This is a genomic window from Nocardiopsis lambiniae, assembly GCF_031845465.1.
Taxonomy (GTDB): Bacteria; Actinomycetota; Actinomycetes; order Streptosporangiales; family Streptosporangiaceae; genus Nocardiopsis; species Nocardiopsis lambiniae.
Map to the genome: position 1 here is coordinate 229,077 of NZ_JAVREP010000003.1, position 57,671 is coordinate 286,747.

50 protein-coding genes, 2 tRNA genes and 1 pseudogene (2 of these 53 cut by a window edge) are annotated in these 57,671 nt (G+C 72.3%); 21 read left to right on the forward strand and 32 right to left on the reverse strand.

The features are described from left to right. Nucleotides 1-1,012: the 5' portion of an extracellular solute-binding protein gene (locus tag RM479_RS07035; RefSeq protein WP_311510896.1), read on the reverse strand. It extends 644 nt beyond the left edge of the window; the window shows 1,012 of its 1,656 coding nt (coding positions 1-1,012); its start codon is at nucleotides 1,010-1,012; its stop codon lies beyond the left edge, outside the window. Between the two features lie 195 nt (nucleotides 1,013-1,207). On the opposite strand from RM479_RS07035, the gene RM479_RS07040 reads away from it, so the two are divergent. Next, entirely contained in the window at nucleotides 1,208-3,988 is a 2,781-nt protein-coding gene (locus RM479_RS07040; protein ID WP_311510897.1) for a glycoside hydrolase family 3 C-terminal domain-containing protein, read from the forward strand. On the opposite strand, the gene RM479_RS07045 is transcribed toward RM479_RS07040, so the two are convergent. From RM479_RS07045 to RM479_RS07085, 9 genes and pseudogenes are all read right to left on the reverse strand, one after another. Further along, nucleotides 3,978-5,162: a vWA domain-containing protein gene (locus tag RM479_RS07045; protein WP_311510898.1), complete on the reverse strand. Its 1,185-nt coding sequence runs from the start codon at nucleotides 5,160-5,162 to the stop codon at nucleotides 3,978-3,980. The genes RM479_RS07040 and RM479_RS07045 overlap by 11 nt on opposite strands. Before the next feature lie 4 nt (nucleotides 5,163-5,166). Beyond that, on the reverse strand, nucleotides 5,167-6,357 hold the full coding sequence (locus RM479_RS07050; protein ID WP_311510899.1) for an AAA family ATPase: 1,191 nt from the start codon (nucleotides 6,355-6,357) through the stop codon (nucleotides 5,167-5,169). After that, nucleotides 6,354-8,063 (reverse strand): hypothetical protein, encoded by a 1,710-nt coding sequence (locus RM479_RS07055; RefSeq protein ID WP_311510900.1) that lies wholly within the window; start codon nucleotides 8,061-8,063, stop codon nucleotides 6,354-6,356. Before RM479_RS07055 ends, RM479_RS07050 begins: the two co-directional genes overlap by 4 nt. Before the next feature lie 100 nt (nucleotides 8,064-8,163). Then, a complete protein-coding gene (locus tag RM479_RS07060; RefSeq protein ID WP_311510901.1) occupies nucleotides 8,164-9,906 on the reverse strand; it encodes a hypothetical protein in 1,743 nt (580 codons plus the stop codon). Further along, complete coding sequence (locus tag RM479_RS07065; RefSeq protein ID WP_311510902.1) at nucleotides 9,903-11,039, reverse strand: leucine-rich repeat domain-containing protein; 1,137 nt, start codon at nucleotides 11,037-11,039, stop codon at nucleotides 9,903-9,905. Before RM479_RS07065 ends, RM479_RS07060 begins: the two co-directional genes overlap by 4 nt. Nucleotides 11,040-11,118: 79 nt before the next feature. After that, nucleotides 11,119-11,190: pseudogene (locus RM479_RS07070) on the reverse strand. Nucleotides 11,191-11,289: 99 nt separating this feature from the next. After that, nucleotides 11,290-11,362, reverse strand: a tRNA-Ala gene (locus RM479_RS07075). Nucleotides 11,363-11,405: 43 nt separating this feature from the next. Further along, nucleotides 11,406-11,480 (reverse strand) — tRNA-Trp (locus tag RM479_RS07080). 71 nt (nucleotides 11,481-11,551) lie between these two features. Then, complete coding sequence (locus RM479_RS07085; RefSeq protein WP_311510903.1) at nucleotides 11,552-12,781, reverse strand: ROK family transcriptional regulator; 1,230 nt, start codon at nucleotides 12,779-12,781, stop codon at nucleotides 11,552-11,554. Nucleotides 12,782-12,881: 100 nt separating this feature from the next. On the opposite strand from RM479_RS07085, the gene RM479_RS07090 reads away from it, so the two are divergent. Then, nucleotides 12,882-13,481, forward strand: a complete 600-nt coding sequence (locus RM479_RS07090; RefSeq protein ID WP_311510904.1) for a GNAT family N-acetyltransferase — start codon at nucleotides 12,882-12,884, stop codon at nucleotides 13,479-13,481. Between the two features lie 9 nt (nucleotides 13,482-13,490). After that, nucleotides 13,491-13,961 carry an NUDIX hydrolase gene (locus RM479_RS07095; protein ID WP_311510905.1) on the forward strand — a complete coding sequence of 157 codons (471 nt, stop codon included), beginning with the start codon at nucleotides 13,491-13,493 and terminating at the stop codon, nucleotides 13,959-13,961. Between the two features lie 56 nt (nucleotides 13,962-14,017). On the opposite strand, the gene RM479_RS07100 is transcribed toward RM479_RS07095, so the two are convergent. The 4 genes from RM479_RS07100 to RM479_RS07115 form a co-directional block, all read right to left on the reverse strand. Next, nucleotides 14,018-14,950: a M48 family metallopeptidase gene (locus tag RM479_RS07100; RefSeq protein ID WP_397221540.1), complete on the reverse strand. Its 933-nt coding sequence runs from the start codon at nucleotides 14,948-14,950 to the stop codon at nucleotides 14,018-14,020. A gap of 179 nt (nucleotides 14,951-15,129) precedes the next feature. After that, nucleotides 15,130-15,816: a DivIVA domain-containing protein gene (locus RM479_RS07105; protein WP_311510907.1), complete on the reverse strand. Its 687-nt coding sequence runs from the start codon at nucleotides 15,814-15,816 to the stop codon at nucleotides 15,130-15,132. Between the two features lie 28 nt (nucleotides 15,817-15,844). Beyond that, nucleotides 15,845-16,132, reverse strand: a complete 288-nt coding sequence (locus RM479_RS07110) for a hypothetical protein (protein WP_311510908.1) — start codon at nucleotides 16,130-16,132, stop codon at nucleotides 15,845-15,847. Between the two features lie 79 nt (nucleotides 16,133-16,211). Further along, a complete protein-coding gene (locus RM479_RS07115; RefSeq protein WP_311510909.1) occupies nucleotides 16,212-17,108 on the reverse strand; it encodes an N-acetylmuramoyl-L-alanine amidase in 897 nt (298 codons plus the stop codon). A gap of 433 nt (nucleotides 17,109-17,541) precedes the next feature. Here RM479_RS07115 and RM479_RS07120 point away from each other — a divergent pair, with 433 nt between their 5' ends. Both RM479_RS07120 and RM479_RS07125 read left to right on the forward strand, forming a co-directional pair. Beyond that, nucleotides 17,542-18,711: a hypothetical protein gene (locus tag RM479_RS07120; RefSeq protein ID WP_311510910.1), complete on the forward strand. Its 1,170-nt coding sequence runs from the start codon at nucleotides 17,542-17,544 to the stop codon at nucleotides 18,709-18,711. A 444-nt stretch (nucleotides 18,712-19,155) separates the two neighbouring features. Then, nucleotides 19,156-20,367, forward strand: coding sequence for a hypothetical protein (locus RM479_RS07125; protein ID WP_311510911.1), 1,212 nt, complete (start codon nucleotides 19,156-19,158; stop codon nucleotides 20,365-20,367). A 31-nt stretch (nucleotides 20,368-20,398) separates the two neighbouring features. Here RM479_RS07125 and RM479_RS07130 read toward each other — a convergent pair whose 3' ends face one another. The 6 genes from RM479_RS07130 to RM479_RS07155 form a co-directional block, all read right to left on the reverse strand. Then, nucleotides 20,399-21,037 (reverse strand): response regulator transcription factor, encoded by a 639-nt coding sequence (locus RM479_RS07130; protein ID WP_311510912.1) that lies wholly within the window; start codon nucleotides 21,035-21,037, stop codon nucleotides 20,399-20,401. Between the two features lie 10 nt (nucleotides 21,038-21,047). Next, on the reverse strand, nucleotides 21,048-22,244 hold the full coding sequence (locus RM479_RS07135; protein ID WP_311510913.1) for a sensor histidine kinase: 1,197 nt from the start codon (nucleotides 22,242-22,244) through the stop codon (nucleotides 21,048-21,050). 6 nt (nucleotides 22,245-22,250) lie between these two features. Then, nucleotides 22,251-23,000, reverse strand: coding sequence for an ABC transporter permease (locus RM479_RS07140; RefSeq protein WP_311510914.1), 750 nt, complete (start codon nucleotides 22,998-23,000; stop codon nucleotides 22,251-22,253). Continuing rightward, nucleotides 22,997-23,938, reverse strand: a complete 942-nt coding sequence (locus RM479_RS07145; RefSeq protein ID WP_311510915.1) for an ABC transporter ATP-binding protein — start codon at nucleotides 23,936-23,938, stop codon at nucleotides 22,997-22,999. The genes RM479_RS07140 and RM479_RS07145 overlap by 4 nt, the downstream gene beginning before the upstream one ends. Before the next feature lie 299 nt (nucleotides 23,939-24,237). Beyond that, a complete protein-coding gene (gene bldC, locus RM479_RS07150; RefSeq protein WP_013155387.1) occupies nucleotides 24,238-24,441 on the reverse strand; it encodes a developmental transcriptional regulator BldC in 204 nt (67 codons plus the stop codon). A 707-nt stretch (nucleotides 24,442-25,148) separates the two neighbouring features. Beyond that, on the reverse strand, nucleotides 25,149-25,982 hold the full coding sequence (locus RM479_RS07155; RefSeq protein ID WP_311510919.1) for a hypothetical protein: 834 nt from the start codon (nucleotides 25,980-25,982) through the stop codon (nucleotides 25,149-25,151). A 301-nt stretch (nucleotides 25,983-26,283) separates the two neighbouring features. Between RM479_RS07155 and RM479_RS07160 the strand changes: the two genes are divergently transcribed. Next, nucleotides 26,284-26,505 carry a DUF3073 domain-containing protein gene (locus tag RM479_RS07160; RefSeq protein WP_274812496.1) on the forward strand — a complete coding sequence of 74 codons (222 nt, stop codon included), beginning with the start codon at nucleotides 26,284-26,286 and terminating at the stop codon, nucleotides 26,503-26,505. 147 nt (nucleotides 26,506-26,652) lie between these two features. Here RM479_RS07160 and purM read toward each other — a convergent pair whose 3' ends face one another. The 3 genes from purM to RM479_RS07175 all read right to left on the reverse strand — a co-directional run bounded on the left by purM (nucleotide 26,653) and on the right by RM479_RS07175 (nucleotide 29,751). After that, complete coding sequence (gene purM, locus RM479_RS07165; protein WP_311510921.1) at nucleotides 26,653-27,714, reverse strand: phosphoribosylformylglycinamidine cyclo-ligase; 1,062 nt, start codon at nucleotides 27,712-27,714, stop codon at nucleotides 26,653-26,655. Nucleotides 27,715-27,799: 85 nt separating this feature from the next. After that, nucleotides 27,800-29,296, reverse strand: coding sequence for an amidophosphoribosyltransferase (gene purF, locus RM479_RS07170; RefSeq protein WP_311510923.1), 1,497 nt, complete (start codon nucleotides 29,294-29,296; stop codon nucleotides 27,800-27,802). A gap of 2 nt (nucleotides 29,297-29,298) precedes the next feature. Then, nucleotides 29,299-29,751: a sterol carrier family protein gene (locus RM479_RS07175; protein ID WP_311510925.1), complete on the reverse strand. Its 453-nt coding sequence runs from the start codon at nucleotides 29,749-29,751 to the stop codon at nucleotides 29,299-29,301. Nucleotides 29,752-30,177: 426 nt separating this feature from the next. On the opposite strand from RM479_RS07175, the gene RM479_RS07180 reads away from it, so the two are divergent. Next, nucleotides 30,178-30,795: a DUF47 domain-containing protein gene (locus RM479_RS07180; protein WP_274812500.1), complete on the forward strand. Its 618-nt coding sequence runs from the start codon at nucleotides 30,178-30,180 to the stop codon at nucleotides 30,793-30,795. 1 nt (nucleotide 30,796) lies between these two features. Here RM479_RS07180 and RM479_RS07185 read toward each other — a convergent pair whose 3' ends face one another. Next, the gene (locus RM479_RS07185; protein ID WP_311510927.1) at nucleotides 30,797-31,825 is read right to left on the reverse strand and encodes a hypothetical protein; all 1,029 of its coding nucleotides are present in this window, start codon (nucleotides 31,823-31,825) and stop codon (nucleotides 30,797-30,799) included. A gap of 91 nt (nucleotides 31,826-31,916) precedes the next feature. Between RM479_RS07185 and RM479_RS07190 the strand changes: the two genes are divergently transcribed. Then, nucleotides 31,917-32,132: a hypothetical protein gene (locus tag RM479_RS07190; RefSeq protein WP_311510928.1), complete on the forward strand. Its 216-nt coding sequence runs from the start codon at nucleotides 31,917-31,919 to the stop codon at nucleotides 32,130-32,132. Here the strand turns inward: RM479_RS07190 and RM479_RS07195 are convergent. The 7 genes from RM479_RS07195 to RM479_RS07225 form a co-directional block, all read right to left on the reverse strand. Continuing rightward, nucleotides 32,119-33,081 (reverse strand): nucleoside hydrolase, encoded by a 963-nt coding sequence (locus RM479_RS07195; RefSeq protein WP_311510929.1) that lies wholly within the window; start codon nucleotides 33,079-33,081, stop codon nucleotides 32,119-32,121. The genes RM479_RS07190 and RM479_RS07195 overlap by 14 nt on opposite strands. A gap of 237 nt (nucleotides 33,082-33,318) precedes the next feature. Continuing rightward, nucleotides 33,319-34,098: a phosphate ABC transporter ATP-binding protein PstB gene (pstB, locus tag RM479_RS07200; protein WP_274812504.1), complete on the reverse strand. Its 780-nt coding sequence runs from the start codon at nucleotides 34,096-34,098 to the stop codon at nucleotides 33,319-33,321. Between the two features lie 32 nt (nucleotides 34,099-34,130). Continuing rightward, nucleotides 34,131-35,210 (reverse strand): phosphate ABC transporter permease PstA, encoded by a 1,080-nt coding sequence (gene pstA, locus RM479_RS07205; RefSeq protein WP_311510930.1) that lies wholly within the window; start codon nucleotides 35,208-35,210, stop codon nucleotides 34,131-34,133. Beyond that, on the reverse strand, nucleotides 35,210-36,172 hold the full coding sequence (pstC, locus tag RM479_RS07210) for a phosphate ABC transporter permease subunit PstC (RefSeq protein WP_311510932.1): 963 nt from the start codon (nucleotides 36,170-36,172) through the stop codon (nucleotides 35,210-35,212). The genes pstA and pstC overlap by 1 nt, the downstream gene beginning before the upstream one ends. Before the next feature lie 290 nt (nucleotides 36,173-36,462). Beyond that, nucleotides 36,463-37,458 (reverse strand): mycothiol synthase, encoded by a 996-nt coding sequence (gene mshD / locus RM479_RS07215; RefSeq protein WP_311510933.1) that lies wholly within the window; start codon nucleotides 37,456-37,458, stop codon nucleotides 36,463-36,465. 113 nt (nucleotides 37,459-37,571) lie between these two features. Beyond that, nucleotides 37,572-38,681, reverse strand: a complete 1,110-nt coding sequence (locus RM479_RS07220) for a hypothetical protein (RefSeq protein ID WP_311510934.1) — start codon at nucleotides 38,679-38,681, stop codon at nucleotides 37,572-37,574. Between the two features lie 390 nt (nucleotides 38,682-39,071). After that, a complete protein-coding gene (locus RM479_RS07225; protein ID WP_311510936.1) occupies nucleotides 39,072-39,839 on the reverse strand; it encodes a winged helix-turn-helix transcriptional regulator in 768 nt (255 codons plus the stop codon). 109 nt (nucleotides 39,840-39,948) lie between these two features. Here RM479_RS07225 and RM479_RS07230 point away from each other — a divergent pair, with 109 nt between their 5' ends. From RM479_RS07230 to RM479_RS07290, 13 genes are all read left to right on the forward strand, one after another. Continuing rightward, entirely contained in the window at nucleotides 39,949-40,206 is a 258-nt protein-coding gene (locus RM479_RS07230) for a MoaD/ThiS family protein (RefSeq protein WP_274812539.1), read from the forward strand. A gap of 34 nt (nucleotides 40,207-40,240) precedes the next feature. Continuing rightward, nucleotides 40,241-40,507, forward strand: a complete 267-nt coding sequence (locus RM479_RS07235) for a glutaredoxin family protein (protein WP_311510938.1) — start codon at nucleotides 40,241-40,243, stop codon at nucleotides 40,505-40,507. A gap of 344 nt (nucleotides 40,508-40,851) precedes the next feature. After that, entirely contained in the window at nucleotides 40,852-41,541 is a 690-nt protein-coding gene (locus RM479_RS07240; protein ID WP_311510939.1) for a redox-sensing transcriptional repressor Rex, read from the forward strand. A gap of 159 nt (nucleotides 41,542-41,700) precedes the next feature. Further along, entirely contained in the window at nucleotides 41,701-43,176 is a 1,476-nt protein-coding gene (locus RM479_RS07245; protein ID WP_274812512.1) for a glutamyl-tRNA reductase, read from the forward strand. After that, on the forward strand, nucleotides 43,173-44,150 hold the full coding sequence (gene hemC, locus RM479_RS07250; protein WP_311510940.1) for a hydroxymethylbilane synthase: 978 nt from the start codon (nucleotides 43,173-43,175) through the stop codon (nucleotides 44,148-44,150). Before RM479_RS07245 ends, hemC begins: the two co-directional genes overlap by 4 nt. Before the next feature lie 94 nt (nucleotides 44,151-44,244). Next, complete coding sequence (locus tag RM479_RS07255; protein ID WP_311510941.1) at nucleotides 44,245-45,927, forward strand: bifunctional uroporphyrinogen-III C-methyltransferase/uroporphyrinogen-III synthase; 1,683 nt, start codon at nucleotides 44,245-44,247, stop codon at nucleotides 45,925-45,927. Nucleotides 45,928-45,974: 47 nt separating this feature from the next. Further along, complete coding sequence (gene hemB / locus RM479_RS07260) at nucleotides 45,975-46,973, forward strand: porphobilinogen synthase (protein ID WP_311510942.1); 999 nt, start codon at nucleotides 45,975-45,977, stop codon at nucleotides 46,971-46,973. 94 nt (nucleotides 46,974-47,067) lie between these two features. Continuing rightward, nucleotides 47,068-47,727, forward strand: coding sequence for a bifunctional DNA primase/polymerase (locus tag RM479_RS07265; RefSeq protein WP_311510943.1), 660 nt, complete (start codon nucleotides 47,068-47,070; stop codon nucleotides 47,725-47,727). A 444-nt stretch (nucleotides 47,728-48,171) separates the two neighbouring features. Then, the gene (locus tag RM479_RS07270) at nucleotides 48,172-49,941 is read left to right on the forward strand and encodes a glycoside hydrolase family 6 protein (protein ID WP_311510944.1); all 1,770 of its coding nucleotides are present in this window, start codon (nucleotides 48,172-48,174) and stop codon (nucleotides 49,939-49,941) included. A 227-nt stretch (nucleotides 49,942-50,168) separates the two neighbouring features. Further along, on the forward strand, nucleotides 50,169-52,832 hold the full coding sequence (locus RM479_RS07275) for a glycoside hydrolase family 48 protein (RefSeq protein WP_311510945.1): 2,664 nt from the start codon (nucleotides 50,169-50,171) through the stop codon (nucleotides 52,830-52,832). A 95-nt stretch (nucleotides 52,833-52,927) separates the two neighbouring features. Next, complete coding sequence (locus RM479_RS07280; RefSeq protein WP_311510946.1) at nucleotides 52,928-54,334, forward strand: endo-1,4-beta-xylanase; 1,407 nt, start codon at nucleotides 52,928-52,930, stop codon at nucleotides 54,332-54,334. A gap of 166 nt (nucleotides 54,335-54,500) precedes the next feature. Then, nucleotides 54,501-55,862 carry a cellulase family glycosylhydrolase gene (locus RM479_RS07285; protein ID WP_311510947.1) on the forward strand — a complete coding sequence of 454 codons (1,362 nt, stop codon included), beginning with the start codon at nucleotides 54,501-54,503 and terminating at the stop codon, nucleotides 55,860-55,862. 71 nt (nucleotides 55,863-55,933) lie between these two features. Further along, nucleotides 55,934-57,016 carry a lytic polysaccharide monooxygenase gene (locus RM479_RS07290; protein WP_311510948.1) on the forward strand — a complete coding sequence of 361 codons (1,083 nt, stop codon included), beginning with the start codon at nucleotides 55,934-55,936 and terminating at the stop codon, nucleotides 57,014-57,016. Between the two features lie 122 nt (nucleotides 57,017-57,138). Here the strand turns inward: RM479_RS07290 and RM479_RS07295 are convergent, their stop codons facing one another. Then, nucleotides 57,139-57,671, reverse strand: the 3' portion of a protein-coding gene (locus RM479_RS07295) for an ArsR/SmtB family transcription factor (protein WP_311510949.1). The gene runs 112 nt beyond the window's last position; 533 of the gene's 645 nt are visible here — the last part of the coding sequence; the start codon falls outside the window, past its right edge; its stop codon occupies nucleotides 57,139-57,141.

Genomic DNA, 57,671 nt, shown 5'->3' on the forward strand with positions numbered 1-57,671 from the left:
GGTTGAACAGGATGCGGCCGGAGTTGAACAGTTCCTTGGCGTTGTCGCCCTTGGCGACGATGTCGGGGTGGACCAGACCCGCGTCGAAGACCTTGCGCATGAACTCCACGCTCGCCCGCCACTCGTCGGTCTCGAACATGTGGATGAGCTCCCCGTTCCGGTAGCGCCATTGCTTGGGCGCCCCGAAGATCTGCCGCATGCTGAGGTTGAAGTCCCCGAACGCCCACCGGTCGTTGTCGGGGTCGTTGATCTCCTCCCCGATCGCGAACAGGTCGTCCGGGTCGGTGGGCGCCTCCAGGCCCAACTCCTCCAACAGGTCGCGCCGGTACAGCACCCAGTTGCCGAACGGCTCGGCGGGCCAGGGGACGCCCTGGAGCCGCTCGTTGAAGACGTTCCAGCGCCAGGCGTCGCCGTCGAGGTTGGCGAGCAGCGGATAGGCCGCCGCCGCGTCCCCGGCCAGGTGCGGGGTCAGGTCCTCGAACAGCTCGCCGACGGCGCGGTTGAACTGGGGGATGAGGTTGATGACCCAGTCGGGGAACATCGTGAGGTCGGCGACGTCGCGTCCGGCGATGATCGCGTTCATCTTGTCGATGACGGTGTTGCCGTCCTGGAAGTTGAACTCCACGGTGGCGCCCAGGCGCTCGTTGACGTGGTCGAAGAAGGAGTTGTTCCCCAGGCCGGGCGGGAGCGGCCCCCACAGCGGGGTCATCGCCGTGTAGCTCCCGCCCCGGCCGGGCGGCTCCTGGACGGCCTGGATGAAATCGGTGGGGTAGGAGGTGAACCCGTCGGGGGCGCCGTGCAGTCCCTCGATGTCGGGGACGACGCCCTCGAAGGGGATGTGGGTGGGGATCAGCGAGTCGAGGGAACCGGCCTCGGAGGCGGAGCCCCCGCCGGTTCCACCGCCGTCGGAGGAGCAGGAGGCCAGGACGGCCGGGGAGAGCGCGGCGAGGGTACCGGCGCCGGCGAGCCCGAGGAAACGGCGTCGGGTGGGGCGTGGAGGGTGGAGGGACATAGCGTCGTTCCTTCGTGCGATCGGACCGGAGTCCCGGGGGGGTAGGAAACGAGCGGCCATTTTGCTATGAATTATTCGGCCGTTTGAAAAAGCAAGTTAGCCCACTGTGATGTGACGCACAAGGGCTCGGCGGCGAACGGAGTCGAAGCGTTTCGATTTCGGCGGACATTGGCACCCATGAGAGACGGACGCCCCATGAGCACCCCGGTCACCGACCACCCCCACCACGACCCTTCCCGGTCGGACCGCGAACGCTTGGAGGCCCTGGTGGCCGCGCTCACCGGTGAGGAGCGGCTCGGCCTGCTGCACCAGTACCAGGCACCCGTCCCACGGCTCGGTCTGGCCGGGTTCCGCACCGGTACCGAGGCCCTGCACGGGCTCGCCTGGCTGGGCACCGCGACCGTCTTCCCCCAGGCCCTGGGGCTGGCCGCGACCTGGGACCCGGACCTGGTGCGGCGGGTCGGCGCGGCCGTCGCCGACGAGGTGCTGGCCGCCCGCGACCGGGGCGCCGGCCGCAACGTGTGGGCTCCCGTGGTCAACCCGCTGCGCGACCCCCGCTGGGGCCGCAACGAGGAGGGGTGGTCGGAGGACCCGTGGCTCACCGGGCTGCTCGCCACCGCCTACGCCCGTGGGCTGGCGGGAGACGGTCCCCGGCTGCGCACCGCCCCCACGCTCAAGCACTTCCTCGGCTACAACAACGAGACGGACCGGTGCACCACCTCCAGCGGCCTGCCGCCCCGCGTGCTGCACGAGTACGAGCTGCCCGCCTTCCTGCCCGCCCTGCGCGAGGGCGCGGCCGTCGCGGTCATGCCCTCCTACAACCTGGTCAACGGGCGGCCCGCCCACCTGAGCCCGCTCATCGACGAGGTCCTGCGCACCGCCGCCCCCGACGAACTGCTCCTGGTCAGCGACGCCATGGCCCCCGGCAACCTCTTCGACCTCCAGGTGTTCCACCCCGACGGGCCCACGGCGTACGCCCACGCGCTGCGGGCCGGACTGGACTCCTTCACCCAGGACGACGACCGTCCCGAGGCGACCCTCGAACACCTGCGGGAGGCGCTGCGGCGCGGACTGCTCACCGAGGCCGACGTCGAACGGGCGGTCCGGCACGCGCTCTCGGTGCGGTTGCGGCTGGGCGAGTTCGATCCCGACCCCGTCCCCGAGGGCGCCCTGGACACCCCCGAGCACCGCGCCCTGGCCCGGGAGTCGGCCGCCCGCTCGCTGGTGCTGCTCCGCAACGAGGACCGCCTGCTTCCGCTGCGCGACGTGCGCCGGGTCGCCGTCATCGGTCCGCTCTCCGACACCGTCCTGACGGACTGGTACAGCGGCACCCCGCCCTACACCGTCACCGCGCGCGGGGGCATCGCCGAACGCGTCGAGGTCGTCCATCACGAGGGCGTCGACCGGATCCGACTGTCGTCCCTGGTCATGTCGGTGGTCGAACCCGAGGAGAGGGGGCCGCTGCGGCTCGGGAAGGGCGACGGGGACGCGTTCGCGGTCCTGGACTGGGGCGGCGGGGCGTTGACCCTGCGCTCCGACCGCACCGGGCTGCACCTCGACGAGGCGCCCGACGGGACACTGGCCTGCACCGCCCCCGGACCCGGCACCTGGGAGGTGCGCCAGACCTTCCGTCTGGAGGAGGTCACGCAGGCCGGCGGCTCCGAGGGCCCCTACCACCTGGTCCAGATCCACACCGGCCGGTACGTCGGCGTGCGCGGCGACGGGACGCTGTCCCTGGTCGAGGACGCGGGGGACGCCTGCCCGTTCTGGATCGACCGGGTCTCCTCCGGGTCGCTCGAAGCGGCCCGGCTGGCCGCCACCGCCGACGTCGCCGTGGTGGTCGTGGGCGACCACCCCATGGTCAACGGGCGCGAGACCGAGGACCGCGCCGACCTCGAACTCCCCGCAGCGCAGCGGAACCTGATCCGCATGGTGCGCTCGGCCAACCCCGCCACCGTGCTGGTGGTGAGCAGCGGGTACCCGTTCGCGATCACCTGGGCCGCCGAGCACGTCCCCGCCATCCTGTGGTCGGCGCACGGCGGTCAGGAGTACGGCCGGGCCCTCGCCGACGTGCTGTTCGGGGACACCGAGCCCGTCGGAAGGCTCACCCAGACCTGGTACCGCTCCGCCGGCGACCTGCCCGACCTCCTCGACTACGACATCATCGGCTCCGGCGGCACCTACCTGTACTTCGAGGGCGAGCCGCTGTACCCGTTCGGCCACGGCCTGGGCTACGCCGAACCCCTCTACGGCGATCCGGAGGTCACGGTCACCGGCGACCGGGTGACGGTGACCGTGCCCGTCACCAACCCCGGGGACCGGCCGCTGGAGGAGGTCGTGCAGATCTACACGCGCCAGACCGCGTCCCGGGTGCGAGTGCCGCTGAAGGCGCTGCGCGGGTTCGCCCGCCTGCGCCTGGAGCCGGGGGAGACCGCCACCGCCGAGGTGGACTTCGCCGTCGCCGACCTGGCCCGCTGGGACACCGTCGACGACCGGCCCATCGTGGAGGACGCCCCCCGCGAGGTCCTGGTGGGCCGCTCCGCCGCGGACATCCGGGGAACCGCCCCGCTCGACGTCCCCGGCGAGCCGCCCGCGGTCCGCCGCGGCACCTGGTCGGCCGCCGGATACGAGGAGACCCGCGGCACCGCCCTGTGCCCGCTGACCCCCGAACGCGGCGACGCGGTGCGCGCCGTGGACGAGGGCGCGTGGATCCGGTTCCGCGACGTGGACCTCGGCACCGGGGTGACCGGTTGCCGGGTCCTCGCCAACGCGGACCGGCCCGCCGTGCTGCGGGCGGTGCTCGACGACCCGTACTCGGGTCCGACCCTGGCGGTCCTGCGCGTCCCGAAGGGCGAGGACCCCTACGACTTCGCGGAGGTCGAGGCCGACGCCCTCGTCGCCGTCGGGGTCCGCGACCTCTACCTGGTCTGCGACACCCCGGGGGCCGCCGTCGCCGCCGTCACCCTCACCGGGTGACGCGCACCGTCTCGATCCAGGAGGGGGGCTCCGGCGGGGTCTCCCCGATCAGAGCCGCGACCACCCGGGCCGAGGCGGGCTCGGACGGCCACGGCGTTTCCCCGTCGGTGAGCACGATGACCACCTGCGGGCGCTGCGGGGCGCGCAGCGCCGCCTCGATGCCGACCCGCATGTCGGTGCCTCCGCCGCCCAGCAGCTCCACCTGGTCGGCGGAGGTCACCCGGCGGGCCGCGTGCACGTCGGCGTCGCAGGCCAGCACGGACACCCGCTCCTTGCCCACGCCCACCTCCTTGAGCACGCCGGAGATCTCGGCCAGCGCCGCCGCCAGGTCGTCCTCGCCCATGGACCCGGAGGTGTCCACCACCACCGCCACCCGGGGCAGCGGGCGGCGCAGGCTCGGCAGGACCACCCCGCGCAGCGCCCCGCTGCGCCGGGAGGGACGGGAGTAGGTGTAGTCCACCGCGCCCCCGGCCCAGGCGAGCGCCTCGCGCACCGCCCCCGCCAGTACCCGGCGCCAGTCCACGGTGGGCTGGAGGATCTCCTCGGCCCACCGCTTCCAGCCCTCCGGCAGGGTCCCCCGGGAGCGCACGTGGGAGCGCATCGCCTCGGCGGTGGACCGGCGCAGCGCCTCGGCCTCCACGTCGCCGACCCCTCCGCGGGCGTCGCCCGACTCCTCCCAGGGACGGGCCGCGCCGTGCGCCCCCGACCCGCAGTCGAGGGTCCTCACCTCCTCGGGCAGCATCCGCAGGTACGCCTCGAACATCAGCCCGTCCGGCATGTCGAACCGCTTCGGGCTCATCGTCCCCTCGGGCAGGTCCAGCCCGTCGGCGAGGATGTCGTCGTTGATCTCGCAGTCCTGGGCGACGTTGACCCGCAGGTGGTCGCGCTGCTCGGCGGCGGGCAGCCGGTCGCTCCGCCCGTGGTGGTCGCGCAGCAGGTGGGACACCTCGTGGACCCACACACCCGACAGCTCCGGGACGGGGGTGCGCGCCACGAAGTCCGGCGACACGTAGCACCGCCACCGGCGGTCCACGCCCATGGTGGGCACCCGACGGGTCTCCACGACGGACAGCGAGTACAGCGCGGACGCCAGGTAGGGGCGGGCCTGGGCGGCCCGGTAGCGGGCCGCCAGCAGTTTGGTCCGGTCCAGCCGGACCACCTCCTCCTCGCCCACCTGATCAGCTCCCCGGCAGCGCGCCGGACAGCCGCAGCAGGTCCACGAAGGCGTCGATGTCCTCGGGTACCGGCCAGGCCGGGTCGCGCATCATCGCCAGGTCGGTGGCGGCCCGCGCGGCCACGTCGGGCACCCCCGCCTCCACGGCCTTGGCCATCACGTGCCAGCCCGCCTCCCAGCGGCGCCGGGTCGGCTCGCTGCGCACCGCCGACACCACGGCGGTCAGGAACGCCAGCTGCCGGTCGCCCCGGTCGGGGAGCGCGAACGCCTTGGGGTCGGCGAGCACCCGGTTCGGGTCGGGCAGGTCGAGCTGTTCCATGTAGGACAGCAGCTCCAGGCCGGTCCCGTCGCCGATCGCGCCGACCACCGCCGACGAGGTCGCCTTCGGGGAGGCGTCGGCGGCGTACGCGGTGGCCAGCAGCCGCAGCACCATCTCCCAGGAGCGCGGGGACGGCCATGCGCCGCCCCGCCCCTCGGCGTCCTCGGGCAGGCTGTGCGCCAGACCGGGGCGGGCGGTGAGGAAACCGGACACGATCCCGCGCGCCCGGGCGATGGCCGTGGACACCCGGTCGGGGGCGACCAGCGGCATCGACGCGGCGGGCCACACCCCGGTCATGCCGCGGGCGACGGTCCGGGGGTCGTGCGTCCAGCGCAGGTGCACGAACCGGTTGGCCAGCGGCGGGGCCAGGTGCCAGCCGTCGGCGGCGCTGGAGGGCGGGTTGGCGGCGGCCACGATCCGCACCGCCGGGGGCAGCTCCAGGCTGCCGACCCGGCGTTCGAGGACCACCCGGAGCAGGGCCGCCTGGACGGCGGGCGGAGCGGAGGACAGCTCGTCGAAGAACAGCAGCCCGGTGCCCCGCGCGGCCAGCCGCACCGCCCACGCCGGGGGCGCCATGGGCACGCCGTCGCGGGCCGGGTCGTCGCCGACCACGGGGAGGCCGGAGAAGTCGGAGGGCTCGTGGACGCTGGCGATCACGGTCTCCAGCGGCAGGCCCAGCTCGGTGGCGAGCCGCTCCAGTCCGGCGGACTTGCCGATGCCGGGCTCGCCCCACAGCAGGACGGGCAGGTTGGCGGTGACCGCCAGGGCCAGCGCCTCCAGCTGGGGGTTCTCGGCGGGCTCGGTCCGCCGGTCGAGGAGCTGCCGGGTGAGATCGTCGGCTGCCGCCAACGGCGCCGGTGTGTCGGTGATGGTCACGTTCTCTTCCGATGATCGCTCGGGAATTCCGGTTCGCGCAGCAGATCCTCCCAGGGACCGGGGACGGAATAGCGCTCTTCCTCCAGGTTCCGGCGGATCAACGCCTCCAGGGAGGCGGGGGCCTTCCAGCCCGTGCCGATCCGGTCGGTGCGCGCCCCGGCCGCCACGAGCGCCCGGACCAGGGGAACGGTGTCGTCGTAGCGGATCGCCCGGTTCAACGGGGTGTCCCCGGGTGACGGGGCGTCGTCGATGTCGAGTCCGGCGTCGAGCAGACGCGGCAGCAGGACGCGGTGGTCCACATGGGTGAGGTGGTGGAGCAGGGAGTCCCCCTCCCCGTTGCGGACGTGCGGGTCGCCGCCCGCGTCGAGGTAGGCCAGGACGGCCTCGGCGTCCCCGTGCAGGACGTGCTCGAAGAGCGCCGCCCGGTGGGCGCGCAGCGCCTTGGGCAGCCGTCCCCGTCCGGTGGCCCAGGCGGTGGCGACCGCGAAGCAGCCGGTGCTCCTCCCGCCCAGGGCGCGCAGGGCCGCCTCGCGCCGGCGTTCCTCCTCGGTGTGCGGGATGGCCGGACCGCCGCTCGCGAGGACGACGGTGTGCCACTCCCTTCCACAGCGCACCCGGACCGGCCCGAGGGGTTCCCACGGGGGCGGACCGACGGCGCCGTCGGCGGGCGGTCGCGCGGGGGCGAGGGCCTCGCGCACGACGGGGTGGAGGTGATCGGGGGACACCCCGGACAGGACCGCGTCGATGTCCGGCGGGAACTCCCACGGCACCTCGACCGGAGCCCGGTCCGCGGGCTTCGCGGGGAGGGGCTCCATGGACGGCGGGCCCGGTGCGGAGCCCGGCACGAAGCGCACCCGTCCGTGCAGGCCGATGTCCCCGGGCACGGCCCCGGAAACGAAGAGGTGGGCGGCCTCCAGGGCGATGCGGGCCGGCGAGACCCCCGTCCACATCCACCGCCGGGTCCGCGTCCACTCCTCCTCGGGCATCCCGATGCCGGCGGCGGCGAACGCCTCGGTGACGCGCCCGGCCCGGTGGAGGCCCTCGATCCATTCGGTGCGGGCGGCGGGGTCGCCGGTTCCGGGGTCGGCGGTGGGGAGTTCGTCGGGGGCACGGGGGGTGCCGTCGGGGTGCAGGAACGGTGCCCGGTCGGGTCCGCCGCCCCAGCGCTCGCGGGTCTCGTGGACGTGTCGCGCGTCCCAGAGGTAGCGGGCCGCCGTCCACGACCGGGGGCGGGGGCGGACGCGGGACGGGCGCGCCCCCAGCGCGTCGTGCACGTCGTCGGCGAGGGCGAGGGTGAGGCGCTGCGGCGCCACGATCGCGTGCCGCAGGGGGCGCACGACGAGCCAGGGACCCGTGTCCCGCCCGGGCCGGGACAGGATCACGGGGACGTCGGAGTCCACCGACGTGCGGTCCACGGCCGGATACCGGGGGAAGTGCCAGCGGACCAGGTCGGGGGCCAGGTGGTGGAGGTCCTCCGCCAGGGAGGCGGCGAACTCCGCGCCGTGCTCACGGCGCACGGCGTCGAGGTCGAGGGCGACGTCCGTGTTCGCGGCGGCGCAGGCGCCGCGCCAGTCCCCGGCGAGGCGGCGTTCGGTGGCGCGCTCGATCATGGCGCGCGGTACCGCGTAGCGCCGGATCCGCCGCGCCCGCGCGGCCCGCTCCGGGTGGTGCGAATCCGATCCGGGGCGGTGGGTCGAGGACTTCACGAGCGTGTTCCCTCCATCGGCGCGCCCGGCGCGCGCCGTTCGTTCCCGGACATCCTTTCGTGCGCTCCCGGAGCCTCGCACGGCCTTTTCCGGCGGCGGCTCACAGGCCGAGTTCGTCGAACAGGGCCTCCCAGCCCGACTGTTCGGGGTCCTCGACCAGGGGGGAGCGCCACTCGACGGCCTCCTCGAAGGTGTCCCCGTGCCGTTCGTCGCCGCCGATCCCCTCGGTGGCGGCGCCCGCCGCCAACAGCGCCCGGGCCAGCGCCGGGGGGCCGCCCAGCCGGGTGGTCCGGAACAACGGTGTCTGCTCCTCGGAGTCCCGGGCGTCGACCTCCACGCCCGCCTCCAGCAGCCGCGGCAGCAGTGCCTCGTGGTCCAGCAGGTGCATGTGGTGCAGCAGGGTCCGCCCGCTCCGATCACGGACGCGGGGGTCGCCGCCGGAGTCGAGATGGCGCAGAACCGCCTCGGTGTCACCGTGCCGCACCCGTTCGAACAGGTCGTCGCGGAACAGGCGCAACGCCTTGGGCAACCGCCCGGAGCCCGTGGCCCAGGCCTCGCGGACCGCGTGACAGCCGGTGCTCCTCCCGCCCAGGGCGCGCAGGGCCGCCTCGCGCCTCAGCTCGTCCTCGTCGTGCGGGACGGCCGGCCCGTCGACGCCGGGGACGACGGTGTGCCACTCACCCCGGCAGCGCACCCGCACCGGGCCAGGGGGGTCCGGGTCGGGCGGTCCGACGGGACCCCCGGCGGGTCCGCGAGCGGGGGCGAGTGCCTCGCGCACCAGGGGGTGGAGTTCGTCGGGGGAGACCGCACCGTCACGGAGCACGTCGATGTCGATCGGGCGGTTCCGGCACGCCTCCGCGAGGATCGGCGGGTCCGCCCGCCCGGCCTCGGCCTTCTCCAGCCACAGGGACGTCGCCCCGTCCCCGGAACGCCGGATCCGGAAGCGGCTGTGGGCGTCGTAGGGGAACCAGTGCTCGTCGCCCAGCCCGGCCGCGTCCAACCGCTCGACCTCGGCGGCGAGCCGCGACACCGACAGCGGCGCGTAGGAGAGGGCCTCCACCGGGTCCACCGGGTCGCCCCACTCCATCTCCACGGGGGAGGTGTCGAGGTCGATCCCCGCTGCGGCGAACGCCTCCGCGACCCGTCCGGTCTCGTGGAGGACCTCGATCCATTCGACGCGGGCCACCGGGTCGTCGGGCCCTGGGTCGGCGGCGGGGAGTTCACCGAGGGCGCGCGGGGCGCCGTCGGGGTGCAGGAACGGCGCCCGGTGGGCGTCGCCGCCCCAGCGCCCACGCGCCTCGCCCACGCGCCGGGAGTCCCACAGGTGCCGCCCGGTCGCCCACACGTGCGGGATGTTCTCCCAGTACTCCACCCGGTGGTCGGACTCGGCCCGCACCGGCATCGTGTCCTCCCAGGAGTGCCCCGCCACCTCCAGCACCAGCCGCCGGGCCCCGTGGACGCGCCAGTCGACCTGGCGGACCGACAGCCACGGACCCCCGTCCCCGCCGGGGCGCGACAGCAGGAGCCGCTGCAACGGCAGCAGGCGGCCGTCCCCGTGCCAGAACCGCGGGAAGTGCCAGCGCACCAGGTCCGGGACCAGGTTCCGGAGGTCGTCGAGCAGGGTCCGGGCGAACTCCGCGCCGTACCCGCGCCGCAGCGCCCGCAGGTCCAGGTCGACCGCCATGTCGGCAGCCGCGCAGGCTCCCAGCCAGTCGCCCACCAGCCGCCGCTCGGCGGCGCGCTCGATCATGGCGCGCGGCACGCCGTAGCGGCGCCCCTTGCGCAGCCCGGCCGCCCGCATCGGCCGGTGCGACGCCGAGCGGTGACGGTACGGGGACGTCACCGGTACAGGCTCCCGATCGCGCGCAGGTCGTCGTGCGCGCCCCGGGCGGGCCGCAGGTGGCGGGCGATCGTCCGCTTGGTGCGGCGCGGCAGCCCCGGACCCAGCCCCGCGTACTCCATCCGTCCGCTGCGGGCCACCGCGTCGGACAGCGCGGAGGCGGCCGGGAAACCGAAACCGGTGTGGCGCACCTCCAGACGGCGCAGCGGGCTGTCCGGGATGGCCTCGGCCAGTGCCGTCACACCCGCATCGCCCAGTTCGTTCGACGGGGCGCCCAGCGCCCGCTGCGACCGGGGCCGTCCCAGGTCCAGCGCCTCGATGCCGCCCAGGGCCTCGGCCAGGGCGATCGCCCCCTCCGCGCCGATGCCGTTGCCGCCCAGGCCCAGGGTCACCGGGCGGTCCAGGTCGGCGACGGCGGCGGCGATCGTCCGCGCGCCCTCGTCGCCCAGGTGGTTGGCGGGCGCGTACAGCTCGCGCACCCCGGCGTCGCGCAGGAACGCGGCCAGCAGGGCGGCGCTGTCGGGGCCCAGCCCGTTGCCGCCCAGGAACAGTCGTTCCATCGGGGCCGCACGGGCCACCAGCGTCTCCAGCAGGGACCGCAGCCCCTCGGCGCCGACCCCGGTGTTCACCAGGTCCAGGGAGCGCAGGCGGCGGTTGCGGGCCAGCGCCCCGGCGACCGCACGCGCGCCCTCGTCGCCCACCGGGTTGCGCTTGAGCCACAGGGCCCGCACGGTGTCGTCGTCGGCGAGCCGGTCGGCGAGGGCGACCGCGCCGTCCGCGCCGATCCGGTTGCAGCCCAGGTAGAGGGTCTGGAGGCCGTGCTCACCGGCGAGGGCGTCGGCCAGCACGCGGGCGCCCTCCGACCCGATGGCGTTGGTGCCGAGCAGGAGGTGGGCGGCGTGCGGCGAGGTCGCGGCGACCGGGACGACCCGCCGGGCACCGGCCGGTCCCAGACCCTGCTTGCACAGGTCCACCCGGCCGTCGGGGCGCAACGTCCCCGACGGGAACGTCTCGTCCTCCGTGACCGGGGCCGGATCGGCCAACCTGGCCAGCAGCGGTTCCAGAGCGGACGGATCCGCCCGGGGCGGATCGGGGTGCTCGATGGCGGGGCAGCGTACGGGCGTCTTCTCGGTCATCACCATTCCACCGCTCGATCGTGCTCGGGCCGGTGGGCGGAGCCGACCGAGGCCCCCGGACGTGAAGAAGAGTAGGGGGCAGGACCGGTCGGATTCGAACCGACGTCCTCCAACTCGCTGTCCGGCGCGACGACCTCTGCGCTACGGCCCTGCCGAGCAGGGAGTCTAGCGATACCCGCCGACGACGCGTCGGTGTCGCCCCGGTTCCGGGGCGTTCTCGCATGTGCGGGGTGGGAGGGGGCCGGGGCGGCGGGGGCGGTCGGATTCGAACCGACGTCCTCCTCCATGCCGTGTAGGCGCGACGACCTCTGCGCTACGCCCCCGCCACGCGACGAGCGTAGCGGGGACGGAGGGAGGAGGGGACGGAGGGGCCGGCCGGATTCGAACCGGCGTCCTCCCGGTTCTGGAGACCGGGCGCGACGACCTCTGCGCTACGGTCCCACCGCCGCGGCACACGCTAACGCACCCGCCCCCGCGCCGGAAGGCGCCGATTCCCCCGCGGCCCGGACCGGTCAGCCGGCGTCCACCGCCTCGGGCAGCGGCAGCGCACCCGAGTCCAGGGCGTGGATGACCCCGGCGGCCCCGCCCCGCGCCGCCGCGCTCAACCCCAGCGACGACGGCTCCACCCGGCACCCGCCCGTGTTCGGCGCGAACACCCCCGACGCCAGCGCGGTCCGGCACGACGGCAACAACCACGGCCCCATGGGCACGAAGTACCCGCCCAGGAGCACCAGCCCCGGGTCGACCAGGTTGACCAGTGCCGCCAGGCCCTGCCCCAACCGGGTGCCGGCCCGCTCCAACGCGGACACCGCCGTCCCGTTCCCGGCCGCGGCCCGACCCACCGTCGCGTCCACCAGCGCCGCCACGTCGGCGCCGGGCAGCGGACGCTCCGGAGCCAGATCGGGCACCGCGTCGCGCAGGATCGCGCCGATGCCCGCCGACGCCTCCAGACACCCGCGCCGCCCGCACGAGCACTCCGGCCCGTCCGGCCCCAGCGTCAGGTGCCCCAGCTCCCCGGCGAACCCGCCGGCCCCGCGCAGCAGGGAACCACCGGTGAGCACCCCCGCGCCGATGCCGACCTCACCGGTGACGTAGACCAGATCGGGCGTACCGGCGAAGGATCCCACCCGGTACTCGGCGATCGCCCCCAGGTTGGCGTCGTTGTCCACCCGCACCGGGAAACCGAGCACGTCCGTCCGCGCACCCAGGGGGAAGTCCGACCAGCCCAGGTTCGGGGCCCGGCGCACGGTCCCGGTGGGCGCGTCCACCAGGCCCGGCACCGCGATCCCGGCACCGACCACGGTCCGTCCCCGCACCGAGGGATCGGCCATCACCTCGCGCAGCGCCGCGACGATGTGCCGCGCGCTCTCGTCCGGCCCCGCCGCTCGGGCGTCGAACGGCATGTGCCGACTCGTCAGCTCCCGCTGCACCAGGTCGACCGCCACCACCGACAGGTAGTCGACGTTGACCTCCAGGCCCAGCGCCGCCACCGAGGAGTCGTCCAAGGCCAGCAGCACCCCGGGACGGCCCACCCCGTTCTGCGCGGTCTCCCCGGTCTCCCGGATCAGGCCGCGCGCCATCAGGTCGGCGACCAGGCTGGAGACGGTCGTCTTGTTCAGACCGGTGGCCGCCGCCACCGCCGCCCGCGAACACGGCGCCGACTCCCGGACGGTGCGCAGCACGACGCCCAGATTGGCCTCGCGGACCGTGCGCAGACCCACCGTTCCCGAACCGATCGACACGGGGCCTCCCTCGTCAACGGACCGCTGCCGTGTCCGGATCGTACCGGGCGGACCGAAAACCGTTCGCCGGGCATCCGGGATCGATGGTGGGATCGCGTGCGTGATCCCCGCAGACGTCTTCCGCGACCAGCCCGTCCTCACCGGCGAGGCGGTCGAACTCCGCCCGCTCGACGCCGAGACCGGAGCCCCGTTCATCGCCGCCGCACTGGACATGGACCCCGAGGTGCGTCGCCTCACCGGTACCCACCGCGAGTTCACCGAGGAGGAACCGGCGGAGTGGGCCCGTACTCGCCCCGACCACCACGACCGCGCCGACTGGGTGGTCGTGGAACGCGCTCGGGGCACCACCGTCGGCGAATGCGCGCTCATCGACCTTGACCCCGACAACGCGTCCGTCGGCTACCGGATCGCGCTCAGCGGCACCGACGTCACCGGCAAGGGCTACGGCACCGCCGCCACCGACCTGGTCCTGGAGTACGCCTTCACGGTGGCGGGCCTGCACCGGGTCGCCCTGGAGGTGTTCGACTTCAATGCCCGGGCACGGCGCTCCTACGAGAAGTCGGGGTTCGTCCGCGAGGGCGTGTGGCGCCAGGCCCTGCGGTGGGACGGGGAGTGGCACGACGCGATCCTCATGTCGATCCTCGCCGACGAGTACGCGGCCTTGCGCGCGGCGAGGGACACCGGTTCCGGGGGCCGCTAGCCTCGGGGCATGCCCGTTCCCGAGTTCCTGCGCGAGCTGCGCCGCCAGATCGGCCCCGCCCTGGTCCCCCTGGTGGGGGTGACCGCCGTCGTGTTGGACGCCGACGACAACGTGCTGCTGCACCGGCGGGCCGACGACGGCCGCTGGGCCACTCCCGGCGGCATCCTCGAACCGGGGGAGCAGCCCGCGGTGGCGGTCGTGCGCGAGGCGCGCGAGGAGACCGGCCTGATCGTCGAGGTCGAACGGCTGGTCAGCGTGCTCGGCCAGGACCCCTACGTCTATCCCAACGGCGACCGCGTCCAGTTCCTGGACCTGGCGTTCCGCTGCCGCCCGGTGGGCGGCGCCCCCGACGCGAGCGGCGACGAGACCCTCGAAGTCCGCTGGTTCGCGCCCGACGCCCTCCCGGACATGTCGCCGCGGATCATCGACCGCATCGGCTACGCCCGAGAGTCCCGCGCCGAACCCTTCTACGTCCGCTGATCCACCTTCGCCGGGTCCGGGCGTCGCGACCGGCCGGGGGCGGCCCCGACGGTCCCTCAGAGGAAGATCCGGCCCCGGCGGCCCCGGTCGCGCAACGCGGCCATGCGGCGCACGTTGCTCGGGCGTCGCGACAACAGGTGGTAGAGCAGCAGCGAGCATCCCCGGTCCGTGCGCGCCCGGTCGGCCATCTCGCCCATGTTGACCCGGGGGTACAGCCGGGCCCCGCCCGCGTGCGCCCGCACGGTGTGCGCCCCCTCCGGGAAGTGCGCGTAGGCGTGGTTGTCCGCCGTGTACTCCGAACAGCGCGCCAACGCCGCGCCCAGCAGCGGGACCAGGTCCGCGCCCAGTACCGCGACCCTGCGCCAGAACCCCGTGTGCCCGGCCACCACGTGCCCCAGTTGGTGGGCCACCGCGAACGCCAACGCGTCGGGATCCCCCACCCGCCCGTCGTCGTCGAACAGCTCCCCCGACAACACCAGGTAGCGGCGCAGCCCGTGCGCGCCAGCGTCGGCCGGGCCACCGTCGACCCGCACGTACGCCTCGGGGACGCGCACGCCCATCGCCGTCGACAGCGTCACGATGATCCGGTGGGCCTCGGGGAACTGCGTGGGCGAGACCTTCACCGACTCGGCCCGGTGGCGGGCGTGGCGCAACCCCCGCACCGCCCAGTACACGGCCGGGACGAGCACCACCACCAGGACCGTCCCCCGCCAGGTCCCGGTCAGCAGACCCACCAGGTGCCCGGCCGAGGCCAGGACCACCAGGTTCACGACGACGCACACGAGCAGCAGGGGCGCCTCCCACGGATGGGCAGGCGCCGGGACGATCTCCTCGCCCTCGCCCAGTTCGTAGGGTCCGCGACCGTCCGGCCGGACGGAACGACAGTACGGGGCGGACGGGTACCGGTTCTCCGGAACGTAGCCGCAGCCGCTCACCCCGTGCACCGAGCAACCATGGGAACGACCTGGAACGGGCATGGGACAGGACATGGGCGGCCTCCCCTCCGGACGCGGATCAGGAAAGATCAGGGTCGGTTACTCCCTGTGTCCAAATATTACTTTCCGCTTCCCCAAGGTTGGGCTTGGACCGTGACGGCGTGTCAACAACCGATCGTGTCGACGTTCTCCCGGTTCCTCCCGGCCGACCGCGCCTCCTTCGGACGTTCGATTCAGCGCTGCTCGTACCTGCGCAGTTCGTCGGCGAGCGCGTCCAGGAACCGGTCCACCTGGGCCGGGTCGTATCCCGGCCGGGCCCGCGTGGTCGAGAACTGGACCCGCTCCACGTCCGCCGAGGTCAGCGTCGCCCGGTCGGGCCGTCCCTGCTGGAGCACCTCCAGTGTGAACTCGGCCCGGTCCAGGAAGTCGTCGACCTCCTGCTCGTTGTAACCCGTGGTCAGCCGCGTGGTCGCGAACTGCTGCTCCCGTACGCGCTCGGGCGTCAGCCGGGACTGCGGTGCCGCCCCCGTCGACCGGCCGCCCCCCGCCGGCTCCTGGCGGGGGTGGTCCCGGGGTCGAGGGTCGTGCGTCGCCGTCGGGCGCGGTGGCAGTGGCGGGGTCATCGCCCCCGACCGGCCCAGACCGCGTCCGGCCAGATCGGCCACCACGACGTCGAGGAAGTCGTCCACCTCGTCCTCGCGGTACCCCGGGCTCAGCCGGGTGGTCCGGAAGCGCGCGTTGCGCACTTCGTCGGCCGTGATGAGCGGACCCTTGCGCGGGCCGCCCTCCAGGGCGATGAGCGTCGTCTCGATCCGGTCGAGCAGCGCGTCGACGTCCTCCTCGTTGTATCCCGGGCGTAGGCGCACCGTGTGGAACTTCTTGTCGCGGATGTCCGCCGGTGTCAGAGGCATGGTTTCCATTGTGCAGTTCACGAGGTTCTCAGGGTGGTCATCCTCGCCCGACTCGTGCCTTCGCCCGCGCGATGTGCGTCGCGAGGTCGGTGATCGCCTCGTGGACCCGGCGACGGTCGAATCCGGGCGGGACCACGTCGAACTCCGTGGAGGCGGGCTCGGTCGAGCCGATCGGCCGGGTTCCCGCCGGGATGTCCGGGTGCGGTCGGGTCCCCGTGTCGGCGGTCGGCGTCGTGATCGCACGGTGCGGCGGGCCGGTGACCCGACCGCGGTGGTGTCCGCGCGGCACGGTGTCGAAGTCCGGGACCGCCAGGGGGGAGTTCATGCCCGCATTATGCCGACGGGGCGTGGCGCACGCCATAGCGGAGGGGTTTCGTGGCCGACAGCGGACGCGGGGTGAGGCGTCAATCGCGCATGAGGTACATGGCCAGCCCGCGGGCGATCGCGGAGGCCGCCCGCTCCCGCCATTCGGGGTCCTCCAGCAGGGCGGCGTCCTCCGCGTTGCGCATGTTCCCGGCCTCCAGGAACACCTTCGGCACGGTGGACATGTTGAGACCGCCCAGGTCGGTGCGCTCATCCAGGCCGTCCTCGGCCAGGTAGTCGGCGTAGGGGACGTCGGAGCCCTCGCGGTACTCGCGGCGCAGGTCCTCGGCGAGCAGGAGGGAGGGGGCCACGATGTCCTCGGTGAAGCCCTCGACCTCACCCGGCACGATCACGTGGAAACCGCGGCCGGACGCGGGGCCGCCGTCGGCGTGGATGGACAGGGCGGCGTCGGCCCGGACCTCGTTGCCGATCTCGGCGCGCTCGTCGATGCAGGGGCCGACGCCCTCGTCGTCCTCCCGGGTGAGGACCACGGTGGCGCCGTCGGCCTCCAGCCGTTCCTTGACCAGGAGGGAGAGTTCCCAGTTGAAGAGGTGCTCGGCGTAACCGGAGTCGGTCTCGGCGCCCACGGTGTCGCAGGCCTTCTCCCGGGGTCCGGCCGGGACGAGGCGGTTGATCTCGGTGGCCGCGGAGGCGTTGCCGCCGTTGTGGCCGGGGTCGATGACGACGATCCGGTCGTGGAGCGGGCCGTCGCCCATGGGGGAGTCCCCGCCGGATCCGTCGGGTGCGTCCGTGCCCGTGGGTCCGCCGTCGGAGGAGCCGTCCTCGGGAGCGGGCAGCGGGAGCGCGGCGGTGGGGTCGGCGCCGGGCGCGGCTCCGGGGGCCGACGAGCAGCCGGCGGCGAAGAGTACGACGAGGGAGGCGGAGTACAGGGCGCGGGTGGCGCGGCTCCGGGGCCCTGGCGGTGCGGAGACGGGCATGCCCTCAACCTACCGGGCGAACCGGGCGGATCACCCCTAATCCGGGTGGAGGGCTTCTTATTAAGACGCTTGAGCAATGGGTTGGTTTACACGATACAGAAAAATTTTTGAGAACGAATGTGACCCACTGCTCAGTGTAGCCGAGTTTCCCCTGTAATCTGCTTGTTATCCAATTTCGGATGTTTTCGGGCTTTCCTCTGTTGTAGGGTGATTGACGAGGAAACGGGAACTCTCCCGCACGGTTCCGCAGGCCCCTCCGTCCAGGTCGCGACCGCTGTTCTCCCAGGTGGAAGGCGCTTTTCCACGCCTTTCGTCATCCCCATCCGCACCCTGGCGTCCAGTCCCCCGCCGCCGTGGCAGCACACGCCCGAGAGCATTGCACTGGACCAGGTCGATCCGCTGAGCACGGGTCGGGATCCCCTAGAGGATTGATTTGAAGACCACTTCCAAGATCGCCGCGCGTCGCGTCATTCAGGGCGGTGCCGCTTTCGCCGCCCTCGGTGCGCTGAGCATCGCCACGGCCCTTCCGGCCGCCGCCGATGTGGAGCAGTACGGCTGGGGCTACGCCGCCTCCCTGGGCGGTGCCGGCTTCGTCGAGACCCAGGACGGTACCTCCGCGGACTCCTTCTCCGTCGACTACGGCTGGGTCTCCCTGGAGGGCACCACCTCCTCCACGGTGAACGCCTCCGGTGTCAGCTCCACGGTCCAGGTCTCCTCGATCCGCATCCAGATCACCGTCGCCGACGTCGAGGGCGACCTCGAAATCGAGGACGAGGAGGACGACGAGGAGAAGGACGAGGAGACCGAGGAGCCCACCGAGGAGCCGAGCCCCTCCGAGGACCAGGCCCCCGAAGAGCAGGAGGGTGACGACACCTCCGGCGAGGGCGACACCGACGAGCCCGCTCCCACCACGCCGCCGGCCGACGAGGACGACGAGACCGTTCCCTCCCCGGAGCCCTCCGAGTCCCCGAGCGCCACCCCCGAGGCCGAGGAGGCCGACGAGGCGCTCGCCCCGCTCGTGCTGGACGAGACCAACAGCGACCTGGTGGACGGCTCCGACGAGGTCCTGGTCGAGGCGACCATCAGCGGCGTCTCCGTCACCACCACCCAGAAGTGGGACGGCTCGGTCGACCGTCAGGTCAACGAGGGCAGCGTCAACTACATCACCGTCCCCGAGGGCACCGACTTCTCGCTGACCCCCGAGGTCATCCAGTGGGAGGAGCCCACCGAGTTCGAGGGCTACGTCTGGGACGACGCCTACACCGTCCTCGACTACAACATGATCGTCGACGACGAGCTGGTCGACTGGATCACCGTCGCCGAGACCGGTGCCGGCATCCTGACGATCGACGAGGACGGCGACAACGGCGGTGGCGACGGCGACGGCGAGGAGAAGCCGCGCCCGGAGAAGCCCGCCGAGAAGCCCGCCGAGAAGGAGCCGGCCGCCAAGCCCTCCGAGGCCCTGGCCACGACCGGTAGCCCGATCGGTGGCCTGATCGCCGCCGGTGCCGCGATCGCCGCCGGTGGTGGCGCCGCCGCCTACCTGGCCCGTCGCAAGAAGACCGCCACCGAGGCTCCGGCCGAGGAGAACGGCGACAACTAGTCGACGATGACCGTCGGGTCGTCGGCCGCGTGCGGTCGATGAATCGATGACACGTCCGGCCCCGGGGATCCCCTCCCCGGGGCTGTTCGCGTTTTCGGACACCCGTGATCCGACCAGATCCTCCTGACCGTTTCGAGGGGCGGAACCCGGGCGCTCCCCGGCCCGTTGATCCGGTGTCCGAAACCTCACGGTGAGCGATCACGCGTCGCGAGACGGTTTCCGTTTCGTGATCGAGCGGTTAGGCTCGCGGTGAGGGCGTGCCACGCGTCCCCACCCCCGCGCGGCCCCTCCCCCGGGGCGGAAAGGCCGTCGTCCCCGCCGCCCCGTGTGTCGCGCATCGGTCCTCCGCAGACCGACGCGATCCCCCGTGACCTCTCACCTCGGGCTCCGGTCGCGGGCCGGCCGCAGGGCCGGACATCCCCCAGAGCCAACAGGAGTGCCGTGGTGACCCCCGCCGGAACGACAGGACGCCGTCTCTTCGGCGGTACCGCACTCGTCGCGCTCGCGGCGGTGTTCGCTCTGACCGTGTCCGCGCCCGCCGCCGCGACGTCGGTCGTCGCCGTGGACCCGCTCGTGTGGGGCAACGCCCAGGCCTGGGCCGCCAACGGCGACGCCGTCGCCGGCTACTCGACGGCGGTCGGTTTCGGGGGGGAGAACGAGGAGCGGGGCGACACCACCGACGTGTTCGGCCCGCTCGCCCCCTACATCGACATCGAGGGCTCCAGCCACACCGTCATCGACGGCGACGGCGCTCGATCCACCGCCGTCGTCGAGTCCGCGGTCCTCCGTCTCACCGTGATCGACCTGGTCGCCCTCGGGATGATCGACGTGCCCGCCGATCTCGACCTGGCCCCCTCCTCCCCGGTGGAGACCCCGACTCCCGGTGACGGGGAGGCCCCCTACCAGGACGTGCCCACGCCCGAGGGAGAGGACGGCCCCCGCCCCCAGCGACCACCCGCCGAGGGCGACGACACGCTCCTCGGTGAGGAGTCGGAGAGCCCCGACCCCTCCCCGAGCCCGGACGGGGGCGAGGTCGTCGCGCTCGACGACTCCGACACGCGCCGGGTCTCCGCCGACAACACCCTGGAGATCTCCGTCTCCGACATCGTGACCACGGCCTCCGCCGGGTTCGACGGCCGGACCGGCACCACCTTCGAGCACGGTCCCCTCACCGCCTTCGGTGTCCCCCTGGAACCGCTGGAGGACGCCGGCGACGGTTACGTCGTCGAGGACGTCCTGGTGGTGCTGGACGAGGAGGGCGATGTGGTCGAGGAGGTCCCCGTGGCGGTCCGGTTCCTCCGTACCCAGGAGACCTTCGACGACCAGGACCCGGACTGGCGGGGGCAGGGCACCCGCTCCCGGCTCACCGTGTCGGTGCGGGTCGGCGACTCCGACGACGGCAACGGATTCGCGGTCGACTTCGCCGACTCCTGGGCGCTGGGCTCCACCTACGCCGCCGGCGCCTCCGCGAGCCCGGACGACCGGTCGGGCTCCTCCCCGCAGGCGCAGGAGCGCGCCAACGGCGACCTGGCGATGACCGGCAGCTCCCTGGCCGCCCTGGTCACCGCGGCCGTGGTGGCGATCGGCGGCGGATCCGCCGCCACCTTCCTCGCCCGCACGCGCACCACGGCCATGGACGACCGGATCGAGGACTGACGCCGGGCCGCGGGACGCCGCCCTCCCCGGGTCAGAGCCACCCCTTCTCGTAGGCGACCCGCGCCGCCTCCGTGCGGTTGCGGGTGCCCGTCTTGCCGATGGCCGACGACAGGTAGTTGCGGACGGTGCTCTCCGACAGGTGCAGCCGAGCCGAGAGGTCCGCCACCGTCGAGCCGTCCATCGCCGCCGTCAACACCTGGCGTTCCCGGGCCGTCAGCGGATCGGGCTGCGAACCCAGCGCGGCGGCGGCCAGCACCGGATCGATGACCGACCCGCCCGCGGCCACCCTGCGGATCGCCGCCGCCAGTTCCTCCACGGGCCCGTCCTTGCTCAGGAACCCGGCCGCGCCCGCCTCCATCGCCCGGCGCAGGTACCCGGGGCGACCGAACGTGGTGACGATGAGGACCCGACAGGACGGCGACCGCTTCCGCAGATCCGCGGCGGCCTCCAGGCCGCTGCGACCGGGCAGCTCGATGTCCAGGACGGCGACGTCGACCCGGTGCTCCACGGCGGCCGGAACGATCGCCTCGCCGTCCGCGACCAGAGCCACGACCTCCAGGTCCTCCTCCAGCCCCAGGAGGAGGGCCATGGCGTCGCGCATCATCCCCTGGTCCTCGGCCAGGAGGACCCGGATCGGGGAGGCGGGGGAGGGGCCGACGGCATCGGTCATGCGGGACACCCTAGAGCACGGTCCCGGCCCCGTCCCCCGCGCCTTCCCCGGCGGCGGGGCCGCCCGCTCCCGGACCGGTCGGCAGCTCCGCCGACACCCGGAACCCGCCCCCGGGCGCGTTCCCGCTCTCCAGCCGCCCGCCCGCCAGGGCCAGCCGCTCGCCCAGGCCGGTCAGACCGTGCCCGCCCTCCGGGCCGGGGGACCGTCCGCACCCGTCGTCGGTCACGGTGACACGCGCGTTCCCGTCCTCGTGCGCCACGACCAGTTCCACGTTCGAGGCGCCGCTGTGCCGGATCGCGTTCGTCACGGCCTCGCGCACCACCCATCCGAGCACCGCCTCGGCCTCCGTCGGAGGCGGAGGCCCCGAACGCCGCACCGTCACCGTCATGCCCGCGCCCGCCAGCGCCGAGCGGGCCCGGTCCAGTTCGTGGCTCAGCCCGCTCTCCCGGTACCCCGACACGGCCTCCCGGATCTCGGTCAGGGACCGCCGTCCCACCTCCTCGATGTCGGCGGCCTGCGCGGCAGCCGCCGCGGCGTCGCGCGGGGCCAGCCGCCGCACCGCCTCGGCCTTGACCACGATCACCGACATGCTGTGTCCGAGCAGGTCGTGCAGGTCCCGGGAGAACCGCAGCCGTTCCCGGTCGACCGCCGCCAGGGCGAGTTCCTCCCGGGTGCGGCTCAGCTCGCGCACGGTCTCCCCGAGGCCGAGCAGCGCGGCCACCATGATCCCGGAGATGAAGGTCCCGTACCCGGAGACCATCGGCAGCCACAGTTCGTCGCTCCGGTGCCCGGAGATCACCCCCGCCGACCCGCCCAGGACGATCAGCGCCCCCACCAACGGCACCGTGGGCAGGGCGGTCCCGCAGGCGAGCGCCGCCATCATGAACAGGAACACCCAGGTCCCGCCGTAGGCCAGGGACAGCACGACGGCCAGCGCGGTGAGGACGACGAGCACGATGGAGACCCCCCGGTCGGCCCGCCGCGGCCGGGTGGGGTCCCGGGTGACCACGCCGGCGTACAGGGTCGCGAACAGCAGCAGCCCGGTACCGCCGAGCCACGGCCACGGGGCACCGCCGAACAGGTCGGTGACGGCGCCCGCGGTCAGCAGCAGACCGGGCAGGAACGCGGTGCGTCCCGTGGGCCCGGGGTGCGAGAGGGGATCCGGCACGTCCCCGAGGCCGCAGCCCCCGTCCCTCGGCCGATCCATGGCGTCCTACCCCTTCGTCGCCGGTCGCAGGAACGAGTGCACCGCGTACGCCCCGAAGAGCAGGGTCCATCCGAGCGACCCCGCCACGGTACCGGGAGCGGGCGCGCCCCCGGCCACGGTGTCCCACCCCAGAGAACCGAACAGGTGCCCCGGGGACCAGGCCGCGATGGCCGCCAACACGGTCGGGAACTCCGAGATCGGGAACCACAGGCCGCCGAACAGCGCCAGCACCAGGTTCACCACGACGTTGGTCGTCCCGGCGGCGGAGGGGGACAGCCGGTACCCGTTGGCGATGCCCAGCAGGACGAACGGCAGCGAACCCGCCCAGAGCAGCAGGGCCAGGGCGGCCCACTGCCAGGGCTCCAGCCGGATCCCGTTGAGGAGCATCCCGGTGAGCAGGACCAACAGGACGGCGGGCAGCACCATGAGCGAACCGGTGACCGCCCGCCCGGCCACGATCAGACCCGGGCGCAGGGGCAGCAGCCGCAGCAGGCGCAGCCACCCCGTGGACTTGTCCTCGGCGACGGCGCTGCCGGCCGACAGCCCGGCGCCGAGCGCGCCGTAGGCGGCCAGGCCCACCATGGACGTCAGCGCCCACCCGGCGTCGACCGGCTGGGATCCCCGGCCGATGCTCGTGAACAGCACGTACATCAGCACGGGGGTGCCGAGTCCGAAGACCACGAAGCCGGGATCACGGTAGGTGCGGCGGATCTCCAGACCGACGTAGGCGGACAGGAGGGTGACGGTGCGGATCATCGGTGGTCGGCCTTCCGGGAGGCGGGAACGGTGCCGGTGTCGGAGGTGATGCCGATGAAGGCCTCCTCCAGCCCGGCGGTGGCGACCTCCAGGTCGCGCACCCGGGTGAGCCCGGCCAGGGCGTGCACGGTCTCGTCGGAGTCGGTGGTGCGCAGCCGGACGCGACCGCCGAGGTCCTCCACGGACACGACCCCGGGCAGGGTCCCCAGCCCTTCCGGGAGGTCCGTCCCGGCGGGCCGGGTGAAGGACACGAGCCCGGTGCCGAACGAGCGGCGGATCCGCTCCCCGGTGTCGTCGGCGACGATCCGGCCCCGATCGATGACGACGACCCGGTCGGCGTTGAGGTCGGCCTCCTCCAGGTGGTGCGTGGAGAAGAGCACGGTGGTGCCGCGGTCGGTGAGGACGCGCATCGTCTCCCAGAAGGCGCGGCGGGCGGCCACGTCCAAGGCGGCGGTGGGCTCGTCCAGGACCAGTAGCCCGGGGGCGCCGACCAGGGCGAGGGCGAAGCACACCCGCTGGGTCTGGCCGCCGGAGAGCCGGTCGGCGCGGCGGCGAGCGACCTCGGTCAGCCCGGCCAGGGCGAGGGCCTCGGCGACCGGCGTCGGGTGGCGGTGGGTACGGGCGACGAACCCGACCAGTTCGCGGACGGTGACCCGGGGGATCGGCCGGATGTCCTGGAGCATCGCTCCGACCCGGCCGTCGTCGACCGCCTCGCGGGGGGAACCGCCGAACAGGCTGACGGTCCCGGACGTCGGGGTGTTCAGCCCGAGGAGCATGTCGACGACGGTCGACTTGCCGGCGCCGTTGCGGCCGAGCAGGGCCACCCGCTCACCCGCGCCGATGGCGAGGTCCACCCCGTCCACGGCGCGTACCGCGCCGAACTCCTTGACGACCCCGCTCAGTGTCACGGCCGGGGGCGCCGCGTGCGTCGTGTGCATGCCCCGAACGCTACGGACGGCCGTAGGCCCCCGGGCAGAGGGAGATGTACGGTCCTGTCCGGTACGAATGTCCCACTCGCAGGTCGGAGCCGGTGTGCCCCGGGACACGGGCGGGCCGGTGTCCCGGCGCGCACCTCGGTCGCCCGGCACCCCCCGGGACGCGGAGAGCGGCACGGCGCGTGGAACGCGGAAGGGGCGGGCCTTCTCCGTGGAAGGCCCGCCCTCGGGTCTTGTCAGCCTGTATCGGCGGCCGGAGCCCGTCCGGCCGTTCCCCCCGGAAGCGGCTCAGACCGGGGAGATCACTCCGTACGCTGGCTGGGGATGCCGGCCAGCAGGGCACGGACCTCCGTCTCACGGTAGCGACGGTGTCCGCCCAAGGTGCGGATCGAGGTCAGCTTGCCCGCCTTGGCCCAGCGTGTCACGGTCTTGGGGTCCACGCGGAACATGGTGGCAACCTCGGCGGGGGTCAACAGGGGCTCCGCCTCGGGCGTGCGAGTTGACATGTGTACGGCCTCTCCTCCTGGATCTGTGTGCCGATCCTTGAGCCTGTGATCCTGGCGCTGCGCCCGGATGTCCAATATTTCCTCTAGGTCCATATTGGCATCACCCGAGGTGATTGTGCGACCACTACTAGCAACTTTGCGTGTGGGAGGCCTCGGAAAGCCGCCCGTAGTCGCGTCACGCTAAGTGATTCTAGCGACACGTTTAGTGGCATGTGGCGTATTCGGTCAAAACTTCGTTCTCGGGCCTCGTTTTTCTCGATCCGGAGAGCACGAAGTGCTAAGGCGACCTGACCGAAAACCGCCTTCGGGCTTCCGGCGGAGGGGTCGCGCCTCCGGTGGGCCCCGAGGTGGAGGGGTGGGGGACGGAGAGGTGGGCTTCCCCTCCACGCACTTCCCTCGGGTGGTCGGGTCGCGCGGGATCGCCCGCGCGGTAGGGGTTCTCCGATGGTCGAGCGTGCTTTCAGTGATCGGGCGACTACAGTCTACGTCGATCCCTAACGGGCGTTATGCCCAGTTTCACCACGCTTGATGTCGTGCGCGGACGACGTCCGGGCTCGCACCGTTGTCACGTGCGAAAACAACCGGCTCGTGGAGGAAGAAACCTGGTGTACCAGGTTGGCGAACGGCGCGTCGTCGGTGTGCCCTCGCGCGAATTTCACGACGGAATGGGGGCGGATGTCCACGAAAAAGTGGGCATTCCATCACCCTCAGTTGGCGTGCTCCAGGGCGCGGATCGACCTCCACCGGCGAAGCAGTCGATCCCGCAGTTCCCTCACCCGCACCGCGTCGCCCTTCTCCAACGCCCGCACCGCCTCCGCCACCTCGGCCACCGAGCGGTCCTGTGCCAGCCGCTCGTCGTCGATCAGGTGCGGCAGGCCGCCGTAGTCCAGCTCCAGTAGGGACTTCGGATGGCCCACCGTCCGCAGCCAGTCGATGAGCCGGTCCGTCGAAGCCGAGACCGCGTGCCGCCCGACGCGCTCGCTCAGCACCGCCACCGTGCGCTCCAGACGCTCCAGGCCCGTCGCGCTCCGCGTCAGGTACACCAGGGCCCGGGTCGGCCCCGCGGAGGGCACCAGGCGGCGTTCCCCGTCCGAGAACGGCACGAACCACGGCACCGGTATCACCCAGTTGCTCGACAGGATCCCCGGACGGATCCGCGCGCCCGAGGCCCGCCACTCCCGATAGTCCGCCTCGACGCGTTCGGCCTCCCGCTCCGGCACGAAGGCCTCGCTCAACGCCGGCGCCGTCTCCTCGGTGAACTCGGTGAACGCCCGCCACGAGCGCAGCCGGGTCTCCCACGGGCACACGTACAGCCTTCCGTCCACCCGCCGGAGATAGGCGTTCGCGCTCTCCACGGTGGGTGCCACCACCGGCGGGGTGACCGTCAGCCTGCCCAGGCTCTCCGCCTGTTCGGCCGCCAGGGCCTGCGCGCGACGGGGGCGGTCGGGCGAGGCGGCGTACCCCTCCCAGTGATCCCGCTCGCTCGGTCCGAAGGACTCGATCGGCTGATAGACGCGGAGATAGGCGGTGTAGGGCAGCACGGAACGCATCGTGACACACATCCCGGCATGTGGCGCTCGCCACGCCCGAAGCCCCCGTTCCCCGCTCTGGAAGGGGTTCCCACGGCGCTGACCGAAGGGGAATCGGGTGGGGCCCGGGCCGCGCACCACATCCGTCACACCCGGGTGGCGTAGGCACGGCGGGGCCCGACCAGGTACGGTTGTACGTGTACGTAAGCTGACGCCTGTCGTCAGTGGCGTTTGACGGCCGTCAGCCCGATAGTCGGGTTGGTTAAGTGATCCGGCGTTCTGTCGGAACTCCATCGTTGAGGGGGTCGAGCCAATGGGGCGCGGCCGAGCCAAGGCCAAGCAGCAGAAGGTCGCCCGGAAGCTCAAGTACAGCACCGGTGGGACCGATCTTGATCGGCTGCGGTCGGAGCTGGGTGTCGCTGAGGATGAGGGATCTCCCGGACCTGTTCCGGACGATACCTACGCGGATTCTCACGACGACCTGATCGACCGTTACGCGGATCTCGTCGATAAGTACTCGGAGTCCGACAAGTAAGACGTCGGACAGGGGCTTCCAGGTCGCTCGGACAACACAGCCGACCTGTGGACACCACCGGTCCCCACGGGGGCCGGGCCGGACAGGTGGATATAGCCGGTGCGAACCACTGCGGTGGTTCGCACCGGCTATGTTCGTGTCCTTTTCTCACACGCCCGGGTGGTCACCGTTCAGGTGGGCCCGGCCGGAACCCGACCTCACCGTTCCCAGCCGCCAGGCGGGGACACCGCGTTCGGCGAGCACCTCCAGGGCGCGTTCGGCCGATTCCGCCGCCACGATCGCCACCATGCCCACACCCATGTTGAACGTGGCCTCCATGTCCTCGCGGGAGACCGAGCCCTTCTCCGCCAGGAAGCCGAACACGGGGTCGGGCGTCCACGTGGACCGGTCCAGGTCGGCGTCCACGTGGTCGGGCAGGGACCGGGACAGGTTCGCGGCCAGCCCGCCGCCGGTGATGTGCGAATACGCGTGCACCTCCACCGCATCGGTCAGCGCGACGCAGTCCTTGGCGTAGATCCGGGTCGGGGTGAGCAGCACCTCGCCCAGTTCGCCGCCCAGCTCCGGAACGTGCGCCGTCAGGTCCAGGTCCGCGGTGTCCACGATGTGGCGGACCAGCGAGTACCCGTTGGAGTGCGGGCCCGAGGACGCCATCGCGATGACGGCGTCGCCCTCGCGGACCCGGTCCGGGCCCAGGATCGCGTCACCCTCCACCACGCCGGTGCCGGCGCCGGCCAGGTCGTACTCCTCGGGGCCCATCGCCCCGGGGTGCTCGGCGGTCTCGCCGCCGATGAGGGAGCAACCGGCCTGGTGGCAGCCCTCGGCGATGCCGCCGACGATCTCGGCGATGCGCTCGGGCACCACCGCGCCGCAGGCGATGTAGTCGGTCATGAACAGCGGCTCGGCGCCGCTGACCACGAGGTCGTCGACGACCATCCCGACCAGGTCGATGCCGATGGTGTCGTGCCGGTCCAGCTTCTGGGCCAGCAGCACCTTGGTGCCCACACCGTCGGTGGACGTCGCCAGCACCGGGTCCTCGTACTTGGCGGTGTCCAGGCGGAACAGGCCCGCGAAACCGCTGGCGTCGGTGACCTGTTCGGGCCGTCGCGTACGCGCGACGTGGCTCTTCATCAGGTCGACGGCGCGCTCCCCGGCGGCGATGTCGACGCCCGCGGCGGCGTACGCTCCCGTCGCCTTGCTGTCGGCTGCCACGCGAGTTCTCCTCGTGCTGTGATGGATGTCGCCCCGGATTCAGGGCATGGCGGACGGACGCACGGCGGTGCCGCCGTGCGGACGGCTACTTGGCGCTCGTCGCCAGAGTGGAGCCCTCGGGGGTACCGCAGGACTTCTCCAGCAGGTACTTGCCCCGGGCGGCGGGGTCCACCTCGATCGGGTACACGCCGTCGAAGCAGGCCCGGCACAGGTCGTTCTCCGGGACCGTGGTGGCGGCGATGAGCTCGTCGAGGTCGACGTAGGCGAGGCTGTCGGCGTCCACGGACGCGGCGATCTCCTCCACCGACAGGTTCGCGGCGATGAGCTCGGCGCGGGTGGCGAAGTCGATGCCGTAGTAGCACGGCCACAGCACGGGCGGGCTGGAGATGCGCACGTGCACCTCGGCGGCCCCCGCGTCGCGCAGCATCCGCACCAGGGCGCGCTGGGTGTTGCCGCGCACGATCGAGTCGTCCACGACCACCAGCCGGCGGCCCTCGATGACCTCGCGCAGCGGGTTGAGCTTGAGCCGGATGCCGAGCTGGCGCAGGGTCTGGCTGGGCTGGATGAAGGTCCGGCCCACGTAGGAGTTCTTCACCAGGCCCTGGGCGAACGGGATCCCGCTGGCCTCGGCGTATCCGACCGCGGCGGGCGTGCCGGACTCGGGCACCGGGATGACCAGGTCGGCGTCCACCGGGTGCTGCTTGGCGAGCCGGCGGCCCACCTCCACCCGGGTGGAGTTGACGTTGCGCCCGGCGATGGTGGTGTCGGGGCGGGCCAGGTAGACGTACTCGAACAGGCAGCCCTTGCGGCGGGCGGGCGCGAACCGGCGGGACCGGACGCCGCGCTCGTCGATGGTGAGCAGCTCGCCGGGCTCGATCTCGCGGACCATCTCGGCGCCCACGATGTCGAGGGCGGCGGTCTCGCTGGCGACGACCCAGCCGCCGGCGTCGGAGGACCTGCCGAGCCTGCCCAGCACGAACGGGCGGATGCCCTGCGGGTCGCGGGCCGCGTACAGGGTGTTCTCGTCCATGAACACGAGCGAGAAGGCGCCCTGCACCCGCGGGAGCAGCTCCATGGCCGCTTCCTCGACGGTGCCGCCCTCGCTGGCCCTGGCGGCCAGCAGGTTGGTGAGGACCTCGGTGTCCGTGGTCGCGTTGCGCCTGCTGTGGGGCAGGAGCGCGGCCAGTTCCGGGGTGTTGATCAGGTTGCCGTTGTGGCCGAGGGCCAGGCCTCCCTCGCGCGCCGTGTAGAAGGTCGGCTGTGCGTTCTCCCAGACCGGTGAACCGGTGGTGGAGTAACGGCAGTGGCCGATGGCGAGGTGGCCGCGCAGGGAGTCCAGGGTCGCCTCGTTGAAGACCTGGGAGACCAGTCCCATGTCCTTGTAGACGACGATCCGTTCCCCGTCGCTCAATGCGATGCCCGCGGATTCCTGTCCGCGATGCTGAAGAGCGTAGAGACCGAAGTAGGTGAGCTTGCTGACTTCTTCGCCGGGAGCCCAGACCCCGAATACACCGCAGGCGTCCTGCGGGCCGCGTTCGAGCGGATCGAGGTCCATGGAGAGCCGGCCGTCGGAGTACGACACACTCACAGCTTAGTGCCTGGCGGTGGGGGCGGCACCACCCGGGGCCAGAGGGGGAGCTGTTCCGACAGGTCGGAGCGGGTTCCGCTGGCCCGCACCGCCCCGTCCCGAACCGCCTGCTCCCAGGCGGTATCGCCCACGGACAGGCGCAACCAGAGCTCCGGGGAGGTCTCCACCACACCCGGCGGGGTGCCTCGGGTGTGACGTGGACCCTCGATCGCCTGCACGGCCCCGAAGGGTGGCACCCGTACCTCCAGGGAGTTGCCGGGCGCCCGGTCGGCGAGCATCGCCAGGGAGGCCCGCACGGCCAGTTTGATCAGTGGGCGGTCGCCGCCGGCCAGCGCGGCCCGGACGCACGCCTCGACGGCGCTCTCCGCGGCCTCGGGGGCGGGTTCTCCGGCGTCGGTCAGAGCCTGGCGGACCCGGCGTACCAGGGCGGGTGTGAGAGTGGACGGCATGACCGAAAGCCTAGGAGGTGGGGTGGATCACGGGGGGATCGGTGTGGAGTGACGGGCGGGGCAATGCGATCGTGAACACGGGGGATACTTGCCATTGACGCTCAATGGCCCGAAAGTGGACATCGGAGAACTCCGGTGGTGCACTCCACCGGTCTCCCACCGATCGGGTGATTCGTGTCTCAGCGCACCGCTGGTCAGCGGGCGCGGAACACGGTAGCGTCCCGAACCGTCCCGGTGTCGTTGAGATTGGGAGGAATGCGATGGGCCCCTTCCCCCAGGGAGTTCCACGCGCCGGTGCCGCCGAACAGAACGAGGAATGACCGCGCACGCGACCGACGCGACGGCCCCTCGCGTCCCGACGAGCCGCTCGGCGGACCCGCTTAACATCCACCAAGGAACACCCACCGCACCATCGGGAGAGACGACGTGCGCCTCCGTTTGCGCCCGCGTGATGACAGCTACTACGAGTTGTTCACCGACTCGGCGAACAACCTGGTCATCGCGGCCCGCCTGCTGGTGGAGCTGATGAGTGACGGGGCGGATCGTGAGGCCATCGGTGAGAAGATGCGCGCCTGCGAGCATGCGGGCGACGACGCCACCCACGCGATCATGCGCCGTCTCAACAAGAGTTCGGCGCCTCCCCTCCACCGGGAGGACATCTACCGTTTGGCCTCCAACCTCGACGACGTCATGGACTCCATGGACGCCGCCGTGGACCTCATCGGTCTCTACGGCCTGGAACGTCTGCCCAAGGGGATCATCGACCAGATCGAGGTGCTGGAGCGCGCGGCGGAGCTGACGGCCGAGGCGATGCCGCGACTGCGCACGATGCAGGACCTCACCAGGTACTGGATCGAGATCAACCAACTGGAGAACCAGGCCGACCGGATCTACCGCAAACTCCTCGCGAAGCTGTTCAGCGGCGAGTACGACGCTCTGACGGTGCTCAAGCTCAAGGACGTCATCGAGGAACTGGAGACGGCCGCCGACGCCTTCGAGCACGTGGCCAACACGGTCGAGACCATCGTGGTCAAGCACGGCTGACTCAGGGCACCTCCCCGGAGAACACCAGCGGTGGGTACAGGGACGAGCCGTCCTCATCGCGGAACTCCAGGGTCCACTGGAGCGGGACGTCGCCCTCGATGATCAGGCAGTCGGTGTCCCAGCCACCGCTCTGTCCGGGGGCCAGGCTCGCCGGCGGGTTCACGACGTCGCCCAGGAGCTGGGGGAACGACTCCCGCAACGGGGCCCCGGAGGCGCAGGTCTCCAGCACGGAGCCGGTGTGCACGGGCTCGTCGGTGCCGTTGGCGGCGGTGACCGTCCAGGCGAAGTAGTGCAGGGGATCGAACCCGGCGCCCTCGTCGGGATCGGGGAGGGGCGCCTCCTCCGACGGCTCCCCCTCTTCGGATCCCTCCTCCGCCGGGTCCTCCGGGGGTCCGTCCTCCGACTCCCCTTCGGAAGGCTCCTCATCGGGCCCGTCGACGGGCCCGTCCCCGTCCTCGGGGTGCTCCTCCTCGGTGGGCGGCTCCTCGTCCTCCGGTGACCCTTCCTCCTCGGGGGAGGTCTCGTCGGTCGGCTCCCCGTCGGAGGACTCCTCCTCAGGGGATTCCCCGTCGAAGGGCGGCTCCTCGTCGGTGGGGTCGCCCTCGTCCTCCTCCTCGAAGTCCTGGGGCTCCTCGTGCTCCTGGGGCTCCCGGGGCTCCTCGGGGGTGCTCCGGTACCCCCCGTCGTCCGTACGGCGCTCCACGGCGCCCATGGTCACCGTGAAGCCGTCCTCGAACGTGTGGGAGCCGCCCAGCGGCAGGTGGACCGCCTGACCGTAGGGGAGTGGGGTCTGCGGTCCCCCCGGTTCGTTCGCGCCCTCGTCGGACCCCTCCTGGTCCTCCTGGTCCTCCTGGCCGGGCGGCCTCGCCGGCTCGGTCCCGGGTCCGGTCTCCTCGGACGGGGTGTCCTCCGGGACCGTGGTCTCGGCGGGCGGTGATCCCTCCCCGCCGGTGGTCTCCACCGGGACGACGACGCAGGCGGTCGCACACAGGACGACGGCCGCGACGGCGGCGAGTGCGGAAGTCTGCACGACGGGCCCTCCTCTCATGAGGCGGACATTAGGCGACATACCCCCATAAAAGCGTCAAATTTGCCAGGCTCAAGGGAAAGCAGAACGGACCATGCCCGACAGGCCTCCACCGGAGTCCACCCTCGACCTCGCGAACGGCGTCCTGAGCACCCCGGCCCGGGGGGTCGCCCCCCGTGCCCGCGCGCACGTCGTCGAGCACACCCGGCGCCGTGCCCTGTGCCGCCGCGACCCGGTGACGGCCGACGCCGAGGGCGGCGAGGAGACCGTCGCCGCCGCCCGGGGCGTCATCGCCTTCACAGGCCCGTGATCTCGCGCTCCGGTGCGGTCTCCCGGGCCAGCAGCGACCGGATGTACTCGTAGAACCCGTCCGCGTCGACGTCCTCGATCACCCGGGCGTTGGGCTCCAGGCCGTGCACGCCCCACGACATGGCCGAGTAGCCCCGGGTCAGCTCCCCGGCGGTCTCCACGTCCACGTGGTACGGCGACGCCTCGCGCACCAGCTCCGGGTGGAGCAGCACGGCGGCGGTCAGCGAGTCGGGGTGCGTGGTGCCGTCGATGCCGACCTTGCGGTCGAACTCCAGCGTCGCCGCGCAGACGCGGGTGAAGAACCGCGACAGGGGGGTGCCGAGCGCGGCGATCTCGTCCAGCCGTTCCTGCCCGAACACCGCGCGGCGCAGCGTCAGCGGGTCCCACGGCACCACGGTGATCTCGAACCCGGCGCCGAACACGGTCTTGGCCGCTTCCGGGTCGACGTAGAAGTTGAACTCGGCGGCGGCGGTGATGTTGCCCCGGCCGTTGTTGGAGCCGCCCATGATGTACAGCGACTTCACGTTGCCCGCGAAGTCGGGGTCCTTGATCACGGCGGCGGCGATGTTGGTGAGCGGGCCGATCGCCACGATCGACAGCTCACCGGGGCTCTCGGCGGCCAGCCGCACCAGGGCGTCCACCGCGTGCTCGGCCTCCGGCTCCCGGCCGGCCTGATCCATGTCCAGACCGCCGGAGCCGTCCCCGTGGACGTTCTCCGCGCTCACCCACGCGCGCACCAGCGGTCGCCGGGAGCCCAGGTACACGGGCACGGGAGACGCGCCCGCCACGTTCAGCGTCATGAAGGCGTTGCGCACCTGCTGGTCGAAGCCGACGTTCCCGGCGACCATCGTGATCGCCCGCAGGTCGGCGGCCGGGTCCAGCAACCCGACCAGCAGGGCGACGCAGTCGTCCTGCGCGGTATCGGTGTCGATCACCAACGGCACGGTCATTCCGGGGTCCCCCCAACGTCACGGGTGCCCGCTCAAGGGCCCCCTCCGCCCCCATTCAACCCCTCAACGGCCTCCTCCGGTCCCCGCCCCGACCGCCCCTCGCGCCTGCGGCGGGCTCGACGATCCGCAGCCGTAGGCCTTCGCGCACCCGACACCCTGGGCCAGGGTGTCGCGGAACACGTCCGGGGTGAGGGGGCCGGTGGACGGGACCCCTCGGGCGGAGCGGACGGCGTCAGGTCACCCGAAGCGGCCCGTGATGTAGTTCTCGGTCTCCTTCTTCTCGGGACGGGTGAAGATCTTGTTGGTCTCGCCCATCTCGATCAGCCTGCCCGGCTTGCCCGGTGCGGACAGGTTGAAGAAGGCCGTGCGGTCCGACACCCGGGCCGCCTGCTGCATGTTGTGGGTGACGATGACGATCGTGTAGTCCTCCTTCAGCTTGTGAATGAGGTCCTCGATCGCCAGCGTCGAGATCGGGTCCAGCGCCGAGCACGGCTCGTCCATGAGCAGGACCGACGGCTTCACCGCCGTGGCGCGCGCGATGCACAGCCGCTGCTGCTGGCCGCCGGACAGGCCCGCACCGGGCTTGTTCAGCCGGTCCTTGACCTCTTCCCACAGGTTGGCGCCGCGCAGCGACTCCTCGACCAGCCCGTCGGCGTCCGCCTTGCTCATCCGCTTGTTGTTGAGGCGGGCCCCCGCGATCACGTTGTCGTAGATCGACATGGTGGGGAACGGGTTGGCCTTCTGGAAGACCATGCCGACCTCGCCGCGGACCAGCACCGGGTCCACGTCGGGGGCGTAGATGTCCATGTCGTCCAGCAGCACCTTGCCCTCGGCGCGGGCACCCGGGGTGACCTCGTGCATGCGGTTGAGGGTGCGCAGGAAGGTCGACTTCCCACAGCCGGAGGACCCGATGAACGCCGTCACCGAACGCGGCTCGATGGTCATTGACACGTCCTCGACGGCGAGGAAGTCGCCGTAGTAGACGTGGAGTCCGGAGACGTCGATTCGTTTCGCCACAGGATGTTCCTCGTGATTACCGGGTTGGCGGGCTAGCGGGACTTCGGCGCGAACAGGCGGCCGATCATGCGGGCCAGGAAGAAGAGCAGCATCACCACGAGGATGAGCGTCAACGCGGCAGCCCAGGCCCTCTCGTAGTTGACCGCGCCGCCCATGCGGACCTGCGAGTAGATGAACACGGGAAGGCTCATCATCTGCCCGTCGAACAGGTTCCAGTTGATCGACACCGCCGACGATCCCGCGGTGAGGATCAGGGGCGCCGTCTCTCCGATAACGCGCGCGATGGCGAGCATGATCCCCGTGGTCAGCCCCGCGGCCGACGTGGGCAGCACCACCTTGGTGATGGTCCGCCACTTGGGCACGCCCAGCGCGTAGGAGGCCTCGCGCAGGTCCTGCGGGACCAGGCGCAGCATCTCCTCGCTGGAGCGCACCACGACCGGGATCATGAGCACGGCCAGGGAGATCGCGCCGGCGGCGCCGTTGGTGGCGCCGGGGCCGAACAGGATGATCCACAGGGCCACCACGAACAGACCGGCGACGATCGACGGGATGCCCGTCATGACGTCGACGAAGAACATGATGGTGCGCTTCATCCGACCGCGCGCGTACTCCACCAGGTAGACCGCGGTCATGATGCCGATCGGCACCGAGATCAGGGTGGCCATACCGGTGATCGCCAGGGTGCCGACGACGGCGTGGTAGGCGCCGCCGGCGTCCATGCTCGGCAGGACGCCGTTCATCGACACCGACAGGAAGTAGCCGTCGAACCGGGCCAGGCCGTTGGCGGTCACCGTCGACAGCACCGACACCAGCGGCAGCATCGCCAGCGCGAAACACACGTAGACGAGGGCGGTGACCAGACGGTCCTTGGCCTTGCGACCACCCTCGACCCGCGCGGAGGCCGTCACGACGATCACCGTGTAGGCGAGGGCGGTGAGCACCCCCCACAGGATGAACCCGAAGGAGGAGAAGGCGAGCAGGACGCCCGCGACCACGGCGGCCGAGGAGGCCAGCAGGGCGGCGGGGAAGTAACGGGGCAGTGACCCGCTGCGCAGGTCGCGACGGGGCGCGCCGGTGCCGGGCCCGGTCGGCTGAGCGGTCGTCAGGCTCATCAGGACTCCTTGTTGCCGCGCGCCACGATGTAGCGTGCGCCCATGTTGACGACCAGGGTGATCGCGAACAGCACCAGACCGGCGGCGATCAGCGCGGAGACGCCGTAGCCGGTGGCCTCGGGGTACTGGAGGGCGATGTGCCCGGCGATGGTCTGGTTACCGCTCTGGAGCAGGTTCCAGGAGACGATCAGGGAGGGCGACAGGATCATGGCGACCGCCATGGTCTCGCCCAGGGCGCGGCCCATGCCGAGCATGGCCCCGCCGATGACGCCGGACTTGCCGAAGGGCAGGACGGCCAGGCGGATCATCTCCCAGCGGGTGGCGCCCATGGCCAGGGCGGCCTCCCGGTGTCCCTGCGGGACCTGGTGGAAGACGTCGCGGGACATGGCGGTGATGATCGGCAGGATCATCACGGCGAGCACGATGCCCGCCGTGAGGATGGTGCGGGCCGAGGTGGAGGCGGGGCCGGCGAACAGCGGGATCCAGCCGAGGTTGCGGGCCAGCCCCTCGTACACCGGGACCAGCTGCGGGGCGAGGAAGCCGATGCCCCACAGGCCGTAGACGACGCTGGGGATCGCGGCGAGCAGGTCCACCATGTAGCCGAGCAGCGAGGCGAGGCGGCGCGGCGCGTAGTAGACGATGAACAGCGCGATCCCGACGGCGACCGGGGTGGCCAGCAGCAGGGCGATGCCGGCGGCGAGCACGGTGCCGAACGCCAGCGCCCCCACGCCGAAGGCCGGGTTCTCGCGGACGTTGGCGTCCCACGCCTTGTCGGTGATGAAGTTCGCGGTGTTCGCGCTCAGCGAGGGCCAGGCCTGGACGATCAGGAAGGCCGCGACGCCGGCGAGGATCATCAGGATCAGGATGCCCGAGCCTCGGGCGAGCCCGGCGAAAGCGACATCGCCGATCCGGCGCTTGCCCTTGGACGGTGGTGCCACCGTGGGCGCGTCCGTCGTCGTCATGTATCGGCTCCGGTTCGGAAAGGTTTCAGTGCCGGCCGCCCGCCCCCCGCGGGCGGGCTCCGAGCCCTGTCGGGTTCGGGTGTCCTTCCTCGGGGGATCACCCCGCGGGAGGCCACCGCGACCACCGAACGCGGAGAGGTCGCGATGCGCCGAATGCGAAGGTAGGCCCGCTAAGTGACCAGATATCCCAGGGAAGGTGAACGAGAGATGAACGAGATGTCGCACTACCGTGGCGACAAAGGGTTTGCCCGGTTAATGTGACAAGCGGCACGTGCGGGCGTGTCGCCCGTTCACGTGTTTCCCACGTCCCGGGAACCGCCCTCCGGCGGCGCGTACATCACGTCGGTGTCCCAGATGTCGAATCCGAGCGAGGTGTACAACCGCACGGCCGCCTCGTTGTCACCGTCGACGTACAGGTGAACCCAGGGCAGTCCGGCGTCGCGCAGGTGCCGCAGCCCCTCCAGCGTCAGCGCGCGGCCCAGGCCGGTGCCCCGCCAGGCGGGGTCCACCCCCACCACGTACACCTCGCCGACGGGCTCGCCGTCGGTCAGCCCGGCGCCGTCGGCGTGCACCTTGGTCCAGTGGAACGCCGCGACCCGACCGTCCTTGGTCGTGGCCAGGAAGAAACCGTGCGGGTCGAACCAGTCCTCGACCTCGCGCTGCAACAGGTCGTCGAGTGTCAGCCGCCCCTGTTCGGGGTGGTGGGCGAAGGCGCGCGCGTTGGCGTCCAGCCAGGCCTGCTCGTCCTGGCCCACCACGAAGGCGCGCAGCCGAACCCGCTCGGCCACCTCGGGGCGCAGCCGGACCTCGGGGAGTTCGGTCGCGCTCGCGGGGCCGCCCCTCTCCCCTCCGGTGATGTCGCGCAACGGCATGCGCATCTTGTGCAGTTCGCGGACGGCCCGCCAACCGTCCCCCTCGGCCACCGACACCGCCTGCGGGGTGCGGCCGTGCGCCCAGACGCGGACCCCGTTCGGTCCGGCGTCGCGGTGGACCGAACGCAGCAGCGCGGTTCCGTGGCCGCGTCCCCGGTGGGGTGGGTCCACGACGACCTCGCCGGAGTCGGGTTCGCCCTCGATGCGTTCGACGAACGCGAAGCCCACGATGCGACCGTCCTCGGCGATCACGTGGAACCGGCTGCTCCCCGAAGGGGCACCGTGGCGGACGCGTAGAAGGGTGTGTTCGGACAGGGGGGCCACGCCGTCGGCTCTACGGGCGGCCTCGGCGAGCGTCAACACCTGGTCGGCCGGTCCGGCCGCCAGGTCGTCGGTGACCAGCGGGGTGCTCATGGACCGAAAGCCTACGACGGCGGGGTCGTAAAGATCCCGTTGGCCTCGCCCCCGAACGGATCCGCCCCGGCCTCGCGGGTGCGGAGCCGGGGCGGATCGGACGGTCCGGGGCATCAGACCTTGCGGCGTCGGCCCTGGTAGACGGCGATTCCTGAACGGACTCGGCGGGTGGGGGCCAGCGGAGCGGCCAGCAACAGGGTGAGCAGGAAGGCGGCCAGCAGCACGGCCGGGGCCATGTTGGGCCCCATGTCGGTGTGCTCGGCGGCCACCTCGGTGCCCTCGGCCGCCTCCTCTGACGTCGGGGTGACCAGCGGCAGTTCCGCCAGGTCCTCCTCGCCGGGCAGCACGTCGGGGAGTTCGGCCTCGTCACGGGGCAGGGTCGGGATGACCGCCTCGCCGGTGGGAGGACTGCTCACCCCGCCGCGCGGAGGGGTCGAGGGGGTGGACGTGTTCGAGGGCGTACCGGGGGGCCGGTTCGCGGCGCTCTCGCCGTTGCCCGGCCGGTCACCGGGGGAGGAGGTCGCGGTCGGGCTCGGACGTCCGGGGCTCTCCGACTCGCTCGGGGAGGGGGTGGACGGTCTCGTGGGCGACTCGGTGGGAGTCGGGCTCGGCGTCGGGCTCGGCGTCGGGCTCGGTGTCGGACCGGGTGTCGGACCGGGAGTCGGGCTCGGTGTCGGACCGGGCGTCGGGCTCGGCGTCGGGCTCGGTGTCGGACCGGGAGTCGGGCTCGGTGTCGGGCTCGGCGTCGGAGCGGCGACGGTGACCGCCCACACGCCCGAGGAGATGGTGTGCCGATCGGCCGTGGAGGTGTCGTCACAGCCGGTCTCGGGGTCGGCGGCCGTGAAGGTCAGGGTGGCGACCACGTCGGTCGATCCGCGCGGGGACCCGGTGACCGCGACCGCGTCGGTCGCGCCGGTGGCGAGCGGTCCGGCGACGAAGCCGTTGACCTGGAACGTGCCGGCGGTCAGATCGATCAGACAGATGTCGAGGGGTCCGGTGTTGCTCACGGTGAGCGTGTTGGGCGGGGCCTGGGCGCCGAGGGAGATCCGATCGGCGTCACGCTCGAAGGAGAGCGCCGCGACCGGCACGGGGTCGCCCGGGAGGGCCGGCTCGGCGGCGGCCGGAGACACGATCGCGATCAGGCTGGAGCCGACGAAGACCGCACCGAGGGCGATGCCGACACTTCGGAGGGTGAGCGGGGTACTCGCGGCGGTGGTGGGCATCGAGGCGGTTTCACTCCTTACGACCGGCGCGCCATGCAGGGGACCCGCACCCGGCCGAGGAGCCACGCCGCGCCTGACCGCTCCCCGTTCCCGGGTGCCCCACAGATCCTAGGGCGTCCTTGCTTCGAACACGAGGCCCCACACACCACCGTTTTTCCCGACCGCCGCCGGCCGGGTCCACCGGGCCGCCCCTCGGTCGGCCGTCACGCTCTCGGGCCTCACCGATCACTCCCGGGTACGACGCCGGGGCGCCCGTCTCGGGTGGTCGTGCCTTCGCGGTCCGGCGCCCGTCTCCGGATACGACGCCGGGGCGCCCGCGTGGTGCGGACGCCCCGGCGGCGGAAGGGGTCCCGGGAACCCCTGAGGCCGAGGGGTGACGGGGTCGGCCGGTCAGCCGGTGGCGGCCTCCGTACGGGCGGCGGGAAGGGCGGCGTCGGCGCCCTCGGTCGACGGCGGCTGCCCCTTGCTGACGGGGTCGGGCACGAACCGGTAGCCGACGTTGCGCACGGTGCCGATCAGCGACTCGTACTCCGAGCCCAGCTTGGCGCGCAGCCGCCGGACGTGAACGTCGATGGTCCGGGTGCCGCCGAAGTAGTCGTAACCCCAGACCTCCTGGAGGAGCTGGGCCCGCGTGAACACCCGGCCCGGGTGCTGTGCGAGGAACTTCAGCAGCTCGAACTCCTTGAACGTGAGGTCGAGGATGCGGCCGCGCAGGCGGGCGATGTAGGTGGCCTCGTCGATGACGAGGTCACCGCGACGGATCTCGTCGGGGTCGTCGGTGCCGGCCTCGGCGGAGCCGACGGCCAGGCGCAGACGGGCCTCGACCTCGGCCGGACCGGCCGAGGTGAGGATGAAGTCGTCGACCTGCCAGTCCGGGGTGAGCGCCGCGACGCCGCCCTCGGTGAGGATCACCAGCAGCGGGCAGTCCAGCCCCGTGGTGTCGAGCAGTCGACAGAAGTTCCGGGCGGCGGCCAGATCGGTGCGCGCGTCGACCAGAATGGCGTCGACCGGAGCACTGGAACCGGCTCCGGCGCCGGACGCCAGGAGTGCGCCGGCTTCGGCGGGCGCCACCCGCACAGAGTGCAGGAGGAGTCCGAGAGCGGGCAGCACGTGATCGGACGGTTCGTTGGAGTTCGTCAACAGAAGCAGATGGCTCATGCGTCTCTTCCCGTCACCCCGCGCTATGCGGACGAACGAAGGCGCCTTTGCCCCCGGTGAAGATTTGTTTAATACGTCGCCTCCGAGCAACACCAAGGATAATCAACAGATGGCGAAGTGCACTATCAGGTACTGGGCGGCGGCCAAGGACGCGGCGGGAATCGCCGAGGACGCGGTCGACGCGCGGACCCTCGAACAGGCTCTCGACGCGGCGCGCCGACTCCATCCCGACGACCGCTTCCTGCGTGTTCTCGGGGTTTCCTCGTTCCTGATCGGCGAGCGCCCGGTGGGTCGCAGGCCGCACGGTGACATTCCGGTCACGGATGGGACTGTGATTGAGGTCCTACCCCCCTTCGCCGGTGGGTGAGGGGTCCGAAAAAGCCGTGGAATCCGGAGGAAACATGACCGAAATCCCTGACTGGGCGGGGCGGGCGCGCGTGGTGATGCTCGGCCGGGAGGGCTGCCATCTGTGCGAGGACGCCTGGCGGATCATCGACGCGGTGGCCGGTGAGTCCGACGCGAGCCGGATCGAGGTGTCGTTGGACGAGGTCGGCACGGCGGACCGCGAGGAGTACTGGGACAAGATCCCGGTCACTTTCGTCGACGGCTCCCGGCACGATTTCTGGCGGGTGGACGAAGGGCGGCTGCGGGCCGCGTTGAAGGGCTGAAAGCGCGGAGATCGTCGCGTCGCGAAAGTCGTCCGTCATGTGTGAACGGGTTTCCCATTCGGCCCTGGAACGGTCGAGAGGGGACAGGGGATAACACACCGTCCCATCGGTGCCGTTCCGTGCCGTCGGTCGTCGGATCCTCCTCGCCGCGATCGCCCCGGAGGCCCTCGCGGAACGGCCCCGGTGGGAACTTGTGAGCCGACCGTCACAACCGACCCCACTTTGTGCGTGCTTTCACAAGCACGTAACCTAGGGTCCTCGAAGCAGAACTCCCCGGGGGCGTACCCCGGGCCCCGCATCCCCGCGCCCCCGCCCGCACCACCGCCGCTCAGGAGCACCCGCCCGTGACCAGTCGCCCGCCCCGGGAGAGGGGAATCCCGGAGGCCACCGTCGCCCGGCTCCCCGTCTACCTGCGCACGTTGCAGGCGCTCCAGGACCGGGGCACCCTCACCGTCTCGTCGGAGGATCTGGCCTCGGCCGCCGGGGTGAACTCGGCCAAGCTCCGCAAGGACCTCTCCCACCTGGGCTCCTACGGAACGCGCGGCGTCGGTTACGAGGTCCGGTACCTCGTGTACCAGATCTCGCGTGAGCTTGGTCTCACCCAGGACTGGGCCGTGGCCATCGTCGGCATCGGCAACCTGGGGCGCGCACTCGCCAACTACGGGGGGTTCGGGACGCGCGGGTTCCGCATCGCGGCCCTGCTCGACGCCGACCCCACCATGGTGGGCCGGCGCGTGGCGTCCCTGGACGTGGGGCATATTGACACCCTGGAGTCCGTTGTCCGCGACAAGGGCGTCTCCATCGGGATCATCACCACACCGGCCGTCGCCGCGCAGGCGGTCGCGACCCGTTTCGTCGAGGCCGGGGTGAGCAGCATCCTCAACTTCGCCCCGGTCGTGCTGAATGTGCCGGACGGGGTCGATGTGCGTAAGGTCGACTTGTCCATCGAACTCCAGATCCTGGCCTTCCACGCACAACGCCGCAACGGCGACGAGGACCACGGCGCGGAACCGGCGGGACTGGAAATGACGTGAACATCGGGGCCGTGAGGCCCGCACAAGGGTCGTGAGGCCTGCATGGGCGGCGGCGATGAGCGAGCGTGCGCCGCGCTTCGGGGGGTCGCCCGTGGGGGGACGGGCACCCTGCCGGAGCATGGAGAGACGCTGATGTAGTGCCTGCATAGGAGAATGCGGATGAGTGTCCTGGCCGTGGGGTTGAGCCACCGGAGTTCGCCGGTGGCGCTGCTCGAACGCGTGGCGTTGAACGGAGAGACGCGCGCCAAGGCGGTCGAGGAGATGGTCGGCGCCGAGTCCGTCAACGAGGTCATGGTGGTCTCCACCTGCAACCGGACGGAGATCTACGCCGACGTCGACGCCTTCCACGGCGGCGTCTCGGCCATCACCGAGCTCCTGTCGTGGCACACCGGCGTCCCCCTGGGCGAACTCTCCGAGCACATGTACGTGCACTACGAGGAACGCGCCGTCCAGCACCTGTTCTCCGTCACCTGCGGGCTCGACTCCATGGTGCTCGGCGAGGGCCAGATCCTCGGCCAGGTCCGCGACGCCCTCAAGTCGGGGCAGGAGACCGGCTCCGTCGGCCGCGTCCTCAACGACCTCGGCCAGCGCGCCCTGCGCGTCGGCAAGCGCGCCCACACCGAGACCCACCTCGACCACGCCGGCGCCGACATGGTGAGCTTCGGCCTCACCGTCGCCCTGCGCCACCTGGGTCTGGGCCCCACCGGCGGCAACGAGCTGACCGCCGACCGCACCGTCCAGACGATCGGCGCCACGCCCCCGGTCGGCTGCCCCATGTCCGCCGCCGCCGGTGACACCCACCACGCCCCGGGCCTCGCCCGCGCCACCGCCGGCCCCCTGGAGGGCATGCGAGTCCTCATCCTCGGCGCGGGTTCCATGAGCGCCCTGTCCGCCAACACCGTCGCCCGCCAGGGCGCCGCCACCGTCATCGTGGCCAACCGCACCCGCGAGCGCGCCGACCGCCTCGCCGAGTGCCTCACCGAGGCCTACGAGGGCGTCGCCGCCCGCTCGGTGCCCTTCTCCGACGCCGCCGCGACCCTGCCCGCCGTCGACCTCGTCATCTCCTGCACCGGCGCCCAGGGTCTGGTCCTGACCGCCGACGCGGTCGCCGCGGCCACCGCCGACCGCACCCGCCCCCTGGTCTTCCTCGACCTCGCGCTGCCCCACGACATCGACCTCGCCGTCCGCGACCTGCCCGCCGTGCGCCTCGTGGACATCGAGGACCTGCGCCAGGCCGCCACCCTCGGCGGCGGCACCGGCACGGGCCGCGGCGGCGTCCTCGAACTCGTCCGCGACATCGTCGACGAGGAGGTCGCCGAGTTCCGCTCCGTCCGTCGCGCCGCCCAGGTCGCCCCCACCGTCGTCGCCCTGCGCGCGCAGGCCCGCGGCGTGGTCGAGGCCGAGCTGAGCCGCCTGCACGGCCGACTGCCCGAGGACCTGGACGACCGCACCCGTGAGGAGATCACCCGGGCCATGCGCCGCGTCGCCGACAAGCTCCTGCACAGACCCACCGTGCGCGTCAAGGAGCTGGCCGCGGCCCCGGACGGGGAGTCCTACGAGGCGGCCCTGCGCGAACTGTTCGACCTCGACGACACCACGATCACGGCGGTACGACCCGCCCAGGAGAAGGCATGACCGGCAGCACCGGGCCCGCCAGGCTCGCCACCCGTCGCAGCACCATGGCCACCAGCCAGTCGCGGATGGTGGCCGACGCCATCACCGAGCGCACCGGGCGGGCCATCGAGCTGGTGCTCGTCACCAGCTTCGGCGACGTCACCAAGGCCCACCTGACCCAGCTCGGCGGCACCGGCGTCTTCGTCAACGCCCTGCGCGACGAACTGCTCGCCGACACCGTCGACTTCGCGGTCCACTCGCTCAAGGACCTGCCCACGGCACCCGCCGACGGCCTGGTCCTGGCCGCCATCCCCGAACGTGACGACCCCCGCGACGCCCTGTGCGCCCGCGACGGCCTGAAGTTCGCCGACCTGCCCGCCGGGGCCAGGGTCGGCACCGGCTCGCCGCGCCGCGTCGCCCAGCTCGCCGCCCTGCGCCCCGACCTGGTCTACGTGCCGATCCGCGGCAACGCCGAGACCCGCCTGGGCAAGGTCGCCTCCGGTGAACTCGACGCCGTCGTCCTGGCCTACGCCGGACTGGGCCGGGTCGACCGGCTGGCCGACGTCACCGACGTCTTCGACCCCGAGCAGGTGCTCCCCGCACCCGGGCAGGGCGCCCTCGCCGTCGAGTGCCGCACCGAACGCCGCGACGGCGACCTGGCCTACCTCGCCTCCGTCGACGACCCCGCCACGCGGCTCGCCGTCGTCGCCGAACGCGTCGTCCTGGCCGAGCTGGAGGCCGGCTGCGCCGCGCCGGTGGGCGCCCACGCCCGCTACGACGCGGACGGCCGCGAACTGCGCCTGCGCGCCGCCGTCGTCGCCATCGACGGCTCCGAGGCCGTGCGCGGCGAGCGGGCCGCCACCCTCGACGCCGTCACCGACCTGGACGGGGCCGTCGCCCTCGGGCGGGACCTGGCCCGCGCCATGATCGCCGACGGGGCCGACCGGATCGTCGCCGCCGCCTTCGCGGAGAGGGACACACCTTCCGAACCCTGACCCCGCCCGCCGGCGGGCGGGTCCGGATCCGCCGGAATCGACCACTTCTCGGCGCCCGCGCCCCGGGACACGGCCACACAGAGGAGTCCAGCACGTGAACGCCAACGTCAACCCCCTGCCGGAGGAGCAGCGCGCGACCACGCGACCCGGGCACGTCGCCCTCGTGGGCGCCGGACCCGGCGGCGTCGAGCTGCTGACCCTGCGCGGCGCGGAGCTGCTCCGCGACGCCGACGTGGTCATCACGCTGCGCGAGCCCGCCGCCGAGGAGTTGTCCGGCTTCCGCGACGAGCTCCTCACCCACTGCCGCGAGGACGTCACCACCGTCCGGGCCGAGGACATCGGCGACGTCAACGCCTTCGCGGTGGCCCGCGCCCGTGAGGGCCTGCGGGTCGTGCGGCTCTTCTCCGGAGATCCGTTCTTCGGCTGCCGGGGCGCCGATCTGGTCCTGGCCTGCCGTGAGGCCGGCGTCGACGTGGAGGTCGCCCCCGGCGTCTCCTCGATCACCGCCGTGCCGACCTTCACCGGGATCCCCCTCCTGAACGAGGGCGCCACCGAGGTGCGCGTCCTCAACGCCCGCGCCCGAGGCGCCGAGGTCGACTGGCACGAGGCCGCCGCCAGTGACGCCACCCTGGTCATCCTGGGCGGGGACGCCCCCCTCGACGAACCGGCCGAGTTCCAGGGACCCGGCTTCGACGTGCTCTGCAAGACCCTCATCGCCGGCGGGCGCCCCGCCGCCACCCCGGTCGCCGTCGTCCGCGCCGGGGGCACCACCCGCCAGACCACGGTCGCCTCGACCCTGGCCCGTCTGGTCGCCGACCTCAAGGCCAAGGACGCCAAGGGCCACCACCTCACCGCGCCCGCCATGATGATCGTCGGCGCACCCGTCGCGCGCCGGACGGAGCTGTCCTGGTACGAGAGCCGACCGCTGTTCGGCTGGCGCGTCCTGGTGCCCCGCACCAAGGAGCAGGCCGCCGCCCTGTCCGAGCAGTTGAGCGACCACGGCGCGGTCCCCGAGGAGGTGCCCACCATCTCGGTGGAGCCGCCGCGCACCCCGCAGCAGATGGAGCGGGCCGTCCGCGGCCTGGTCACCGGCCGCTACCAGTGGGTGGCCTTCACCTCCGTCAACGCGGTCAGGGCGATCCGCGAGCGCCTGGAGTCCTACGGCCTGGACGCGCGCGCCTTCGCCGGTGTGAAGGTCGCGGTCGTCGGCGAGGCCACCGCCCGCGCCGTCCGCGAGTTCGGCATCCAGCCCGACCTGGCCCCGCCCGCCGACGCCCAGTCCAGTAGTGGCCTGGTGTCGGTGTGGCCGCCCTACGACGCCGAGATCGACCCCATCGAGCGGGTGCTGCTGCCCCGCGCCGACATCGCCACCGAGACCCTGGCCGCCGGTCTGACCGAACTGGGCTGGGAGATCGACGACGTCACCGCCTACCGGACCGTCCGTGCGGCGCCGCCGCCCGCGCCCGTCCGAGAGGCGATCAAGGGCGGCGGGTTCGACGCGGTGCTGTTCACGTCCTCCTCCACGGTGCGCAACCTGGTGGGGATCGCGGGCAAGCCGCACAACACCACCGTCATCGCGGTGATCGGCCCCGAGACCGAGAAGACCGCCATCGAGTTCGGCCTGCGCGTCGACGTGGTGGCGCCCAAAGCCTCGGTTTCGGCCCTCGTGGGGGCACTTTCGGAGTACGGTGCCGCCAAGCGCCTTGAGGCGATCGAGGCGGGCAAGCCCGTCCTCAAGCCGAGCCAGAAGCGTCGTGGCCGCCGCCGCAAGCTCTGAGATCCCGCCCGCGCCCGTCCGACACCACCTTCTCCGGGAGCACCGACATGAACACCACCGGTCACGAAGCGGCCTTCCCCGTCGCCCGGCCGCGCCGCCTGCGCCGGGGCCCGGCCCTGCGCCGCCTGGTCGCCGAGACCAGGGTGGCCCCGGAGAACCTCGTCCTGCCGATGTTCGTCAAGGAGGGGATCCCCGAGCCGGTCGCGATCTCCTCGATGCCGGGCCAGTTCCAGCACACCCGTGACAGCCTGCGCCGGGCCGCCCACGAGGCGGCCGAGGCCGGGGTCGGCGGCGTCATGCTGTTCGGCATCCCGGCGCGCAAGGACGAGCGGGGCTCGGCCGCCGACGATCCGCACGGGATCGTCCAGGAGGCCCTGCGCGACCTGGCCAAGGACGTCGGCGACGCCCTCGTGGTGATGGCCGACCTGTGCCTGTGCGAGTACACCTCGCACGGCCACTGCGGTCCGCTGGAGGCGAACGGGCACGTGGACAACGACCTCACCCTGGAGCGGTACGCGGCGATCGCCGCCGCCCAGGCCGAGGCGGGCGCGGCCGTGGTGGCGCCCAGCGGCATGATGGACGGCCAGGTCGCGGCGATCCGCGCCGGGCTGGACCGGGCCGGGTACGCGCAGGTGCCGATCCTGGCCTACGCCGCCAAGTACGCCTCCTCGTTCTACGGCCCGTTCCGCGAGGCCGCCGAGGGCGCGCCGCGGTTCGGGGACCGGTCCGGCTACCAGCAGGACCCGGCCAACGTCCGGGAGGCGCTGCGCGAGGTGGCCCTGGACGTGGCCGAGGGCGCCGACATGGTCATGGTCAAACCGGGCCTGGCCTACCTCGACATCGTCGCGAAGGTGGCGGAGACGTCCCCGGTGCCCGTGTCCGCCTACCAGGTCAGCGGCGAGTACGCGATGATCGAGGCGGCGGCCGAGCGCGGCTGGATCGACCGTGAGCGGGCCATCCTGGAGACCCTGACGTCGTATCGTCGGGCCGGGGCCGAGCAGGTCCTCACGTACTGGGCAACCGAGGCGGCACGTCTGCTCCGGTAGCGCGACCGGTTCCCTCCCCGGTCGCGGTCGCCGGGTGCGGGTCCGTATCACCAGGACCGCATCTGGAACATCGAGGATCACCGGGGAGGGCTCCATGGCCGATGTGTTGTACCGACGGAAGCGGCGTCCGGCGATGGACGGCATGGTCGACGCCGCGCTGGGCTACGCGGCGCTGGGGTGGCCGGTGGTGCGGGGGACCGCGCCGGGTCACGACCGCGCCTGTACCTGCGATCGGATGGGCTGTCCGGACCCGGCGGCGCATCCGGCCACGATGGCCTGGGGGGTGGAGGCCAGCACCGACGGCGACACGATCCGGCGGTGGTGGGCGGCCGACCCCGAGGCGAACGTGATCCTGCCGACGGGGCGGGTGTTCGACGTGTTCGACGTGCCGCGCGAGGCCGGTGTGATGGCGCTGGCGCGGATGGGCCGGTCGGGCGTGCCGGCGGGGCCGGTGGCGGCACTGGGTTCGCGTTACCTGTTCTACGTGGCGACCCGCTCCCCGGTGGACGAGGACGAGTGGTGGTCCTGCCATCTGGACTGCGTCCCGGAGGCGATCGAGGATATGCCGGGGCTGCGGTGGCACTGCCGGGACAGTTTCGTCCTGGGCGCCCCCTCCCGGTTGTCGGGCGGCGGCAGCGTCTCCTGGATCCGGACCCCGCGCGACGGGGGCGGGACGGTGGTGCTCCCCGATCCGATCGCCGTACTGGGGATTCTCGCGGACGCCAGCGAGGAGTTCACCGAAGGCGATCGGTAGCATCATTGGCATGGGGACTGTTCACTCCAGTCCCACAATTCACTTTGTCCCCTCGGCCCGCCGATAGCTTAATGCCCATTCACCGGCGGGTTCTCCATGGGATGCCGTTCGTCCCGGTACGAAATCTCTTTTTCATTCGCTGTTTACATATCACCATTGCGTGGTTACTCTCATGGGAGCGCTCCCGCACAGAGCGCACATGCCCCTCCAGGCCCTCCCGGGCCCGCCGCCGAGATCCCTCCGATACCCGTACAGCACGGAACGCGCAGAAATGGGAGCGCTCCCGAAAAACGGGTCCACCCCGCCGGAGAAAGCCATGCCCCGCTCACCCCCATTCGCCACGCCCCCCTTCCTCGGATTCCACGCAGTCGTCGCGAGGACCCCCCGTCCGGCGACACCTTCTTTCCTTTCCCTTCGGGTCCCCCAGCCTCAAGGAAGTAGAAGATGAGCAGAATCCACCGTGCCGCGACCTTCGGATCGTCGCGAGCACGAAGAGGCCCGGCCGCGTTCTCCGCCCTCGTGGTGGGCGCCGCCCTGGCCATCGTCCCTTCGACCCCCGCCAGCGCCGATGCCGGTTGCGCCGTGGACTACACGGTCAACGACTGGGGCTCGGGTTTCACCGCGAACGTCGAGATCACCAATCTGGGAGACGCCGTCAACGGCTGGACCCTGGAGTGGTCCTTCCCCGGGAACCAGCAGATCACCAACCTCTGGAGCGGCACCCACACCCAGAGCGGGGCCAACGTCGCGGTCTCCGACGCCGGGTACAACGGCGCCATCGCCGCCGACGGCTCGGTGAGCTTCGGGTTCAACGCCTCCTACTCCGGCTCCAACGCGGCCCCGCTCGCGTTCGAGCTCAACGGCGTCCTGTGCGACGGGGCCGTCGACCCCGACCCGGATCCCGACCCGGACCCGGATCCCGATCCCGACCCGGATCCCGATCCCTCCGACCGCGTGGACAACCCCTATGTCGGGGCCGACGTCTACGTGAACCCGATCTGGTCGGCGAACGCCGCAGCCGAACCCGGCGGTGCCGCCGTGGCGGACCAGCCCACCGGCGTGTGGCTCGACCGCATCGGCGCCATCGAGGGCAACGACAGCCCCACCACGGGCTCCATGGGTCTGCGCGACCACCTGGACGAGGCCCTGGAGCAGGCGGACGGCGACCCCCTGGTGTTCCAGGTCGTCATCTACAACCTGCCCGGCCGCGACTGCGCCGCCCTGGCCTCCAACGGCGAACTCGGCCCTGACGAGATCGACCGCTACAAGAACGAGTACATCGACCCGATCGCCGACATCCTCGCCGACTACGAGGACACCGAGCTGCGCGTCGTGGCGACCATCGAGATCGACTCCCTGCCCAACCTGGTCACCAACGTCTCCGGACGGCCCACCGCCACCCCCGAGTGCGACGTCATGCTGGCCAACGGCAACTACGTCGAGGGTGTGGGCTACGCCCTGGCGTCCCTGGGCGCCATCGGCAACGTCTACAACTACGTCGACGCCGGTCACCACGGCTGGATCGGCTGGGAGGACAACTTCACCGCCTCGGCCCAGATCTTCTACCAGGCCGCCAACGCCGCCGGTGCCACCCCCTCCGACGTGCACGGCTTCATCGCCAACACCGCCAACTACTCGGCGCTGAAGGAGGACCACTTCGCCATCGGCCAGACCATCGGCGGCGTGCCGGTCCGCCAGTCCTCCTGGGTGGACTGGAACAACTACGTCGACGAGCTGGGCTTCGCCCAGGGCCTGCGCCAGGAACTGGTCTCCCAGGGCTTCCCCTCCGACATCGGAATGCTCATCGACACCTCCCGCAACGGCTGGGGCGGCCCCGACCGGCCCACCGGACCGGGACCGCAGACCAGCGTCGATGCCTACGTCGACGGTGGCCGCTACGACCGTCGCATCCACCTGGGCAACTGGTGCAACCAGTCCGGGGCCGGTCTGGGAGAGCGCCCGCAGGCCGCTCCCGAACCCGGCATCGACGCCTACGTGTGGATGAAGCCCCCGGGCGAGTCCGACGGGTCCAGCGAGCTCATCGACAACGACGAGGGCAAGGGCTTCGACCGGATGTGCGACCCCACCTATGAGGGCAACGCGCGCAACGGCAACAGCATGAGCGGCGCCCTGCCCGACGCGCCGGTCGCCGGACACTGGTTCTCCGCCCAGTTCCAGGAACTGCTGGACAACGCCTACCCGCCCCTGAACTGATCCCCCGCCTCTCGGGGATCACCGGCCGGGCGGGGGACGGAATCGACCGCCCCCGCCCGGTCACCCACAGCGAGCACGGATAACCACAGCGTCGGTGCCCACGGCACCCGCACCCACACCACCCGACCCCGCTCCCCGGTCCCGCCCGCGCGGGTGGCGTGGCTCCGCCATGCCCCAACGCGGGCCGGGCCCCGGGGAACCGGGGAACCCGTCCAGGAGGACGCAACGTGCACACCCCCCGCACGGACGCGCGTCGCCCATGGCGCCGTCCCCTCCCCCTCCTCGCGGCCACCGTCCTGACGGCCGCACTGCTCCCGGCCGCACCGGCCGCCGCCGACCCGATCTGCTCGGTCGCCTACAACGTCACCAACGACTGGGGCAGCGGCTTCACCGCCGACGTCACCGTCACCAACCAGGGCCAGGCCGTCTCCCCCTGGAGCCTGGGCTGGGACTTCCCCGGCAGCCAGCGGATCACCAACGCCTGGAACGCCACCGTCTCCCAGACCGGGGCCTCGGTCACCGCGACGGCCCCCGCCTGGGCGCCGGGGCTGGCCACCGGGCAGAGCGCCACGTTCGGCTTCCAGGGCACCGGCTCCGGTGCCGCCCCCACCGAGTTCACGCTCAACGGGGTCTCCTGTGACGACGGTGAGGACCCCGGACCGGAGGAGGGCGAACTGCTCGTCTCCCCGGAGTCCCTCAGCGTCGACCCGGGCGGCTCGGCCACCTTCGACGTCCACCTGTCCTCCGCCCCCGAGGACGACGTCGCCGTGAACGTCGAGCGCACCTCCGGCAGCGACGCCCTCGCCGTCACCGGCGGGGCCGACCTGACCTTCACCGCCGACGACTGGGGCACGGCCCAGGAGGTCACCGTCACCTCCTCCGGCGACGGCACCGGCGACCCGGCCCAGGCCGTGTTCACCGTCGCCGCCGACGGATACGACCCCGTCACCGTCACGGTCCGCGAACGCTCCGGCGCGGCCAACGCCTACGAGGCCGAGTTCCTCACCCAGTACGACAAGCTCAAGGACCCCGACAGCGGCTACTTCCGCGAGTTCGACGGGCTCCTGGTGCCGTACCACTCGGTGGAGACCCTGATCGTGGAGGCGCCCGACCACGGGCACGCCACGACCTCCGAGGCCTACAGCTACTACCTGTGGCTGGAGGCGACCTACGGGCGCATCACCGGCGACTGGGCGCCGTTCAACGCCGCCTGGGCGTCGATGGAGACCTTCATCATCCCGGGCACCTCCGACCAGCCCACCAACGCCTCCTACGACCCGTCCGCGCCGGCGACGTACATCCCCGAGTCCATCGACCCCTCGGACTACCCGATGGAGCTCGACCAGGGTGTGCAGACCGGACAGGACCCGCTCGCGAACGAGCTGAGCAGCACGTACGGGACCGACGAGGTCTACGGCATGCACTGGCTGCTGGACGTCGACAACACGTACGGGTTCGGGTTCTGCGGCGACGGCACCGACGACGCCCCCGGCTACATCAACACGTTCCAGCGCGGCTCCAACGAGTCGGTGTGGGAGACCGTGCCGCACCCCTCATGCGACACCTTCGAGCACGGCGGTCCCAACGGGTACCTCGACCTGTTCACCGACGACGCGAACTACTCCCAGCAGTGGCGCTACACCAACGCCCCCGACGCCGACGCGCGCGCCGTCCAGGTCGCGTACCAGGCCCACGAGTGGGCGAGCGCGCAGGGCAACGAGGCCGCCATCGCCGACAGCGTCTCCGACGCCGCGCGCATGGGCGACTACCTGCGCTACGCCATGTTCGACAAGTACTTCAAGGAGGTCGGCGACTGCGTCGGACCCCAGGCCTGCGCCCCCGGCTCCGGCAAGGACTCCGCGCACTACCTGATGTCCTGGTACTACGCCTGGGGCGGCGCCCTCGGCAGCGCCGAGTACCCGTGGGCGTGGCGCATCGGCGGATCCTCCGCCCACCAGGGCTACCAGAACGTGATGGCCGCCTACGCCCTCTCCGAGGTCGACGCCCTCACCCCCGAGTCGCCCACCGGCGCCCAGGACTGGGCCACCAGCCTGGACCGGCAGCTGGAGTTCATCCAGTGGCTCCAGTCGGCCGACGGCGGCATCGCCGGCGGCGCCACCAACAGCTGGGAGGGCGACTACGGGCAGCCGCCCGCCGGCACCCCCACCTTCCACGGCATGTTCTACGACGAGAAGCCCGTGTGGCACGACCCGCCGTCGAACCGGTGGTTCGGCTTCCAGATCTGGGACATGGAGCGGGTGGCCGAGTACCACCGCATCACCGGTGACGAGCGCGCCGGGGACATCCTCGACGCGTGGATCCCGTGGGCGATCGACAACACCACGGTCGGCACCGACGGCGAGTTCGCCATCCCCGCCGACATGGAGTGGAGCGGCGCCCCCGACACCTGGACCGGGACGTCGACCGGCAACCCGAACCTGCGGGTCGAGGTCGTCTCCCACAACCAGGACGTGGGCATCGCGGCCGGTCTGGCCAAGACGCTCATGCACTACTCCGCCGCCACCGGCCACGAGGAGTCGCTGGAGGTCGCCGAGGGGCTGCTCGACGCGCTGCTGCACCACGAGGACGAACTCGGGATCGCCATCCCCGAGGTGCGCTCCGACTACCGGCGCTTCGACGACCCCTACGACTCGCCCGACGGCGGCCTGTACGTGCCCGACGGCTGGACCGGGACCATGCCCAACGGCGACGTGATCGACTCCGACTCCACGTTCGTGTCGATCCGGTCCTTCTACGAGGACGACCCGGACTGGCCGAAGGTCCAGGCCTACCTCGACGGCGGCCCGGCCCCCGAGTTCACCTACCACCGGTTCTGGTCGCAGGTCGACGTGGCCACCGCACTGGCCGTCCACGGCGAACTCTTCGGCTGACCCACGGCGGTCCGATCGAGGCCCGCCGACCACGAGCGGGGGAGGGGCCGGGTCCGGCCCCGGTCCCTCCCCGTCACACCACGAAGGAACCATCGATGACGACGACGAACGGAAAGAGAGGGCGGGGACGCCGCACGGCGAGACTGCTCGCACCGGTGTTCGCCGCGGCCCTGGCCCTGAGCGCCGGGGCGACCGCCCACGCCGAGGACCCGCCCCTGCGGGACCTGGCCGACCAGCAGGGGTCGCGCATGGGCGTGGCGGTCTCCGCCCACCTGCTCGACGACCCGAGGTACGCCGAGATCGCGGCGACCCAGTACAACTCCGTCACCCACGAGAACGAGCTCAAGTGGGAGACCGTCCAGCCGCAGCGCGGTCAGTTCAACTGGTCGGGCGCCGACCGGCTGGTGGACTTCGCCCGCGCCAACGACCAGGACGTCTACGGCCACACCCTGGTGTGGCACAGCCAGCTGCCCTCCTGGGTGGCCGACGGCGGCTTCAGCGCGCCCCAGCTCGAACAGGTGATGGACGATCACATCTCGACGGTGATGGGCCGCTACGCCGGCGACATCGACTACTGGGACGTGGTCAACGAGGCGTTCAACGAGAACGGCACCTACCGGGACTCGGTGTTCCACCGGACCCTGGGCCCGGACTACATCGCCACCTCGCTGGAGATGGCGCACGAGGCCGACCCCGACGCGCGCCTCTTCATCAACGACTACAACGTCGAGGGGATCAACGCCAAGAGCGACGCCCTCTACGACCTGGCGTCCTCCCTGCTCGACCGGGGCGTGCCCCTGCACGGCGTGGGGTTGCAGTCGCACCTCATCGTCGGCCAGGTGCCCTCCAGCATGCAGGCCAACATCCAGCGGTTCGCCGACCTCGGGCTGGAAGTGATCATCACCGAGCTCGACATCCGCACCACCACCCCCGCCTCCGAACAGCAGCTCCAGGCGCAGGCCGCCGACTACACCCGGGTCTTCCAGGCATGCCAGGCCGTGGACGGCTGCGGCGGCGTCACCGTGTGGGGCGTCGACGACGGCCACTCGTGGATCCCCGACGTCTTCCCCGGTCAGGGCGCGGCCCTGCCCTACACCGCGAACTACCAGGTCAAGCCCGCCTACTGGGCGATGCACGAGGCCCTCGGCGGGGACCCCGGCGGCGACCCGGGCCCCGGGCCGGGCGACGGCTCCTGCACGGTGACCTACACCGTCTCCAACCAGTGGAACCAGGGAGCCGTCGTCGACGTGACCGTCCGCAACGACGGCGCGGCCACGGTCGAGGGCTGGACCCTCACCTGGACCCAGCCCGCCGGCCAGCGGATCACCTCCGCCTGGAACGCCACGGTGACCCAGAACGGAAGCGCCGTGACCGCTGCGGCGGCGTCCTGGAACCGGGTGCTGGCACCCGGCGGCAGCGCCTCGTTCGGCTTCCAGCTCACCCACCAGGGGCAGGTCGCGAGCCCCGACGCGTTCGCGCTGAACGGCGCCGACTGCGACTGACCCCCGCCCCCTACCCCTTCCCCCAGGGCGTCCGCCGGACGCCCGCACCGACCCCCGGGGCACCCGACCCCCACCACGGGTGCCCCGGGCCCGAACCACCCACCCAGCCCCGAGGACCGGAACTCCTCCGCCCGGTCCTCGGGGCGCCCCTCCCCTGGAGACGCCGATGCGCACCCGGATCGCGCTGGCACTCGGGGCCGCCCTGGCCCTGGTGGCCTCCCTGTTCGCCTTCTCGCTACCCGCCCACGCCGACACCGGCTTCCGCGTTCAGGACGGACGCCTCGTGGACGCCGCCGGCAACGACTTCCTCATCCGCGGCGTCAGCCACGCCCACACCTGGTACACCCACCAGACCGGATCCTTCGCCGACATCAAGTCGCTGGGCGCCAACACCGTCCGCGTCGTCCTCAGCAGCGGCGACCGCTGGAACGAGAACAGCGCCGCGGACGTGGAGAACGTGGTCTCCCTCTGCAAGGCGAACCGCCTCGTCTGCATGTTGGAGGTCCACGACACCACCGGTTACGGCGAGGAGGGCGCCGCCGCCACCCTCGACGAGGCCGTCGACTACTGGCTGCGGATCCAGGACGTCCTCCACGGCGAGGAGGACCACGTCCTCGTCAACATCGGCAACGAGCCCTACGGCAACGACCAGGGCGTCAACCAGGCCTGGGCCGCCGACACCATCGACGCCATCGAGCGGCTGCGCGCCGCCGGATTCGAGCACACCCTCGTGGTGGACGCGCCCAACTGGGGCCAGGACTGGCAGGGCATCATGCGCCGGGACGCGCCGCAGGTGGCCGCCGCCGACGACAACACCGTGTTCTCCATCCACATGTACGGCGTCTACGAGCAGGAGTCCACGGTCGTCTCCTACCTGGAGCACTTCGTCAACGCCGGCCTGCCGCTGATCGTCGGCGAGTTCGGCCACGACCACAGCGACGGGAACCCCGACGAGGACGCCATCATGGAGCACACCCGTCGGCTCGGGCTCGGCTACGTCGGCTGGTCCTGGAGCGGCAACGGCGGCGGTGTGGAGTACCTCGACATGGTCGAGGGCTTCGACGTGAACCGGCTGACGCCGTGGGGCGAGCGCATCTTCCACGGACCGGACGGCATCGGCGAGACGTCCGTCGAGGCCCCGATCTACGGCGGTGGCGGCGAACCGACGGACCCGCCCACCGAAGAGCCCAGCGAGCCGCCCACGGAGGAGCCCAGCGAGCCGCCGACCGACCCCGAGGGCGAGTGCACCGCCGAGTTCCGGGTCACCAACGAGTGGTCCGGCGGGTTCCAGGCCGAGGTCGAGGTGACCGCGCACACCGCCCTCACCGGCTGGGTCGTCACCTGGACCTCCCCGGCGGGCCAGACCGTCGCCCACTCCTGGAACACCGACCTGAGCACCTCCGGCGGCACCGTCACCGCGCGCAACGTCGCCTACAACGGCACCGTCGCCGCCGGTGCCGCCACCACCTTCGGACTCATCGGGAACGGCACCGCCGTCGCCCCCGACCCCGCGTGCGCCGCGGCCTGACCGGCCGCGGCGACCCCGGCCGGGCGACCGCCCGGCCGGGACTCCCCCACCCGAAAGGAAGAACACCCCCCATGGAGAGGACCCGCACCCGCAATCTCCTCACCGCCGCGGTGGCGCTCGGCGCGCTCGCCGTCGGCTACTCGGTGGTGGTCGCGCCCGAGCCCGCCGAGGCCCACGGCGCGTTCACCTACCCCGCCTCCCGCACCTACGCCTGCTTCCAGGACGCCACCGGCGGCAGCTCCGGCGGCGCCCTGGCCCCCACCAACCCGGCCTGTGTCGACGCGCTCGCCGAGGGCGGGGACTACGCGTACTGGAACTGGTTCGGCAACCTCATCGGCAACTCCGACGGACGGCACCGTGAGTTCGTCGCCGACGGCGAGCTGTGCGGTCCGACCCCGCAGTTCAGCGCGTTCAACGCCGCCCGCGACGACTGGCCGTCCACGCCGTTGCAGGCCAACACGACGGTGGAGTTCCACCACAACGCCTGGGCCGCGCACCCGGGCACGTTCTTCACCTACGTCACCGAGTCGGGCTGGGACCCGAACCAGCCGCTGGACTGGGACGACCTGGAGCTCATCGACACGGCCGTCAACCCGCCGCTGCGCAGCGGGGGAGTGGCGGGCGCCGAGTACTACTGGGACGTGGACCTGCCGAACCGGTCGGGCCGACACGTCGTGTACTCGGTGTGGGAGCGGTCGGACAGCCCGGAGGCGTTCTACAACTGCTCCGACGTGGTGTTCAGCGGCGGGAACGGGGAGCCCGAGCCCACCGACCCGCCCGAGCCCACGGACCCGCCGGAACCGACCGACCCCCCGGAGCCGACGGACCCGCCGACCGACCCGCCGGCGGACGAGTACTGCACCGCCGAGTACCGCGTCCTCAACGAGTGGTCGGGCGGCTTCCAGGCCGAGGTCGAGCTGACCGCCGGTGAGGACGGCGTCGACGGGTGGATGGTCGACTGGGTGTTCGCCAACGGCCAGACGATCTCCAGCCTGTGGAACGGCACGGTGGTCAACCACGGTTCGCACCACGAGGTGAGGAACCTGCCGCACAACAGCCTGCTGGACCCGGGCGAGAGCACGAGCTTCGGGTTCACGGCCAACCACCCGGGCGGTGTGAACATCGTCCCGCTCCCGGACTGCGGCCCCGCGTAGTCCCCGAACCCTGAGAGGACCAGGAGGGCCCGGGCACCCGCCCGGGTCCTCCGCCTCGCCTGAGACCGGGCCGGATGCGACGGGCGCGGGGGCGCCCACGGGCCCTCCCGGCGGCCGGCGGTTCACGCGGCGATGGGGAGTCCGGCCGAGCGCCATTCGACGATGCCCTCCTCCAACAGGGCGGCGCGGCGGCCGTGGGCGGTGAGCAGGCGCACGGCGTCGTAGGAGAGCACGCAGTAGCGGCCCCGGCAGTAGGCGACGACCTCGACCCCGGCGGGCAGCTCCGCCAGTCGGTCGGCCAGTTCCGACAGGGGGATGGACACGGCGCCGGGGATGTGGCCCGCGGCGTACTCGGACTCGGGGCGCACGTCCAGCACCAGCGCGGAGCCGTCGGCGGCCGAGGACAGCAGCTCCCGGCGGCCCACCAGCCGGATGCCGTCGTGGTCCAGGTAGGCGCGGCGGACCGCCTCCACGTCCGCGTTGCGGCTGTCGGCGACCGTGCACAGCAGGGACATCAGCGCGGCCACGTCGTTTCCGGCCAGCCGGTAGTGGAGGCGGGTGCCCTCGCCGCGCACGGACACCAGCCCGGACCGGCGCAGGGTCTGGAGGTGGGCCGAGGCGGTCGTCAGCTTCAGCCCGGCGGCGTCGGCGAGGT

Coding starts and splice junctions, on each gene's coding strand:
- RM479_RS07040 (WP_311510897.1), top strand. CDS start 1,208: ATGAGCACCCCGGTCACCGACCACCCCCACCACGACCCTTCCCGGTCG.
- RM479_RS07065 (WP_311510902.1), bottom strand. CDS start 11,039: ATGACCGAGAAGACGCCCGTACGCTGCCCCGCCATCGAGCACCCCGAT.
- RM479_RS07095 (WP_311510905.1), top strand. CDS start 13,491: ATGCCCGTTCCCGAGTTCCTGCGCGAGCTGCGCCGCCAGATCGGCCCC.
- RM479_RS07100 (WP_397221540.1), bottom strand. CDS start 14,950: ATGTCCTGTCCCATGCCCGTTCCAGGTCGTTCCCATGGTTGCTCGGTG.
- RM479_RS07105 (WP_311510907.1), bottom strand. CDS start 15,816: ATGGAAACCATGCCTCTGACACCGGCGGACATCCGCGACAAGAAGTTC.
- RM479_RS07110 (WP_311510908.1), bottom strand. CDS start 16,132: ATGAACTCCCCCCTGGCGGTCCCGGACTTCGACACCGTGCCGCGCGGA.
- RM479_RS07115 (WP_311510909.1), bottom strand. CDS start 17,108: ATGCCCGTCTCCGCACCGCCAGGGCCCCGGAGCCGCGCCACCCGCGCC.
- RM479_RS07130 (WP_311510912.1), bottom strand. CDS start 21,037: ATGACCGATGCCGTCGGCCCCTCCCCCGCCTCCCCGATCCGGGTCCTC.
- RM479_RS07135 (WP_311510913.1), bottom strand. CDS start 22,244: ATGGATCGGCCGAGGGACGGGGGCTGCGGCCTCGGGGACGTGCCGGAT.
- RM479_RS07140 (WP_311510914.1), bottom strand. CDS start 23,000: ATGATCCGCACCGTCACCCTCCTGTCCGCCTACGTCGGTCTGGAGATC.
- RM479_RS07145 (WP_311510915.1), bottom strand. CDS start 23,938: ATGCACACGACGCACGCGGCGCCCCCGGCCGTGACACTGAGCGGGGTC.
- bldC (WP_013155387.1), bottom strand. CDS start 24,441: ATGTCAACTCGCACGCCCGAGGCGGAGCCCCTGTTGACCCCCGCCGAG.
- RM479_RS07160 (WP_274812496.1), top strand. CDS start 26,284: ATGGGGCGCGGCCGAGCCAAGGCCAAGCAGCAGAAGGTCGCCCGGAAG.
- RM479_RS07175 (WP_311510925.1), bottom strand. CDS start 29,751: ATGCCGTCCACTCTCACACCCGCCCTGGTACGCCGGGTCCGCCAGGCT.
- RM479_RS07190 (WP_311510928.1), top strand. CDS start 31,917: ATGCCCGACAGGCCTCCACCGGAGTCCACCCTCGACCTCGCGAACGGC.
- RM479_RS07195 (WP_311510929.1), bottom strand. CDS start 33,081: ATGACCGTGCCGTTGGTGATCGACACCGATACCGCGCAGGACGACTGC.
- pstA (WP_311510930.1), bottom strand. CDS start 35,210: ATGAGCCTGACGACCGCTCAGCCGACCGGGCCCGGCACCGGCGCGCCC.
- pstC (WP_311510932.1), bottom strand. CDS start 36,172: ATGACGACGACGGACGCGCCCACGGTGGCACCACCGTCCAAGGGCAAG.
- mshD (WP_311510933.1), bottom strand. CDS start 37,458: ATGAGCACCCCGCTGGTCACCGACGACCTGGCGGCCGGACCGGCCGAC.
- RM479_RS07220 (WP_311510934.1), bottom strand. CDS start 38,681: ATGCCCACCACCGCCGCGAGTACCCCGCTCACCCTCCGAAGTGTCGGC.
- RM479_RS07225 (WP_311510936.1), bottom strand. CDS start 39,839: ATGAGCCATCTGCTTCTGTTGACGAACTCCAACGAACCGTCCGATCAC.
- RM479_RS07230 (WP_274812539.1), top strand. CDS start 39,949: ATGGCGAAGTGCACTATCAGGTACTGGGCGGCGGCCAAGGACGCGGCG.
- RM479_RS07235 (WP_311510938.1), top strand. CDS start 40,241: ATGACCGAAATCCCTGACTGGGCGGGGCGGGCGCGCGTGGTGATGCTC.
- RM479_RS07245 (WP_274812512.1), top strand. CDS start 41,701: ATGAGTGTCCTGGCCGTGGGGTTGAGCCACCGGAGTTCGCCGGTGGCG.
- hemC (WP_311510940.1), top strand. CDS start 43,173: ATGACCGGCAGCACCGGGCCCGCCAGGCTCGCCACCCGTCGCAGCACC.
- hemB (WP_311510942.1), top strand. CDS start 45,975: ATGAACACCACCGGTCACGAAGCGGCCTTCCCCGTCGCCCGGCCGCGC.
- RM479_RS07265 (WP_311510943.1), top strand. CDS start 47,068: ATGGCCGATGTGTTGTACCGACGGAAGCGGCGTCCGGCGATGGACGGC.
- RM479_RS07270 (WP_311510944.1), top strand. CDS start 48,172: ATGAGCAGAATCCACCGTGCCGCGACCTTCGGATCGTCGCGAGCACGA.
- RM479_RS07280 (WP_311510946.1), top strand. CDS start 52,928: ATGACGACGACGAACGGAAAGAGAGGGCGGGGACGCCGCACGGCGAGA.
- RM479_RS07285 (WP_311510947.1), top strand. CDS start 54,501: ATGCGCACCCGGATCGCGCTGGCACTCGGGGCCGCCCTGGCCCTGGTG.
- RM479_RS07290 (WP_311510948.1), top strand. CDS start 55,934: ATGGAGAGGACCCGCACCCGCAATCTCCTCACCGCCGCGGTGGCGCTC.